This is a genomic window from Maribacter spongiicola (assembly GCF_004364165.1).
Classification (GTDB): domain Bacteria; phylum Bacteroidota; class Bacteroidia; order Flavobacteriales; family Flavobacteriaceae; genus Maribacter; species Maribacter spongiicola.
Genome location: NZ_SOAY01000014.1, coordinates 1 through 57,671 on the forward strand (window position 1 = coordinate 1; position 57,671 = coordinate 57,671).

49 protein-coding genes and 1 pseudogene (1 of these 50 running past the window's edge) are annotated in these 57,671 nt (G+C 35.4%); 38 read left to right on the forward strand and 12 right to left on the reverse strand.

The features are described 5' to 3' along the window. From CLV90_RS15970 to CLV90_RS15980, 3 genes are all read left to right on the forward strand, one after another. A partial coding sequence (locus CLV90_RS15970) for an SDR family NAD(P)-dependent oxidoreductase (RefSeq protein ID WP_243835496.1) occupies positions 1-851 on the forward strand: 851 nt, incomplete at its 5' end. Positions 852-855: 4 nt separating this feature from the next. After that, positions 856-1,320 carry a MaoC family dehydratase gene (locus CLV90_RS15975; RefSeq protein ID WP_133688521.1) on the forward strand — a complete coding sequence of 155 codons (465 nt, stop codon included), beginning with the start codon at positions 856-858 and terminating at the stop codon, positions 1,318-1,320. Between the two features lie 75 nt (positions 1,321-1,395). Further along, positions 1,396-3,216, forward strand: coding sequence for an AMP-dependent synthetase/ligase (locus CLV90_RS15980; protein WP_133688522.1), 1,821 nt, complete (start codon positions 1,396-1,398; stop codon positions 3,214-3,216). 150 nt (positions 3,217-3,366) lie between these two features. Here the strand turns inward: CLV90_RS15980 and CLV90_RS15985 are convergent, their stop codons facing one another. Continuing rightward, positions 3,367-3,843, reverse strand: coding sequence for a nucleoside deaminase (locus tag CLV90_RS15985; protein ID WP_133688523.1), 477 nt, complete (start codon positions 3,841-3,843; stop codon positions 3,367-3,369). 244 nt (positions 3,844-4,087) lie between these two features. Between CLV90_RS15985 and CLV90_RS15990 the strand changes: the two genes are divergently transcribed. Both CLV90_RS15990 and CLV90_RS15995 read left to right on the forward strand, forming a co-directional pair. After that, on the forward strand, positions 4,088-5,701 hold the full coding sequence (locus tag CLV90_RS15990; RefSeq protein WP_133688524.1) for a glutamate synthase-related protein: 1,614 nt from the start codon (positions 4,088-4,090) through the stop codon (positions 5,699-5,701). 12 nt (positions 5,702-5,713) lie between these two features. Further along, a complete protein-coding gene (locus CLV90_RS15995) occupies positions 5,714-6,448 on the forward strand; it encodes a hypothetical protein (protein ID WP_133688525.1) in 735 nt (244 codons plus the stop codon). On the opposite strand, the gene CLV90_RS16000 is transcribed toward CLV90_RS15995, so the two are convergent. Continuing rightward, positions 6,445-6,804 carry a hypothetical protein gene (locus CLV90_RS16000; protein ID WP_133688526.1) on the reverse strand — a complete coding sequence of 120 codons (360 nt, stop codon included), beginning with the start codon at positions 6,802-6,804 and terminating at the stop codon, positions 6,445-6,447. The genes CLV90_RS15995 and CLV90_RS16000 overlap by 4 nt on opposite strands. A 131-nt stretch (positions 6,805-6,935) precedes the next feature. On the opposite strand from CLV90_RS16000, the gene CLV90_RS16005 reads away from it, so the two are divergent. The 3 genes from CLV90_RS16005 to CLV90_RS16015 all read left to right on the forward strand — a co-directional run bounded on the left by CLV90_RS16005 (position 6,936) and on the right by CLV90_RS16015 (position 12,336). Continuing rightward, positions 6,936-8,843, forward strand: a complete 1,908-nt coding sequence (locus CLV90_RS16005) for an endo-beta-N-acetylglucosaminidase (RefSeq protein ID WP_166638606.1) — start codon at positions 6,936-6,938, stop codon at positions 8,841-8,843. Positions 8,844-9,264: 421 nt separating this feature from the next. Next, positions 9,265-10,539 (forward strand): ribonucleotide-diphosphate reductase subunit beta, encoded by a 1,275-nt coding sequence (locus CLV90_RS16010; protein ID WP_133688528.1) that lies wholly within the window; start codon positions 9,265-9,267, stop codon positions 10,537-10,539. Continuing rightward, the gene (locus CLV90_RS16015) at positions 10,540-12,336 is read left to right on the forward strand and encodes a ribonucleoside-diphosphate reductase subunit alpha (RefSeq protein ID WP_133688529.1); all 1,797 of its coding nucleotides are present in this window, start codon (positions 10,540-10,542) and stop codon (positions 12,334-12,336) included. 219 nt (positions 12,337-12,555) lie between these two features. On the opposite strand, the gene CLV90_RS16020 is transcribed toward CLV90_RS16015, so the two are convergent. The 5 genes from CLV90_RS16020 to pta form a co-directional block, all read right to left on the reverse strand. Next, entirely contained in the window at positions 12,556-12,819 is a 264-nt protein-coding gene (locus CLV90_RS16020) for a DUF6327 family protein (protein ID WP_133688530.1), read from the reverse strand. A 2-nt stretch (positions 12,820-12,821) separates the two neighbouring features. Beyond that, on the reverse strand, positions 12,822-13,166 hold the full coding sequence (locus tag CLV90_RS16025) for a phage holin family protein (protein ID WP_133688531.1): 345 nt from the start codon (positions 13,164-13,166) through the stop codon (positions 12,822-12,824). Between the two features lie 5 nt (positions 13,167-13,171). After that, entirely contained in the window at positions 13,172-13,501 is a 330-nt protein-coding gene (locus CLV90_RS16030; RefSeq protein ID WP_133688532.1) for a YtxH domain-containing protein, read from the reverse strand. 111 nt (positions 13,502-13,612) lie between these two features. Beyond that, complete coding sequence (locus tag CLV90_RS16035; RefSeq protein ID WP_133688533.1) at positions 13,613-14,797, reverse strand: acetate/propionate family kinase; 1,185 nt, start codon at positions 14,795-14,797, stop codon at positions 13,613-13,615. A gap of 10 nt (positions 14,798-14,807) precedes the next feature. Then, on the reverse strand, positions 14,808-16,901 hold the full coding sequence (gene pta, locus CLV90_RS16040; protein ID WP_133688534.1) for a phosphate acetyltransferase: 2,094 nt from the start codon (positions 16,899-16,901) through the stop codon (positions 14,808-14,810). A gap of 295 nt (positions 16,902-17,196) precedes the next feature. On the opposite strand from pta, the gene CLV90_RS16045 reads away from it, so the two are divergent. The 11 genes from CLV90_RS16045 to CLV90_RS16095 all read left to right on the forward strand — a co-directional run bounded on the left by CLV90_RS16045 (position 17,197) and on the right by CLV90_RS16095 (position 30,698). Beyond that, positions 17,197-17,964, forward strand: coding sequence for an LOG family protein (locus tag CLV90_RS16045; protein ID WP_133688535.1), 768 nt, complete (start codon positions 17,197-17,199; stop codon positions 17,962-17,964). A 57-nt stretch (positions 17,965-18,021) separates the two neighbouring features. Continuing rightward, positions 18,022-18,975, forward strand: a complete 954-nt coding sequence (locus tag CLV90_RS16050) for a L,D-transpeptidase (protein WP_243835498.1) — start codon at positions 18,022-18,024, stop codon at positions 18,973-18,975. A 124-nt stretch (positions 18,976-19,099) separates the two neighbouring features. After that, entirely contained in the window at positions 19,100-19,462 is a 363-nt protein-coding gene (locus CLV90_RS16055) for a hypothetical protein (protein WP_243835500.1), read from the forward strand. A gap of 77 nt (positions 19,463-19,539) precedes the next feature. Further along, a complete protein-coding gene (locus tag CLV90_RS16060) occupies positions 19,540-23,877 on the forward strand; it encodes a CusA/CzcA family heavy metal efflux RND transporter (protein ID WP_133688537.1) in 4,338 nt (1,445 codons plus the stop codon). A 10-nt stretch (positions 23,878-23,887) separates the two neighbouring features. Further along, positions 23,888-25,030 (forward strand): efflux RND transporter periplasmic adaptor subunit, encoded by a 1,143-nt coding sequence (locus CLV90_RS16065; protein WP_133688538.1) that lies wholly within the window; start codon positions 23,888-23,890, stop codon positions 25,028-25,030. 77 nt (positions 25,031-25,107) lie between these two features. Beyond that, positions 25,108-25,548, forward strand: coding sequence for a thioredoxin family protein (locus CLV90_RS16070; protein ID WP_133688539.1), 441 nt, complete (start codon positions 25,108-25,110; stop codon positions 25,546-25,548). A gap of 1 nt (position 25,549) precedes the next feature. Further along, entirely contained in the window at positions 25,550-26,530 is a 981-nt protein-coding gene (locus tag CLV90_RS16075) for an FAD:protein FMN transferase (protein WP_133688540.1), read from the forward strand. After that, positions 26,527-26,739, forward strand: a complete 213-nt coding sequence (locus CLV90_RS16080; RefSeq protein ID WP_133688541.1) for a DUF4266 domain-containing protein — start codon at positions 26,527-26,529, stop codon at positions 26,737-26,739. The genes CLV90_RS16075 and CLV90_RS16080 overlap by 4 nt, the downstream gene beginning before the upstream one ends. 23 nt (positions 26,740-26,762) lie before the next feature. Continuing rightward, the gene (locus CLV90_RS16085) at positions 26,763-28,088 is read left to right on the forward strand and encodes a DUF3570 domain-containing protein (protein ID WP_133688542.1); all 1,326 of its coding nucleotides are present in this window, start codon (positions 26,763-26,765) and stop codon (positions 28,086-28,088) included. Positions 28,089-28,236: 148 nt separating this feature from the next. Further along, positions 28,237-29,712, forward strand: coding sequence for a malate dehydrogenase (quinone) (mqo, locus tag CLV90_RS16090; RefSeq protein WP_133688543.1), 1,476 nt, complete (start codon positions 28,237-28,239; stop codon positions 29,710-29,712). A gap of 107 nt (positions 29,713-29,819) precedes the next feature. Further along, entirely contained in the window at positions 29,820-30,698 is an 879-nt protein-coding gene (locus CLV90_RS16095) for a DUF6268 family outer membrane beta-barrel protein (protein ID WP_133688544.1), read from the forward strand. Between the two features lie 71 nt (positions 30,699-30,769). On the opposite strand, the gene CLV90_RS16100 is transcribed toward CLV90_RS16095, so the two are convergent. Beyond that, positions 30,770-32,974 carry a xanthine dehydrogenase family protein molybdopterin-binding subunit gene (locus CLV90_RS16100; protein ID WP_133688545.1) on the reverse strand — a complete coding sequence of 735 codons (2,205 nt, stop codon included), beginning with the start codon at positions 32,972-32,974 and terminating at the stop codon, positions 30,770-30,772. A 46-nt stretch (positions 32,975-33,020) separates the two neighbouring features. Next, positions 33,021-33,485 carry a (2Fe-2S)-binding protein gene (locus CLV90_RS16105; protein ID WP_133688546.1) on the reverse strand — a complete coding sequence of 155 codons (465 nt, stop codon included), beginning with the start codon at positions 33,483-33,485 and terminating at the stop codon, positions 33,021-33,023. Positions 33,486-33,806: 321 nt separating this feature from the next. Here CLV90_RS16105 and sbnA point away from each other — a divergent pair, with 321 nt between their 5' ends. The 5 genes from sbnA to hpf all read left to right on the forward strand — a co-directional run bounded on the left by sbnA (position 33,807) and on the right by hpf (position 38,975). Further along, a complete protein-coding gene (gene sbnA, locus CLV90_RS16110) occupies positions 33,807-34,820 on the forward strand; it encodes a 2,3-diaminopropionate biosynthesis protein SbnA (protein ID WP_133688547.1) in 1,014 nt (337 codons plus the stop codon). A 3-nt stretch (positions 34,821-34,823) separates the two neighbouring features. Then, positions 34,824-36,632, forward strand: a complete 1,809-nt coding sequence (locus tag CLV90_RS16115; protein WP_133688548.1) for an FAD/NAD(P)-binding protein — start codon at positions 34,824-34,826, stop codon at positions 36,630-36,632. Beyond that, positions 36,607-38,076 (forward strand): type III PLP-dependent enzyme domain-containing protein, encoded by a 1,470-nt coding sequence (locus CLV90_RS16120; protein ID WP_243835502.1) that lies wholly within the window; start codon positions 36,607-36,609, stop codon positions 38,074-38,076. Before CLV90_RS16115 ends, CLV90_RS16120 begins: the two co-directional genes overlap by 26 nt. 93 nt (positions 38,077-38,169) lie before the next feature. Then, positions 38,170-38,568: a VOC family protein gene (locus tag CLV90_RS16125; RefSeq protein ID WP_133688549.1), complete on the forward strand. Its 399-nt coding sequence runs from the start codon at positions 38,170-38,172 to the stop codon at positions 38,566-38,568. Positions 38,569-38,672: 104 nt separating this feature from the next. Further along, positions 38,673-38,975 (forward strand): ribosome hibernation-promoting factor, HPF/YfiA family, encoded by a 303-nt coding sequence (hpf, locus tag CLV90_RS16130; RefSeq protein ID WP_133688550.1) that lies wholly within the window; start codon positions 38,673-38,675, stop codon positions 38,973-38,975. A gap of 172 nt (positions 38,976-39,147) precedes the next feature. On the opposite strand, the gene CLV90_RS16135 is transcribed toward hpf, so the two are convergent. Next, positions 39,148-39,600, reverse strand: a complete 453-nt coding sequence (locus CLV90_RS16135; protein WP_133688551.1) for a ferritin-like domain-containing protein — start codon at positions 39,598-39,600, stop codon at positions 39,148-39,150. Between the two features lie 239 nt (positions 39,601-39,839). Here CLV90_RS16135 and CLV90_RS19335 point away from each other — a divergent pair, with 239 nt between their 5' ends. The 7 genes and pseudogenes from CLV90_RS19335 to xylA all read left to right on the forward strand — a co-directional run bounded on the left by CLV90_RS19335 (position 39,840) and on the right by xylA (position 47,580). Further along, complete coding sequence (locus CLV90_RS19335; protein WP_166638607.1) at positions 39,840-39,983, forward strand: hypothetical protein; 144 nt, start codon at positions 39,840-39,842, stop codon at positions 39,981-39,983. A gap of 155 nt (positions 39,984-40,138) precedes the next feature. Then, positions 40,139-41,365, forward strand: a complete 1,227-nt coding sequence (locus tag CLV90_RS16140; protein WP_133688552.1) for a TolB family protein — start codon at positions 40,139-40,141, stop codon at positions 41,363-41,365. A 65-nt stretch (positions 41,366-41,430) separates the two neighbouring features. After that, positions 41,431-43,209, forward strand: a complete 1,779-nt coding sequence (locus tag CLV90_RS16145; protein ID WP_133688553.1) for a PorP/SprF family type IX secretion system membrane protein — start codon at positions 41,431-41,433, stop codon at positions 43,207-43,209. Positions 43,210-43,889: 680 nt separating this feature from the next. Then, a complete protein-coding gene (locus CLV90_RS16150; protein ID WP_133688554.1) occupies positions 43,890-44,531 on the forward strand; it encodes a response regulator transcription factor in 642 nt (213 codons plus the stop codon). 234 nt (positions 44,532-44,765) lie between these two features. Next, a pseudogene (locus tag CLV90_RS19610) lies at positions 44,766-45,488 on the forward strand (FGGY family carbohydrate kinase); the annotation flags it as partial. 24 nt (positions 45,489-45,512) lie between these two features. After that, positions 45,513-46,253, forward strand: coding sequence for an FGGY-family carbohydrate kinase (locus tag CLV90_RS19615; protein ID WP_407943389.1), 741 nt, complete (start codon positions 45,513-45,515; stop codon positions 46,251-46,253). Between the two features lie 10 nt (positions 46,254-46,263). Then, positions 46,264-47,580: a xylose isomerase gene (gene xylA, locus CLV90_RS16160; RefSeq protein ID WP_407943387.1), complete on the forward strand. Its 1,317-nt coding sequence runs from the start codon at positions 46,264-46,266 to the stop codon at positions 47,578-47,580. A 78-nt stretch (positions 47,581-47,658) separates the two neighbouring features. On the opposite strand, the gene CLV90_RS16165 is transcribed toward xylA, so the two are convergent. Then, positions 47,659-49,002, reverse strand: a complete 1,344-nt coding sequence (locus tag CLV90_RS16165; protein WP_133688557.1) for a leucine-rich repeat domain-containing protein — start codon at positions 49,000-49,002, stop codon at positions 47,659-47,661. A gap of 183 nt (positions 49,003-49,185) precedes the next feature. Between CLV90_RS16165 and CLV90_RS16170 the strand changes: the two genes are divergently transcribed. Continuing rightward, positions 49,186-50,202, forward strand: a complete 1,017-nt coding sequence (locus CLV90_RS16170; RefSeq protein ID WP_133688558.1) for a LacI family DNA-binding transcriptional regulator — start codon at positions 49,186-49,188, stop codon at positions 50,200-50,202. A gap of 1 nt (position 50,203) precedes the next feature. Here the strand turns inward: CLV90_RS16170 and CLV90_RS16175 are convergent, their stop codons facing one another. After that, a complete protein-coding gene (locus CLV90_RS16175; protein ID WP_133688559.1) occupies positions 50,204-51,577 on the reverse strand; it encodes a Gfo/Idh/MocA family protein in 1,374 nt (457 codons plus the stop codon). 144 nt (positions 51,578-51,721) lie between these two features. Here CLV90_RS16175 and CLV90_RS16180 point away from each other — a divergent pair, with 144 nt between their 5' ends. The 6 genes from CLV90_RS16180 to CLV90_RS16205 all read left to right on the forward strand — a co-directional run. Continuing rightward, a complete protein-coding gene (locus tag CLV90_RS16180; RefSeq protein ID WP_133688560.1) occupies positions 51,722-53,101 on the forward strand; it encodes a sialate O-acetylesterase in 1,380 nt (459 codons plus the stop codon). A gap of 131 nt (positions 53,102-53,232) precedes the next feature. Beyond that, on the forward strand, positions 53,233-54,954 hold the full coding sequence (locus CLV90_RS16185) for a GMC family oxidoreductase (RefSeq protein WP_133688561.1): 1,722 nt from the start codon (positions 53,233-53,235) through the stop codon (positions 54,952-54,954). Between the two features lies 1 nt (position 54,955). Next, on the forward strand, positions 54,956-55,681 hold the full coding sequence (locus CLV90_RS16190; protein WP_407943388.1) for a gluconate 2-dehydrogenase subunit 3 family protein: 726 nt from the start codon (positions 54,956-54,958) through the stop codon (positions 55,679-55,681). A gap of 11 nt (positions 55,682-55,692) precedes the next feature. Further along, a complete protein-coding gene (locus CLV90_RS16195; protein ID WP_133688562.1) occupies positions 55,693-56,514 on the forward strand; it encodes a sugar phosphate isomerase/epimerase family protein in 822 nt (273 codons plus the stop codon). Positions 56,515-56,706: 192 nt separating this feature from the next. After that, the gene (locus CLV90_RS16200; protein ID WP_243835504.1) at positions 56,707-57,447 is read left to right on the forward strand and encodes a M15 family metallopeptidase; all 741 of its coding nucleotides are present in this window, start codon (positions 56,707-56,709) and stop codon (positions 57,445-57,447) included. A gap of 15 nt (positions 57,448-57,462) precedes the next feature. Then, a protein-coding gene (locus tag CLV90_RS16205; protein WP_133688563.1) for an alpha/beta hydrolase crosses the window boundary here: on the forward strand, positions 57,463-57,671 show its 5' end (the start). It continues 703 nt past the right edge of the window; only the first 209 of its 912 coding nucleotides appear in the window; it begins with the start codon at positions 57,463-57,465; its stop codon lies off the right edge, out of view.

Consider the following 57,671-nt stretch of genomic DNA (forward strand, 5'->3'; position numbering starts at 1 on the left):
AACAACCAACAACCAACAACCAACAACCAACAACCAACAACCAACAACCAACAACCAACAACCAACAACCAACAACCAACAACCAACAACCAACATCTAAAACTAAAAACAAAATGAGATTAGAAAATAAAGTAGCAGTAATAACTGGTGGATCGAGAGGAATTGGTCAAGCTATATCCGAATTATTTGCTAAAGAAGGCGCAACTGTAATTATAGTAGATCTTTTACCAGAAGGTCAAGATGTTGCCAACGGAATTAATGCGAATGGAGGAAAGGCAGAATTTCATTCCGTTTCCGTAACCGACAAATCTGCGATAGAAACCTTGTTCGCATCGATAAATCAGAAACATCGTAAGCTAGATATTTTAATAAATAATGCGGGAATTACAAGAGATAGGACGCTTGAAAAAATGAGCGAAGCAGAATTTGACTCCGTTGTTGAGGTGAACCTGAAAGGAGTCTTTTTATGTACACAAGCGGCAGCAGTATATATGAGAGCAAATAAATATGGAAGAATTGTTAGTGCCGCTTCAAATGTAGGCTTACGAGGTAATTTTGGACAAACAAATTATGCAGCTACTAAGGCAGGCGTTATTGCGATGGCAAAAACATGGACTATGGAACTTGGTAAATACGGTATAACAGCTAATGCTATTGCACCAGGTTTTACGATGACTAATATGGTAGATAAGATTCCGAAAGAGCATTTCGCAGCTATTGAAGCTAGCATCCCATTAAAAACAGTAGCGCAGCCTATTGATATTGCCTATGGTTATTTGTATTTGGCATCAGACGAAGCGCGCTTTGTTTCGGGTATTTGTTTAACAATCGATGGCGGAACTTCAAGATAACAATATGACAAAGTTGGAAATCGAAAATTTTGAAGAATTTAAAAAGTTAGAAGGCAAACAGCTTCCAGATGGCGATTGGATGACCGTTACCCAAGAAATGATCAATGATTTCGCTAAAGCCACGGGAGATTTTCAATGGATTCATATAGACGTTGAAAAAGCAAAAAAACACTCACCCTTCAAAAAACCAGTAGCTCATGGTTTTATGTCAGTATCACTTCTTTCCAAAATGTTAGAAGGCTCTATTCATGTAAAATCGGCACAAATGGGTGTAAACTATGGCTTGAATAAAGTCCGTTTTCCTAGTCCAGTATTAGTAGATAGCCGACTTCGATTAGTAGGAAGTATTTCAAATATCAAAAATTATGGCGACACTGGGTTAAAGGTGACATGGAACTGTACAATAGAAATAGAAGGCTCAGAAAAACCGGCATGTGTTGCTGAGTTTTTGAGCCTAATGTTCGAATAACACTTTTTATAATGGGTTTTTCAAGAGATGCCTTTTGTAATTATTAAATGATTAACTTAAACAAAATAACAAACAATGACTAGACTGTTCGATCTTCTGTACCATCAACTAGAAAATCATCCACTTGAGAAATCGTTAAGTGGTCGAGATTTAAAAGGAATTTGGCAATCATATAGTTCGCAGGCGGTCGTTGAAGCAGCCGAGCAAGCCGCTTCCGGTTTGCTAAGTTTAGGTTTACAGCCAGGTGATAAGGTCGGTATTGTAGTGTATAAAAACAGACCTGAGTTTGTAATCATGGATTTTGCTATACAGATTGCAGGTATGGTGAGCGTTCCTTTATACCCAACTATTAGCGTAGGTGAGTATGAGTATATATTAAATGAGGCAGAAGTAAAAGCAGCGTTTTGTGGTACTGGCGATTTGTTTGATAAATTGACAGAAACCCAAAATAAGGTAAATGGCCTAAAGCATATTTTTACTTTTGATGAACATTCAAAAGGTACATTTTGGAAAACTATTTTCGATTCAAAACACACCGATAGAATTACGGAAATAAAAAAAGGTATAGAAGGGCAAGATTTAGCTACTATTATTTATACTTCTGGCACCACAGGGTACCCAAAAGGGGTAATGCTGACACATAATAACATCATGCATGTGGTAAGGGAAACAGAGCCCCATATGGCGGCAAAAACAGGAGATCAGGTATTAAGTTTTTTACCGATCTGTCATATTTTTGAAAGAGCCGTTCTGTTCGTCTATATTTTAAAAAGCACAAATGTATTTTTTGCGGGAACCGATAATTTAAGTGGACCAGAAGGGGATTTGGCATTTGTAAAACCAGTCACTTTTGCCACAGTACCAAGATTGCTTGAAAAAATATATGAAGCTATTTATAATAAAGGACTATCGCTTGAGGGAACCAAGAAAAAACTGTTTTTCTGGGCATTGGCATTAACTGATGAGTGGGAACCAAATCAAAAATTATCTTTGGTAAAAAAGATTAAGTGGAAAATTGCCGACAAGCTAATTTTTAGCAAATGGCGAGAGGCGATGGGTGGTAATATAAATGCAATTGTTACTGGTGCAGCTCCTTGTCCTGTAAAGATTATGCGTGTTTTCTGCGCAGCGGGAATCCCGATTCGTGAAGGCTACGGACTAACCGAAACATCGCCAACGTTGACCGTAAATACTATGGAAACTGATGGGGTAATGTTAGGTACAGCAGGACCAATTATAGACGGGGTTCAAATATTAATTGATGCAGAAAGTGGAGATTACCAAGAGGGTGAAGGTGAAATTTTAGCTCATGGACCAAATGTAATGTTAGGCTACTATAAGAAACCTGAAGTTAATGCAGAGGTTTTTTGTGAAATAGACAATAAACGATGGTTTCGAACGGGCGATATCGGTAAGTTGGTAAAAGGACCTACAGGCCGTGAATATTTAAAGATTACGGATAGAAAAAAAGAACTGCTAAAAACTTCTGGTGGTAAATATGTAGCTCCGGCACCTATAGAAAATAGATTACGAGAAGAGTTCTTGGTAGAGCAAATGATGGTAATTGGAGATAAGCAAAAATTCGTGTCGGCATTAATAGTCCCTGCTGAAGAGGCACTTAGAAACTATTGCGGTAAAAAGGATATTTCTTGGACCAGTTTAGAAGAAATTATTCAACATGAGAAAGTAATAAGAAAGTATCAAAAAATAATTGACAAATATAATCCGGAGTTTAGTCACGTGGAGCAAATTAAGAAGTTTAAGCTTATTTCGACTCCGTGGCTACCAATTCATGAAAATGGTTCAGTTGCAGAATTAACCCCTACACTAAAATTAAAGCGTAGAGTTATTAGAGAAAAGTTTCAAAAAGAAATAGCTGAAATTTATTCAGAATAGGTTGCTAATAATTTTGTTCTAATTGTTGAAATAAAGTTTATGGTTAATACCTTTTGGTTAACATGTAACTAGAAGCAAAAAAAGAGAGAAAAACAATGCATGTTTTTCTCTCTTTTTTTTTAAATAGGTAATCTATACGATATGGATGGACTAATATTTCGTTTTATCATGCTTAGAAGCCCAGTTATTAAAAACTTCAACAGCTTCTTCTTGTAGCATTTGTTTAAAGTGAATTTGTCTGTCTTGCATGCCAACTTCTAATTCATCATAAATAAACTGGTCATCAAAATCAATCGCCTTTGCATCGGCTTTATCACAGCCGTAGTACACCGCTTTTGGTCTTGCCCAATAAATTGCACCAAAGCACATAGGGCAAGGCTCACAGGAGGTGTAGATTATGCAGTCAGTAAGCTGAAAATCATTCAGTTTTTTACAGGCATCTCTAATAACTACCATTTCTGCATGAGCAGTAGGGTCATTGGTTGAGGTTACTTTATTATGGCCTTCGGCAATAATTTCTCCATCTTTTACTACTACGGCACCAAATGGACCGCCTGCATTTGAGTTCATTCCTTTTGCAGCCATTTCAATAGCTCTTCTCATAAAAAACTCGTGATCATTCTTCATATATTCTTTTTATTTTTTAAATAATTGGGATGCAAAATTACGGTTTTTGAAGGCATTTAGACTGTTTTGTATAAATCATCTTATTTTGATTTTCTCATAATTCTTGGTAGCTTGAAAGAAATCATTACTATTCACGACAAATATTTGATAATTAAGTCATTTCATTTATTTACGACATAGCTTCATGTTTTTGTAGTCGTACAGAATAATGTTTTTTACATAAATAATCATAAACCAATCTCCCATGAAAAAACCAATTGCGATTGCCCAAGTAGACACTTTAGAAAACAAAACACCTGAACATGCCTTAGTTAATGGTTTGGATTTGGTTATTGTGAAATTTGATAACGATATTTCTGTACTCTACGGTCGTTGTTTACATCGAGGAGCATTAATGTCAGACGGTCATGTAGATGGTCATAATCTTATTTGTGGAGTTCATGGTTGGGATTATCGGGTAGATACCGGAGTTTCAGAATATAATAACGCAGAGGTGTTACATAAGTTTACTACTAAAATAGAAGACGGAAGTCTTTTCGTTGATGAAGCGGAGATTGATGCCTATTTAGTAGATAGTCCGCAACCTTTTAATAGAGATGCTTATTTAGGGGCATATGCCGATACCCACCCTGAAGAAACAGAACCATACACGGGTTATATAAAAGAATTGGCAACAAACGGATTAAAAAATCTAGGTCACCATGGTACTTCGGCTTCAATGGGCGTAGATAGAAATACCTTGCCTAAGTGGAGTGATATTCAGTTTTTACCTGCTCAATTAGCAAGCAGACCTTTACTTGATGAAGATGAAGTGGCAACAAAAGTTGTCATTGGTCCTAACGCAAAGAAGCCTTTACATTTAGATATTCCGTTGTTTGTGAGTGATATGAGTTTTGGTGCTTTATCACGCGAAGCAAAAATTGCGTTGTCTAAAGGTGCTGAACTGGCAGGTGCGGGTATCTGTTCCGGTGAAGGCGGTATGTTACCACATGAGCAAGAAAATAACAGCAAGTATTTTTATGAATTAGCTTCGGCTAAATTCGGATTTTCTTGGGATAAATTAGACAAAGTACAAGCCTTCCATTTTAAAGGCGGACAAGGAGCCAAAACAGGAACTGGGGGACATTTACCAGGTGCTAAAGTAAGTAAGGAAATAGCAGAAGTAAGAGGATTAAAAGAAGGCGAAACGGCAATTTCACCAGCAACCTTTCCGGATTTTCACGGTGTGGATGATTTTAAGTATTTCGCTGCTCAAGTAAGAGAACGCACAGGCGGTATTCCGATTGGATTCAAAATTGCAGCAAGTCATATAGAAAAAGACATTCAGTTTGCTTTAGATGTAGGCGTAGATTACATTATTTTAGATGGTAGAGGAGGAGGAACAGGTTCTGCTCCCACCATATTAAGAGACAATATTAACGTACCTACAATTCCTGCTTTGGCGAGAGCACGAAAGTATTTAGATAAAGTTGGAGCAACAGATGTAACCTTGGTCATCACTGGCGGCTTACGTATTGCTGAAGATTTTGGTAAAGCTTTAATGTTAGGTGCAGATGCTATTGCGGTATCTAACTCCGCCTTACAGGCAATTGGTTGTTTGGGTATGCGTGCTTGCGGCAGTAATAACTGTCCGGTTGGTATTGCAACTCAAAAAGAATCGTTGCGTAGTAGATTAATTATAGATTCTTCGGCGAAGCAATTACACAACTATTTTGATGCAACCAATAACCTTATTAAAGTTATTGCTAGGGCTTGTGGTCATGATGATATTTCTAAATTCAATTTTGAAGACCTATCTACTTTTAATCATGATATGCATCGTTTAACAGGAATTAATTACGGCGGTGTTAACGCTTAAAAAAATATAAAGATGGAAAAAACAATGCATTTAGCATCACAATATTTAGCTGCAGCAGGAATAAGTTTCGTAGAAAAAAAAGCAGATGATAGTCATACGAATCTTGGCTGGTCAATTGATAAACAGCAGTTAGAAACGCACCCATTATCAGCAAATGGAGATATACTAGCCTTAAACTATACTACATTTTCATTAGAATGGATTTCGCCTAAAAACAATGCTTCTTTTTTATTAAAAGGTAAAACGCATCAACAAGTGTTGAAATGGCTAACAAGTTCTACAGATACAATATTGGGTAAGAAATATACCTATGATTTTCATTACGAGCTACCATATTCAATTGATGATTCATTTATATTTGAATTAGATAGACCAAGATTAAAAAGATTGGCAACGTTGAGAACTTTGGCGCAATCCAGTTTAGAAAAAACACTCAAAGAAACTGGTTTGGAGTCTAGCATTCGAGTTTGGCCTCATCATTTCGATTCTGGTGCATATGCAAATTTAGCGGATACTATTACCGTGGGTCTTGGGCTGGCAATACCTGATGACGTAGTAAGGGAGCATTATTTTTATATCAGTGGATACAAAAGTAACGATGGAATTGATACATCTAAATTTGATTCACTTTCAATAGGCGAATGGAAGAACGACGGATTTAAAGGAGCAGTTTTACCAGCATCTAAAGTGATGCAGTCAGAAGTTTTTCAGTTTTTTAAAGAGGCTATAAATACCTATCAAAATTAATTCATCAGTTCCGATTTCTCTTTCACCCTAAAACACCGTTCTTCTCCTAAATAGAGAGGATTACCTTGTTTTTCTGACCAAAATCCGTCTAAAACATCTTTGTTAATACACTGGTATACAACAACGCCTTTGTATACATTTTTGTCGTCACCAGTATACCTAAAGTTGATTACCATAATATTGTTTTTAAAGAATCCGGTGCCTGTTTGCTCTTGGTTTGTGTTAATAGTCCATTTTGCCACAATTCTATCATTTGCATCCAAAGATAAAATCAACGTACCCTTGTAAGAGTTTGATTCTGCATCTTGGTTACTGCCTATAATATCATATTTCCCAACTAAATCTTCAACCGTCATATAATGTTTTATGAATGGCGAAAATATCGAAAATTTAACGCATGAATTAAACATTAATATAAAAGGTTAGTGTCAAACTTTTTGTAGAATCATTAGAAAATAGCAATCTTTAACTTTAATTGAGAATGAATATGAAGAAAGCAGTTTTAATTGGTCTAGTGATTGTAGGTTTTGTGACAAATGGATATACACAAGAAAATCAGTACGGTGATAATCAGCCATATTCTTCCTATTGGTTTGTAGAAGAACTATTGCAATGGTCGCCAGAAAGTGACAAAGACGCTAAATTCAATATTAGTCAGGTAGCATTGGCAAGTCGTTTTTTAAATGATTCAACTGATTTAAATGATGACGCTCAGAAAATACCTGGTATCATAGCCTTGATGGCACCACATACGACTAACTTTCATCCGTCTCAAGGGTTTTCTAGTGTTAAACAATATGCTTTTCCATTTTGGCAATACATAGATTACTTTGTGCAATGGGGTGGTTCAGCAAATGAGGGAATCATTGTACCACCGACTGCTTTTTGGACAGATGCTGCGCATAAGAATGGAGTAAAGAGTATTGGTACTATATTTTTCCCACCTAATGTATATGGTGGCAAAGAAGAATGGGTGTACGAATTTTTGGTACAGAACGAAGATGGCAGTTTTCCTGTAGCAGATAAACTTATTGAAGTTGCCGATACTTATAATTTTGACGGTTGGTTCATAAATCAAGAGACGTATGACTTAGTAGGTGAAATGGGGGAGTTGATGCAACAATTCATATCTTATTATAGAACACAATCAAATTTAAAACTGGTGTGGTATGATGCTATGATTGATGATTCTAGGGTAATATGGCAAGATGAGCTGAATAACCATAATGCCATGTATTTTCAAAAAGAGGATAAAAATATGTCAGATGTTTTCTTTATAAACTTCAGGTATAATGAAGTTAATTTAGAAGATAGTAAAAAGGCGGCTCAAGAGTTGGGCAGAAGTGAGTGGGAACTATATGCAGGTATCGACGTACAATCTAAAAGTTTTAAAACTCCCGTAAAATGGGATGTCTTATATAAAGAAGGAAAACCAAACAATACATCTATAGGCTTGTACTGGTCAAATTCGACGTTCGATATATCACAAACCAAAACACCTGAAGATGTTTATAATAACGAACAAAAGTTCTGGAATGGGGGTACAACCGTTGAAACAAGATTTGGCTCAAGTACTTGGAAGGGTTTTGCAGATTATTTTGAGCCACGTAGTGTAATTAACGACTTACCTTTTAAAACGAATTTCAATTATGGCTTAGGTCGTTTTTATAATGAGAAGGGTAAGGCCGTTTCTAAAAAAGAGTGGCATAACCTTAGTATTCAAGATGTATTACCTACTTGGCAATTTCAAGTAGACAGCACTAAAGTTAATACAACTATCAGTTTTAATGAAAGTTATGAGGGTGGCAGTAGTTTGTCTTTTGAGGGATTTGCAGATTCAGAAATTCCGTTATACAAAACAGAATTAAGTTTAGATAAAGCGTTAAACCTTCAGGTGGTAATGAAGACATCGGGAAATATGAATATTGAAATTTATTGCCAACTTTCCAACGGAGAAAACTTGACATTTCCTTTAAAAAAATCTAGTTCATGGTTTACGAATACTATTATTATTCCTGCACAAAAAAACAGCATAGTATCTAAAATAGGAGTGATCACGAAAGGAAAAGGTACCGCATTTCTAGGCGAATTATCCATCCGTAGTAAAAAAGAGAAAATACCAGTTACTTCATCATTTTCTGTGGAGTCGTTTGTTAAGGGAAATACCGCAGAGTTATATATTCATTTTAATGAGAAACCAGAAAACGTATATCATACTATTTATTATTTAAATGCAGAAAATGAAAAGATTTGGTTAGGTAAAACTCCATCACAAGATTTTTATATTTCCAACATTCTTACAAAAAATAACTTAATGAACTTAGAAATTCAATCTGAAAGTTTCGGAGGCACAAAGGGTAAAATTCTTCGTAAAAAGGTGATTTTGTCGCACTAGCTAAAGCTACTCTTTAAGTGAAAAATATAATGCATAGGTTGATGTCATTTTAGCTATATAATTGATAAAAAACTACTTAGAGATACACATATTTAATTCTAAAAAATACCTCAAGGTTAATAGTATGTTATCTTGAAAATTTATCTATGAGATATTTGATAAAAAATAATTTATAAAAGTTTTAGGTAAAGTATTTCTTTAATAAAATTTACTTTTTTTCTTGAGATAATTTATTGTAAGTATTTGTATGTTAGTTTGTTATGTTTGTTATTGAATAGTAGTCTTAAAAAGTTATTTTGTCTTAAAAATGAAATTGTTGATAACCCTGTTAAAAGCTTAAAGAGGATAATGTGAAATTAAGGTGATTAATTTTCGACCTTTACATCACTCTTATTAACTACATCATTAACCTTAATTTAACATGAGAATCACAGAAGTCATAAAAAGGGATTTTTCTACAAAACCTTTTCATTTACACAAGATTACCAATGCCATTTTAAAGGCTATGACAGCTGTTGAACATGGTGGGCCCGGTGAAGCCGAAATAATATCAAATAATGTACATTTAGCACTGCTAGAAAGAAAGCAGGCAGATGAAAGTTATATTCCTACAGTTGAAGAAGTTCAAGATTTCGTTGAGAATAAATTAATGGAAAGTGGTTATTTCGATGTAGCCAAGGGTTATATCCTGTATCGAAATGAGCAAGCGCAAAAAAGAAAATCCAACATCTTTGAAAAGCGTATAAATCTTAAACCATATGAGTACCCAGCTTTAAATGATTATGTATCTGCCATAAGACATTCATATTGGATTCATACCGAATTTAACTTTACAAGTGATATTCAAGATTTCAAAACTGGGTTGACCGATATTGAAAGAAATGCAATTAAGAATACCATGTTGGCAATATCTCAAATCGAGGTTGCTGTAAAAGGTTTTTGGGGAGATATTTATCACAAAATGCCGAAGCCGGAAATTGGTGCAGTAGGAGCAACATTTGCGGAGAGTGAAGTAAGACACCACGATGCATATTCGCATTTGTTAGAAATATTAGGTTTAAACGAAGAGTTTAAAAACTTAAAGAAGAAACCTGTTATCATGAAGAGGGTTCATTATTTAGAAACAGCCCTTAAAAATTCTAAAAGCGAAAATAATCAAGAATATGCCGAGTCGGTTTTATTGTTTTCGTTATTTATAGAGCATGTATCTTTATTTTCTCAGTTCTTGATTATGATGGCTTTCAATAAGCATAAGAATATGTTTAAAGGTATCTCTAATGTTGTAGAGGCAACCTCTAAAGAAGAGCAAATTCACGGCGATTTCGGTATCGATATTATAAATATTATTAAGGATGAAAATCCTAAATGGTTCGATAAAGAATTTCATGGTACCGTTCAAGAAATGTGTAAAGAGGCATTTTTATCGGAAAGTGATGTTATAGATTGGATTTTTGAAGCCGGTGAAATTGATTTCTTGCCTAAAAAATTAGTAAAGGAATTCATTAAAAAGAGATTTAACGATTCTATAGAAAGTATAGGTATCGATAAAATATTCGACGTAGACGAAGAATTACTATCGCAAACAGAATGGTTCGATGATGAAATTATCGGTACCAAGCATGGCGATTTCTTCGTAAAACGCTCTATCAATTACAGCAAAAGAACACAAAGTATAACCAGTGACGACTTATTTTAAATGAACGATTCAAAAATTAATTTAGAGACTAGCATACAACAAGAAGTAAAATTGAATGGTTCAAATGAACTGGTACAAGCTAGAAAGGAAACCCTTGAAAGCCTAAAAAAGGACAAAAAGCAAGGGTTTGAGTGGTTAAATCAAGATAGCCGTAATTTTTTAGGTTCTGGTTATTTGACTCCGGGTGTTTCAGCAGAAACACGTATTCGTGAAATTGCAGATAGAGCTGAGAAAATATTGGGTATGCCTGGTTTTTCAGACAAATTTTACGGTTACATGAGTGAAGGTTTTTACTCATTGGCGTCACCAGTTTGGTCTAACTTCGGAAAAGAAAGAGGATTACCAATTAGCTGCTTTGGATCTAATATATCTGATGACATGGGTAACATTTTGTACACGCAGTCAGAAGTAGGTATGATGTCTAAATTAGGCGGTGGTACATCTGGTTACTTTGGTAACATTAGACATAGAGGGGCAGAGGTTAAAAATAATGGTAAAGCTTCAGGAGCGGTGCATATTATGCAACTTTTCGAATCTATGGTAGATGTAGTAAGCCAAGGTTCTGTTCGTCGTGGTCGTTTTTCTCCATACTTACCGGTAGAGCATGCAGATATTAAAGAATTCTTAGAAATTGGTACCGAAGGTAACCCAATTCAAGAGCTTACTCATGGTGTTACAGTAACCAATGAGTGGATGCAACAAATGGTAGATGGTGATGATGAAAAGCGTTCTATCTGGGCAAAGGTATTACAGAGAAGAGGTGAAATGGGGTATCCATATATTTTCTTTAAAGACAACGCTAACAATGGTGCTGCAGATGTGTACAGAGAAAAAGGGCACAAAATTCATGCAAGTAACCTTTGTACAGAAATCATGTTACCATCAAGTGATGAGTGGTCGTTTGTATGCGTATTATCGTCTGTAAACGTTCTACATTATGATAAATGGAAAAATACCGATGCAGTAGAAACAATGGTATTCTTTTTAGATGCTGTTATTACGGAGTTCTGTGAAAAATTAGAAGTTTACCGTGATTCTGAAAGTCGTGAAGACCGCCAGACTTTTATGTTTATGGAGCGTGCATACAACTTCGCAAAAGATAACCGTGCCTTAGGATTAGGTGTTTTAGGATGGCATTCATTGTTACAATCTAAAATGTTGCCTTTTAACAGTCAAGAAGCATATAATTTGAATAGTGAAATATTCAAAACAATAAAAGAAAAGTCATACAGTGCTTCAGAAGAATTAGCCGATAAATTCGGTGAGCCAGCAGTATTAAAAGGCTATGGTAGAAGAAATGCAACGTTGAATGCAATTGCACCAACAACATCTTCCGCGTTTATTTTAGGTCAGGTATCTCAAGGTATTGAGCCAATATGGTCTAATACGTATGTTAAGGATATTGCTAAAGTGAAGACTACGATTAGAAATCCTTTCTTGGTAGAACTTTTAGAGGATAAAGGAATGAATACAACAGAAGTGTGGCATAGCATCCGTGATTTTGACGGTTCTGTACAGCATTTAGATTTCCTTTCAGACTTAGAGAAAGACGTGTTTAAAACATATTCTGAGATTGACCAGATGGATATTATCTATCAGGCAGCGAACAGACAAAACCATATTGATCAAGGTCAGTCGGTTAATATTATTGTTCACCCAGATATGCCAGTTAAAGAAATCAATAAGATTCACGTAACTGCATGGAAATTAGGTTTGAAGTCATTGTACTACCAACATAGTATGAACGCGGCACAAAAATTCAAGCAAAAGAAAGATTGTGCTAGTTGTGAAGCTTAAGTCTTAAATAGACTAGAATAGTATTAAGAATTTAATCTGGTGTTTTAGCAAGCAAGTAATGTTTGTTTAAAGCACCAGATTTTTTTATGCCAAAGTGGTTTACTATTCGAACATTTAGAAACGTCTAGACATAAAAAAATATTTTAACAGGCAGTTGAATTGATTACTTAAGGAGAGATAACTATGACCAAGAAACTAATAGTTTAGCTGCAAACAATTTTAAGAAAGGTCTCTATTTCTAGATTTACGTTTACTTTTTATAAAATCGAGTAGTTTGCTAGAAAGGAAGGTGATCACTAAGCTTTTAATAGTCCCTTTTTGGCTAAAAGTAGCTCCTAACCCCTGTCTTAGTTGTTGCGGTACTAAATCTGTTTTAGTGCTATTAAACTGCAGTTTAATACTTTCTTGGGCGATTAGGCGTTGAAGATTAAGGACTTTCAAGCGCTCATCTATTTCTTCAAAAGAATGGTATTGCTTGCTCATAATCAGTCAAAATAATATTTAGATAATTTTTTAAGTACAGGTTTGTTTAGTTGTTCTCTAAATATATAGAGCATAATGGCTAAAAGAATATAAAACCCGGCTACGATAATAAAACCAATAAAGTAACTATTCATTAGTTCAGATAGCCACAAACAGGCTGCGAATGACAGAAACAATAAAGCAAACAGACTACTAATAGCTATTAAAAGAAGCTTTAATATACCGGTAGCATTTTTTGAAAGGACTTTAAATATCTTCAGTCTATAATATTCGTCGCTATGCTCTAAATATGACCCCATTTCAGTTTTTAGCCCCATGAGGTCATTTTTTAATTCTTCAAAAGCCATAGCTGCTATTTATGTAGTTGAGCGTTTTGTGCTTTTAATTCTTCTAGTTTTTGTTCTAACTTATCAATGATATCATCTGCCTTGTAACTCATCGTTGAAATAGCCTCATCTAATTTTCTGTCAAAAGCATCTTTCTGTGCATTGGCAGATTTAGTTAACTCATCTTTTGCGTGAGAAACTCTTTCAGCTATTTCATGACTGGTATCTTCAACCTTTCTTTTGATTCTATGACGTGTTTCAATTCCTTTATCAGGTGCGTATAAAATACCTATTCCGGCACCAATAGCAGCCCCAGTTAATATTGCTAATAAAGTGTTTCCATTATCGTTTTGCATAATATTGAATTTTAGTAGTTATGAAATTTATATTTCAAGATAAAATTAAACACTTAAAAATACTTGGCATATGATTTACGTCATATATGATATAATAGCTAGAATAGAAAACTAGTGAAGTAGCTCATAAACTTGCTTTGCAATTTCTAATTCTTCATTTGTAGGGATGACTAAAATTTTAACCTTAGAATCTGTGGTATTTACTTCTCTAACATTTTTTGATCTTAGGTCATTTTTTGAATCATCTAATTGAAAATTAAAATAATCCATATCCTTACAAACCAGCTGGCGCATCAGGCTAGAATTTTCACCAATACCTGCAGTAAATATGATAGCATCAAGTCCGTTCATGGTAGCGGTATATGCCCCTATATATTTACGAATTCGGTATGCATTCATTTCTAAAGCTAAAATACAATTTGCATTACCATTGCTGGCTTCCTCTTCAATATCGCGTAAATCATTAAAGCCGGTAAGACCAAGCATACCACTTTTTTTGTTCAATAATTCGTTGACATCATCTAAGCTATATCCTAACGTATTCACCATATAATAAATGATAGAATGATCAATATCACCACTACGGGTACCCATTATTAGTCCGTTTGAAGGCGTGAAACCCATACTGTGGTCCATACTTTTACCATCTTTAATGGCGGTAATACTGCATCCGTTTCCTAAATGAATAGAAATAAGCTTAGTGTTTTCTTTATGCAGATACTCATTTGCTATTTCAGAAACATATTTATGACTGGTACCATGAAATCCGTATGCTTGAATTCCGTCGTTCTCATATAATTCATTAGGTAAAGCATATTTTTTTGCTTTAACAGGAACGGTACCATGATAGGCGGTATCAAAAACAACCACTTGTGTGGCAGTAGTAAATACTTCTTCGGCCATAACTATACCAAGCAAATTTGCAGGGTTGTGCAATGGAGCTAAAGTCGAGAGTTTTTTAATCTTACTTTTAACTTCTTCATCAATTAGAGTAGTCTCTGTATAATAAGCACCACCATGAACAACACGGTGACCAATGGCATCAATATCTTCAGTACTATCGATAACACCAATTTCAGCATCTAACAATAGCGAAGTAATTCGTTCTAGTCCGGCTTTATGGCTAGCTATCTCATAAATTTTTTCAACCTTATTGGCATCGGTTTTATAATTAGAGATGGCATCTGTACTACCAATACGCTCTATGGCGCCAACGCAAATAACCTTTTTTGAAGGCATTTTTATAAGTTGGTATTTAATGGATGAGCTACCGGAATTGATAATTAAAATATTCATAAAAATTGGTTTAAAATCCTTCTGCTTGAATAGCAGTTATGATTACGGTATTAAAAATATCATCTACAGTACAGCCGCGGCTTAAATCGTTAACAGGTTTATTTAACCCCTGTAACATTGGTCCGATAGCCAAGGCACCAGTTTCACGTTGTACCGCTTTGTACGTGTTGTTTCCGGTATTTAAATCAGGAAATATAAACACACTAGCTTGCCCTGCAACTTCAGAATCTGGCAATTTACTGAGTCCGACTTTAGCATCTACCGCAGCGTCATATTGAATAGGACCTTCCACTTTAAGGTCGGGTCTTTTTTCTTTAATAATTTCAGTAGCTTTTCTAACTCTGTCAACATCTTCACCTACACCAGAAGCTCCCGAAGAATAAGAAAGCATGGCTATTTTTGGTTCAATACCAAAAGCTGCGCTCGTAGCAGCAGATGAAATGGCAATTTCAGATAACTGCTCAGAATTAGGATTTGGGTTAATGGCACAATCTCCAAAAACGGTTACCCTGTTCGGTAAACACATGAAAAATATAGAAGATACTATAGATACACCTGGTTTAGTTTTGATAAACTGTAATGCAGGCCTTATGGTATGCTGAGTAGTATGTATAGCACCCGATACCATACCATCGGCATGACCTTTATGTACCATCATTGTACCAAAATAAGATACATCTTCCATTAAATCTTTAGCCATTGCCAAGTTTACATTTTTATGTTTACGCAATTCGAATAGAGTGGTGGCGTAATCTAAAAAATGATCAGATGCAGTTGGGTCGATAATATTGATATCGTTGATGTTCAAATCGATATCTAATTCTTTAATTTTAGAAATGATCTGTTCTTTATTACCTAAAAGAGTAATAGAAACAGCATCGGCATCGATTAGTTTTTTGGTTGCCAATAGAATACGTTCATCTAAACCTTCAGGTAAAACGATATGCTTTTTCGAAGCTTTTGCCTTTTGAAGAAGGTTATACTGAAACATTCTAGGGGTGATACCTTTCGCTTTAAACGTAATTAACTTTTCAGCCAATTCTTCGGTAGGTACATACTTTTCGAACTCTTGAATAGATGTTTGTATTTTTTCTGTGTTTTCGGCGTAAATACGTGGTCTAATAGTACCAATTTTATTGGTGACATAGAATGTACCACGAGCAACAGAAAGTATTGGTATGATATCAGAAAGACCTTCGATTAACTTAATAATAGAATCTTCGGGTATAAGACCACCAGTTAAAACAATACCAGATAGGCTAGGGTAATTTGTTGATATATTTGCCTGTAATGCTCCTAAAATAATATCTGCGCGATCACCAGGAGTAATTACTAGACTATCATCTTTTAAATGCGTGATGTAATTACGTAATTGCATGGCGCCAACACTGAAACTGCCTACTTGGTTGTTAATATAATCTTCACCAAAAAGAACCTTAGCATCAAGCTCTTGTGCTATTTCTTTTAGTGTAGGGCTACCTAAAACAGCGTTTACGGGTATAGTACCGACCAAAACATCATCAGGCAGCTTTTCTTTTAATCCGTTAGAAACAAGAGTTACATTCTCTGGTTGCACTTTGTTAGCTACTATAAGAAGTACTTCAACACCTTTCTCTTTAAATGAGTCGTATGCCATGTAAAGATTACCGACCAATTCATCTAAGGTCTTATTCTTTCCGCTTGCGAGAATTACTGCCGGTATACCTAAGTTTTTAGCAATAAGTACATTAATGTCCCATTCAATAATAGCACCTTCTCCAGAAAAATCGGTTCCTTCAACTAAAACGAAGTCGAACTTGTTTTCAATAGTTTTGTACTTGTGTATAATATGGCCTACAATTTCATCGTCTTTATCTTGATTTTTTAATTGTACTACTTGGCTACGTGTATATGCAAAAGCCTCCTCAGGTTTCATATCTACATTGAAATAGCTTAAAACAGTGTCAATGTGGTTATCGGTTTTACCATTGGGAACTCCATCAATAATAGGTCTGAAATAGCCAACTTTGGCAGTTCTGCCTAAAAGAAGTTGCATAAGGCCAAGTGAAACAATAGATTTTCCACTATTGGGCTCTGTAGTAACAATATATATAGCTTTACTCACGTGTAAAAGGGATTGGTGTTTAACAAATTTATAGGATTCTTGATGGATTACGGCTTACAATGTAAAAATCTGACACTTTAGTTTAAAGTTGATAATAATAAAGTTGTATTTGAAGTCATGGTTTCTACAATATTAAATGTATAAGTAAGCTTAGGTACCGTATTTGAAGCGTCAAAAATACTTATGACAGTCATGCTTTAAAATGACATATCTCATATTATAAACATGAGATAAGTCATTTTCACCTTTGTCGGTAACAACTACTTTTGGTTCTGATATTAAATCAGATTACCAAATGCCGAACGAAACAAAAACGAATACTAATTCTTTCTTTTTAAGTGAAGAACGTGCTTTTCTTGACGGACCACGAAGTCGGTTTAAAGAACTGTGGTTTACGTTTAAGGTACAATATCAGTTTATTCGAGCGTTTAGAAAACTACATTTTATTGGTCCGTGTGTTACCGTATTTGGATCTGCCCGTTTTAAAGAAGATAATCCATATTATAAACAAGCAGAAGAAGTAGGTAAAGCTTTGTCTGAAATGGGCTTTACGGTAATGACAGGCGGCGGACCTGGTATTATGGAGGCAGCAAATAAAGGAGCTTACCTTAATAATGGCTATTCAATAGGATGTAATATAATACTGCCACATGAGCAAAAACCGAATCCGTATTTACATAAATGGATAAATATTCCCTATTTCTTTATTAGAAAATTTTTACTACTTAAGTACTCCTTCGCATTTGTGGTATTGCCTGGTGGCATAGGTACTTTAGATGAGCTTTTTGAAGCGGTTACCCTAATACAGACAAAAATGATACAAGATTTTCCGGTGGTTATTTTCGGAAAAGAATATCATAAAGAGTTATACCATCATATACAAACGATGGCAGAAAATGAAAGTATTTCTAAAAAAGATATGGACTTAATGTTCTTGACCGACTCTGTTGATGAAATGGAAGAACACCTTAGAGAACATGCGGTCAAAAGATTTAAACTCATTAATAAACCAATGCGAACCAAGTGGTGGTTTGGCGAGAAAAAGTCAGTTCGAACTACTTAAAAGCACTCTTTAAATCTCAATTCTAATTTTATAGGAATTATATAATAGGAATATAATATGTTTAAAATCAATAGTATAAAAATAGCTTTAATCATTTTCACCTCAGTAGTGTTTATGTCTTGCCAGTCTAAGAAACAGAAGGATATCGGAGCTATACAGATAGATAGTACAGCAGTACTATTACTCACTAAAGAAGCTATAAAAAAGATTGGGAGCATAAAAATTTCGAAGGACATTAAGGTCGGTGGCTATTTTCAATTCATGGATTCAGTAGTTGAAAAATATGATACGCTAGTGCCATATGCGTTATCTGAACATTTGTTAGTACGAAATAACCCGTGGATAATTGATACTTTGGCGAATACAGATTATTACAGAATGATGGCGCGTGATTCTTTTGTTTATGATCAAAAACAAATGATAGTATTGCCAAAAGATAGCGAGTTGATACTGCCAGATTCAATTACAGCTTGTAGAATTCTGGAAGAATTTGCAACTACTGAAATTGATGTTAACATACCAGAATACAAATTACGCATTTTTCAAGATTCTGTTTTATTAGAAACTTTTCCGGTTAGGGTGGGGCAGTATCGAGAGCGCTATTTAAAGTTTGGAGATCGTGTAACAGATTTAAGAACAAAAACAGGAGAAGGAACTATTGTAAGGCATGCAAAGCATCCAGATTTTTATAATCCGGTAAACGGAAAACGTTTTTATGTAACCAGACGAGATGATGGTAAAACAACCATGATGCCTCAAATACCTTGGATCGAAACTGAAATAAATAATATTAGAAATGGACAGATGATTCATCCGACTACAAATCCTAAAACACTAGGTAAGGCATATTCAAATGGCTGTATCGGTCTTGGTGAAGGCGATGCTTGGCGGGTATATTATTATGCGCCATTAGGTACAAAGCTTAAAATTAGGTATGATTTAGAAACATATGATGAAGGCATGGTTATTTCTGTACTTCGAGATGTATATCACTTATCTGATAATCAATAAAATGGAAGTATATTAAAGCTAAATCCGATTTAGTTTAAACTGAATTTAAATAATAGGTATTTATAATTTTACTAATTTTACTAACGTGAACAAACTGTTTTCCATATTGTTATCATCGCTCATCATGCTGCAAAGCTTTGGTGTGCATTATGATGATATTGTTCAGTTAGATGAATTGATCGAACACGCTCAATTTCATAGTGAGCAATATGGCGATAATGTAATTGTTTTTCTTTCTAAGCATTATGGTGAGTTAAAGGCAGACCATCAACGCGATCATCAAGAAGAAAAGAAAGATCACGAAAAATTACCTTTTAATCATAGTGGTGCATCGCATATTTCTGTTGCCGATGTGTTTATCAATAGCTATAAGTCAGAATTAAATGTATTAGAATTTTCAGATTATACTGCCTCAAATTTCTATTACCAAGCACCTTCTTCTTCATTGCATTCAGAGGGTATTTTACAGCCGCCCCGCATTTCATAATACAATCGATTTTTTAATTTTTTAGTTCAGATTCATGTTTATGAATTTGAGCGATTCACATTGATTTATATGAAAAGATGCTATCACATATCATTAATTTTAGTTTAAAGAATAAGCTTATTATTCTTTTGTTTACCGTATTTATTATTGGGTACGGTTTATTTGCACTTTCTCAAATACCTATTGGGGCTGTGCCAGATGTTACCAATAATCAGGTTCAGGTAATTACAACATCACGTAATTTATCTACTCAAGATATGGAGCAATTCATAACTTATCCCGTAGAGCTTGAAATGGCGAATTTACCGGGAGTAAAAGAAATTCGCTCGGTATCTAAATTTGGTTTGTCTGTTGTCACCATTGTGTTTGACGATGATTTAGGAACATATTTGCCGAGGCAACTTATAGCCGAGAAAATAGCTTCGGCTTCAGAGAAAATACCTGCCGGTTTTGGTACGCCACAAATGGGACCGATAACTACAGGGTTAGGTGAAATCTACCAATATGTTTTAGAAGTAGAACCAGAATATAAAAATGAATATACCACGACCGAACTAAGAACCATACAAGATTGGATCGTAAAACGCCAATTGTCAGGTATACCCGGTGTGGTTGAGGTCAACACCTGGGGCGGATTTCTAAAGCAATACGAAGTTGCTATAAATACGCAGAAGTTAAATGCCATGAACATTACCGCCAGTGATGTTTTTAAAGCGCTGGAAACTAACAATAGTGTTTCGGGTGGCGGCTATATCGAAAAGGTAAATCAGGCTTTCTTTATTAGAGGAGAAGGATTGGTTTCATCTCTAGAGGATATTCGAAATATTGTAATTAGCACTAAAGACGGATTACCAATTTATATTAAAGATGTCGCTACAGTTGATTTCGGTAGCGCAGTTCGTTTTGGTGCTATTACTGGTAATGGCGAAGGCGAGAAGGTACTGGGGCAAGTAATGATGTTGAAAGATGCGAACTCTAAAAAAGTAATCGAAGCCGTAAAAGAACGCGTTGCCGAAATTTCAACTTCGTTGCCAAAAGGAGTTTATATTAATCCGTTTTTAGAGCGGAGCGAACTTATTGCCAAAACAACCTTCACCGTTAGCGAGAACTTAATATTAGGATGTTTAATTGTCATTTTTGTAGTGGTATTACTGCTAGGTAATTTTAGATCCGGTTTGGTGGTCGCATCTGTAATTCCTTTGTGTTTATTATTTGCCTTATCGCTCATGTATATATTTGGTGTCGATGCAAATTTAATGAGTTTGGGAGCGATAGATTTTGGTATTATCATAGACGGTGCGGTAATAATTGTAGAATTTATTGCCTTTGAAATTACAAGAAAGCAACACGAGATTAATAGTTTAGCCAAAACAGATCAGCAGCATTTAAAAGATGAGATAACTTTTGACGGAGCATCTAAAATGATGAATTCTGCCATTTTCGGGCAGTTGATTATTTTAATTGTTTTTATTCCGATTCTATCATTAAGCGGAGTAGAAGGTAAAATGTTCAAACCTATGGCATTGACCTTTAGTTTTGCATTAATTGGGGCGATGATTTTATGTTTTACCTATGTGCCTGTGGCTGCGTCGATATTTTTAAAACCATCAAAAGAGTCGGACAAAAACATATCTGTTCGTTTAATGAAATGGTTGAATAAAAAATATGAACCTATTATAAATTGGGCTTTACAAAGCAAGAAATTGGTTTTGGGCATTGCGGCGATACTACTTATAGGGGCAACTATTTTATATACGACTATGGGCGGGGAGTTTGTACCGACTTTAGATGAAGGCGATTTTGTTATTCAGCCTGTGTTAAAAACAGGAACTTCATTAAGTAAAACGGTAGAGATTACTACGGAGATTGAGAAGATTTTACTTGAGAATTTTCCAGAGGTTCAGCAGGTAGTTACCAGAATTGGAGCTGCTGAAGTACCCACCGATCCTATGTCTATGGAAGAAAGTGATGTCATCATAAAACTGGCTCCAAAAGGGGAGTGGACAAGTGCAAAATCTAAAGATGAGCTAGCTGATAAATTTAAAGAAGCGTTATCAATAATTCCCGGTATGGAAGTAGAGTTTACGCAGCCCATAGAAATGCGTTTTAATGAATTGATTACAGGAGTTCGTGCAGATATTGCCATAAAGATTTTTGGTCCCGATTTAGATGTTTTGGCTAAAAAAGGAAATGAAATCGGAGCGTTGATTAAAGATGTTGAAGGTGCTGCAGATGTTAGTGTAGAGAAAATAGCAGGTTTACCCGAAATGAGTGTTGATTATGACCGCGCCAAAATTGCCCGCTTCGGATTAAATATTCAAGAACTGAACGATATGGTTTCTATGGGCTTTGCCGGTAAAACTGCCGGTAATGTTTTTGAGGGTGAAAAGCGGTTCGATTTAGTCGTGCGCTTAGATAAAGCAAAACGAAAAGATATTGACGACCTTAAAAACCTTTATGTTGATTTGCCCGATGGAGGAAAGATTCCCTTAAGCGAGTTGGCAGATATTACGTATAAAAAAGGCGCTGCAAAAATCTCTAGAGATGATACTAAAAGAAGAACTGTAGTGGGCGTGAATGTCCGTAATCGAGATTTGCAATCGGTGGTAGATGATGTTCAAAAACTGATAAATGAAAATGTAAAATTACCGGCAGGGTATACTATTACCTATGGCGGTCAATTTGAAAACTTACAAAGTGCCCGAGACCGGCTATTAGTGGCAGTACCTATAGCACTTGTTCTTATTTTTGTATTGCTATATTTTGCGTTTAAATCGGTAAAAGAAGCCCTTATGATATATTCTGCAATTCCGCTGGCAGCTGTTGGTGGTGTGCTGTTATTATGGATGAGAGGTTTACCTTTTAGTATTTCTGCAGGAGTAGGTTTTATAGCACTGTTCGGTATAGCGGTATTAAATGGAATTGTTTTGATAGAGCATTTTAAGGAGTTGAAAAAGTATTCTTTTGATAGTTTAGATGATTTAGTAAAACAAGGCACAAAAGACCGCTTACGAGCAGTGTTATTAACAGCATCTGCAGCTGCACTTGGTTTCTTGCCTATGGCAATATCTACCAATGCAGGCGCAGAAGTTCAGCGACCTTTGGCAACAGTGGTTATAGGCGGGCTGTTTACGGCAACCATATTGACCTTAGTGGTATTACCGGTGTTATATTCCATTTTCGATAAACATGAAAATTCAAAAAAGCCAATACCAAAAACAACGTTACAAAATGGTATTGCTTTTCTAGCTGTACTTGTATCCATTGGGGCTTCGGCACAAGAATCGAATAGCCAAAATCTCGATGAATTAATACCACTAGCTATTGAAAATAACATGGGTTTAAAAGCAGGCAGCCTTAAAGTCGATGAATCGCAATCTTTGGTCAACAGTGCTTTTAGTTTTGACAAAACACATGTGTATTACCAATACGATGAAAACAATTTAGCCATTAATAATGTGCCATTAAAGGTATTTGGCGTTCAGCAAGATTTTCGTTTTCCGACTGCCTATTTTTCTGAAAAAAAGGTAAACAAAGTACAGGTTAATTTAGCGCAAAGTGAATATGATATTCAGCGTAAGGCATTAACGAAAGAAGTTACAAAAGGCTATTATGCATATCAAATTGCACGAGAAAAAGTTAGGGTCTTTAAAAAGCTCGATAGTTTGTATGCCAATTTTTCACAGGTAGCAGCTAGAAGGTTTGAACTGGGGGAAACCAACTATTTAGAGAAAATAACCGCAGCTTCTAAGCAACGAAAAATCAATTTAGACTATCAACAAGCTATTCAACATGTAGCCGCGTCATATGCCAATTTACTGCAATTAATTCAGTTAGAAGACAGTTTGGTGATTTCAGAAGAAATGAATTTGAAAATTGACATTCAAGATGTAAATGTAGATGCTTCTCCTGAGTCCGTATATTATGAGAATAATATGCAATTAATGGCTGCAGAGCGTAAACTAGAAAAGCAACAGCTACTGCCAGATATTAGTTTAGCCTATTTTCAAGGATCAAACTCAGAATTGAACGATAATCTTTTAGGCTATCAATTAGGACTTAAGATTCCGCTATTATTTAGTGGTAACGCTTCTAGAATTAAAGCATCAAAAATTGCAAAAGAAAGGGCAGTGGCCGAGTCTGTTGCGTATAAAATTCAAATAAAATCGAAGCAAGAAATTTTGAGGCAACAAATCGTTCAAATTCAAAATTCACTGAATTATTATGAGAATGAAGGCGCTGAGCTATCCGATGAAATATTGAAGACCGCAAATATTAGCTTTAGAAATGGTGAAATTGATTTCTATCAATTTATACAGAGTTTAGAAAGTGCTTATGATGTAAAATTGGGCTATCTAGATAAGTTGAAAGAGTACAATGAAACCGCAACAGACATTAATTTCTTAACATTATAAATAGGGCATCATGCAAAAATATATATACAAAATAGTAACACTTTTCATACTCGGCATAATTATAAGTTGTGGAGACAAGGCAAGCAAATCTAGTGAGAATGGCGCATCTGAAGTACAAGCAGATGATCGAATTCAAATTACGCAAGCACAATTCGACCAAAATAATATGGAGATCACTAGTATGACTGAAAGTGATTTTCCGGTAATGGTAACGACCTCGGGTATGATAGATGTTCCACCAGAAAATAGGGCTGTAGTAAGTGCAACAATGGGCGGTTATATAAAAACGACCCCTTTATTGATTGGAGATAAAGTCCGCAAAGGGCAGTTGTTGGTTACTATTGAGAATCCGGAGTTTGTATCCTTACAACAACAATACATGGAAGTCAACGGGCAGTTGGGCTATTTGAAGTCAGAATACGAACGTCAGCAAACCATGGTAGCCGAAAACATAACATCTAAGAAAAGCTTTTTAAAAGCAGAGAGTGATTATAAAACTGGGGTCGCAAAATACAACGGACTACGTAAGCAACTAGGTATGCTGAACATATCCGCAGAACAAGTAGAAAAAGGAAATATAAGTTCGGTAGCAACGATTTATGCACCAATTGCTGGTAGTATTACAAGCGTAAATGTTTCAAAAGGTACATATGTTTCTCCTGCTACTTCGATTATGGAAATCATTAATAATGACCATATTCATTTAGAACTTTCGGTTTTCGAAAAGGATATTATGAAAGTAAAAAAGGATCAGGTGGTAGAATTTAGAATACCAGAAGCTTCAAAAGAGGTGTATAAGGCAGAAGTACATTTGGTAGGTACCTCAATAGGTGAAAATAGAACGATAAAGGTTCATGCACATATAGAAAATGAAGATGACGCTAACTTTCTTACTGGTATGTTCGTAGAGGCGAATATTATTACAGAAACGTCAAAACAAATGTCGCTGCCTTCTGATGCTATTGCCGTGGTTGAAAACGAATCGTTTGTGTTGCTTTTAGACGAGAAGAAAGGCGATACGTATTATTTTAAGCAAGTACCTGTCATGACCTTAGGTAGTTATGAAAATAGGACATCGCTCAGTAATTCATCGACTTTTAAACAAGATGCACAATTTTTATCAAAAGGTGCGTTTAGCCTGATAGGAGAATAAAGTAAAAATAGCGCTCAAAAAATGTTAGGTATTGGTATAATAGTTGACATAGTATGAGTTCGTTTAATAAATAGATTATGAAGAAATATATAGTGTTATTGTTATTTGCAGTAGCAAGTGTGAGTTCAATAACAGCGCAAGACTGGAATACAGATTTTACTACAGCAAAGAAGCTTGCTAAAACAAATGATTTACCAATAATACTTGTTTTTCAAGGCTCAGATTGGTGTGCTCCGTGTATAAAATTAGATAGAGCAGTATGGTCTACTGATGAGTTTAAAGACTATGCAGAAGAACATTATGTAATGTTACAAGCAGATTTTCCTCGTAGAAAGAATAATGCATTGCCAGAAGAGCAATTGAGCAAGAATAAGGCATTGGCTGAAAGTTATAATAGACAGGGAATTTTCCCTTTTGTGGTGGTTATGAATGCCAATGGTGAAGTATATGGCGAAACCAGTTACAAGAAACTCTCACCAAAAGAATATATCGAAGAATTGAATTCATTCATAAAATAGATTGAAAAAGCTAACGCTCATAATATTATTTTTTGCTGTTGGTATACTGTATGCTCAAGAGCCCTATAAGCGCACCGTTAAATTAATGGGCAGCCGTTTTGACATTACTGTTGTGGCTAAAGATCCTGTTGAAGGAGATGTGTTTATTGATATGGCTATCAGCGAAATAACAAGAATAGAAAAGCTGATTAGTTCTTGGGATGAAAACTCGCAGACATCAGAAATTAATAGAAATGCAGGTATAAAGCCGGTAAAAGTAGATGCAGAATTATTTAATTTAATACAGCGGGCGATTGGTATTTCACAATTGACTGATGGGGCTTTTGATATTAGTTATGCCTCGATGGATAAAATTTGGAAGTTCGATGGTAGCATGACCGTTATGCCTTCAGAAGAGTCCATTAGGGCATCTGTGGCTAAAGTAGGTTATCATAATATAATTTTAGATAAAGAGAACCAAACCGTTTTTCTGAAGTTAGAAGGAATGAAAATTGGTTTCGGAGCCATAGGTAAAGGATATGCAGCAGATAAAGCAAAAGATCTGTTGAAATCTAAAGGCGTGGTTGCAGGTATTATAAATGCATCTGGCGACATGAATACCTGGGGAAAACACCCCGATGGTAAAGAGTGGAAAGTTGCCATTACCAACCCTATGGATAAGAACAAGGTTTTTGCTTTGTTACCTATAACCAATGGGGCAGTGGTAACATCTGGTAATTACGAGAAGTATGTAAATTTTAATGATGTAAGATATACCCATATTATTGACCCTAGAAGTGGTTATCCGGCAACGGGTATTATTAGTGTTACTGTATTTGCTCCCAAAGCAGAACTGGCAGATGCTTTGGCAACATCGGTATTTGTTATGGGCATTGAGGTCGGCTTAAATAGAATAGAGCAACTACCACAAGTAGAATGTATCATTATAGACGATAAAGGAAATATTATCACATCAAAGAATATAGAAATAGAGAAATCATGAAGAAGAAGATTTTAATTTTTGCCTTAATAGCGGGCTCATTTAGTAGCTGTACGGTGTTGAAAGAGTACGAGAAAATAAATATTAATGATCCAGATATGGTTTTGCAAGATAAAAAGGTAGATCGCAATTTAACTACGGCGCATTCATACAGAGAAGCTGCTGCAGGTGCAAACGGAGGTAAAACTGGTGGCGGCTGCGGCTGTAATTAATATAGAATTCAATTATTTACAAAATGAAAATATTCAGAATAACAGTTTCTATAGCAGCATTATTCGTGTTCACGATAAATTATGCCCAGCAAACGCAAGACTCTGTAAAGACCTATAAAAAGCGTGTTTTAGAAACTACCGAGGTAGATTTTTTAACAAGTTATTATTCACAAGATGGTGATAATGCTGCGGTAAGTGGCGGTTTAGGGACCGAAGAGTTAACCGATTTTACGGGTACGTTTGTAGTTGCGATTCCTTTAAACGATGATGATGTTCTTACCATAGATGCAGGCGTTTCCGCATATACCTCAGCTTCTTCTAGTAATGTAGGTCCGTTTGATGGTGATCAACCCGCAGATCCGTTTGTAGCAAGTTCTGGTGCTTCTAGTTCAGATACATGGGCAAGTATATCTGGTTCTTATAGTCATAGTTCAGACGATAGAAATACCATAGTTTCAGGTAAAGTATCCGCTTCCAGAGAATATGATTATACCTCTTTAGGTTTTGGTGGTGGATTGACAAAATTATTCAATGAAAAGAATACAGAGGTCAGTGTAAATGCAAATGTTTATTTGGATAAATGGAATGCTTTATATCCAACAGAATTAAGACCTTTCGCGAGTGGAGCAAATGGTTTAGCGAATGGGCTTTTTAGTAATAATACAATTACGGGCAATACCAATTATGCCCCTATATTCAATGAGTTTTCAAATGAATCAAGAAATTCTTATTCCGTCGGATTCGGATTTTCTCAAATTCTGAGCAAGAATCTACAAGGTTCATTGGCATTAGATTTTATTCAGCAAGATGGCTTGTTGTCTACTCCTTTTCAACGTGTGTACTTCAGCGATGTAGCAGATTCGTTTATTGATAATTTTCAATTGGCAGATGCTATAGAACAGTTACCAGATAGTCGATTTAAAGTAGCTGCAGGCGGTCGTTTAAATTGGTATATCAATGAAACATTTGTGGTAAGAACTTTCTATCGATATTACTATGATGATTGGGGTATAGACTCACATACGGCAAGTGTAGAGGTACCTATTAAGCTTACCGATAAGTTTACGGTTTACCCATCTTACAGATACTATCAGCAATCTGCTGCAGATTATTTCTTTGGTTATGAAGAAGCAGTTTCTACTGATACTTTCTACACCTCAGATTATGATTTGTCGAAATACTCAGCAAACCAATTTGGAATGGGAGTATCTTACACAGATATTTTTACTAAGATGCATATCTGGAAACTCGGTCTTAAAAGTATAGATCTAAAGTTCTACAAATATGATAGAGATACTACCTTTAGTTCTAGTATCATCACCGCGGGCTTTAAGTTTGTGATGGATTAAAATTTACGATTAAAAAGAAATGAAAAGCAGGTCTATTGACCTGCTTTTTGTCTTCGGTATATGGTTTTAATTTCTGGCTGATTCCTAATTTGCCAAAAGAAATAGCTAACTTTTCAAGCATATTAAGCAGTACTAAAATTTGATTTTGATGGAGTTGAGAAAAGAATATGACCTTATTTGTGTAGGTGCAGGTATCATGAGTGCTACGTTGGCTTTATTGGTAAAACAGTTAAAGCCAGATCTTAAAGTACTGATCGTTGAACGATTAGATAAAGTGGCAAAAGAAAGTTCTGCAGCTTGGAACAATGCCGGTACAGGTCATTCTGCCTTATGTGAATTAAATTATACTCCAGAAAATGAAGATGGTCTTGTCAATATTAAAAAGGCAATAGACATTTGTACGCAATTTGAAACCTCTAAACAATATTGGTCTTTTTTAGTGGCTGAAGGATTAATCAAAGATCCAAAATCATTTATTACTCCCGTACCACATCACAGCTGGGTAAAAGGGAAAGACAATGCCGACTATCTTGAAAATCGATATCAAGCTTTTAAAGAGCATTTCATGTTCGATACCATCGAGTATACTAGAGCGATAGATAAAATGGAGGAGTGGTTTCCGTTGATGATGCACGGTAGAACTGAAGATGAGGTTATGGCAGCTTCTAGAATTGATAGAGGAACAGAAATGAACTACGGCTCGCTAACGGAGCAATTATTCGAAATTTTGGATAAAGAGTATGATACTCAGGTGCTGTTTAATACCGAAGTAGATGATATTGATCCCGATCATGATGAAGAGTGGTTGGTGAAAATGGAAAATCTTACAACGGGAGAGAAAAGTACGATAGATTCAGAACATGTTTTTATAGGTGCCGGTGGTGGTAGTTTATTACTGTTGCAAAAAGTAGAGATTGAGGAAAAGGATGGTTATGGAGGTTTCCCGGTAAGCGGGGAGTGGCTGGTATGTAAAAATCAAGATATTATAAATCAGCATAATGCCAAGGTATATAGCAAAGCAGGAATTGGCGATCCGCCAATGTCGGTACCGCATTTAGATACGCGGTATATCAATGGAAAAAGAGAATTATTATTCGGTCCGTTTGCAGGGTTTAGTCCCAAGTTTTTAAAAGAAGGGTCGTATTTAGATTTATTAAAATCCATCAATTTTGACAATATACCATCTATGTGGGGAGTGTTTTGGCATAATTTACCGTTAACCAAATATTTATTAGAACAGGTAGCCATGAGTTTTGAAGACAGAATGGATTCTCTAAGAGAATTCGTTAAAGATGCCAAAAACGAAGATTGGGAAATAATGGTTGCCGGTCAACGTGTGCAGACGATTAAAAAAGATGATTTTGAAGGAGGTTCCCTAGAATTTGGAACACAGCTGGTGAGCAGTAAAGACGGTAGAATTACGTGTTTGTTGGGCGCATCTCCTGGTGCATCTACCTCTGTAAAAATTATGTTAGACGTTCTTGAAAAAGCATTTCCAGAATTAACCACATCAGAAGAAGGGAAAATAAAATTGGACAAAATGGTTCCTTTTTATAAAAAGGAGGTCACTAAAGATTTGTTCGATAAAGAACTTGCAAGAGTTACCAAAAGTCTTGAATTATAAACATTCCTTTTTTTTAAGATAGTTTTATGCTTAATAGCACTAAATCAATACAATAAAAAGATGGTACTTGCATTATCATTATTCAGTACAATTAGTACCAAAATTAAATGCGGTTTAAATTACCTTTATTCTTTCTTTTCATAATTAGCTTTAATACGCAAGCGCAGTTGAGCGATTTAGCACGTTTAGATTTTACATTTATCCCTAATAAAGGATCAGATGTAGAGTATACACGCTCAAGATTTCTTGTTAATTATCCAGTAAAACTCATAAAAGAAGGGCAGTATTTATTATTAGGAGTTGATTATAGCAATGTTCATCTTCGCTTTAAAGATGATAATCTACCCTTTGATCGAAATATACTGAATGACTTTAAAATTTTAGATTTCACCATTGGGTATACAAAACCGTTAAAAAATGATTGGCGCTTAGGTGTTCGTTTTCAACCAGGTATTAGTACTAACCTTACTGCTAAAAGTTTAAATGCCAATGACTTGGTTTTTTCAGGAGATGTTGTATTTATAAAAAAGTTTGAAAATGATATCGATAAACCATCTCGTTTAATTGTCGGATTATCGTATTCTCAAAATAGAGGATATGTTTTCCCGTTACCTTTTATAAGTTATTATAAAAAATTCAGTCCAGATTGGTCTTATAATATTGGTATTCCAAGAACCAATTTACAATATCACCTATCAGAAAATCACCGTTTTAAATTATTTGGTCAATTAGACGGTTTTACATCTAACATACAAAATGGAGCATTGGTTAATGGTACCGATACTGCTGAGATTATAAATATGTCTTTGATTAATGGTGGTCTACAATACGAGTATCACTTTACAGACCATTTACAATTAGATGTACGTGCAGCCTATAATTTCAGCTTAAATAACAAGCTTAAAGATGGTAGTAACAACACATTGTTTACTATAGATAATGATTCAAGAAGTTATTTTAGAGCAGTGCTAAGGTTTAAGATATAATAAACTTATAGAAATAAAAAACGCCGAAATCTAAGATTTCGGCGTTTTCATTTTACAATAGCATAAGGGCATTAGCCAATTACCGATTTTTCAGTAATAAATGGTTGATTATAATGTCTTTGACCGGTAGCTTTATAAAGGGCATTTGCCAAAGCTCCGATAATAGGCGGCAATGAAGGCTCTCCTAATCCGGTAGGGTCTATTCCATTATCCACAAAAAAGCTTTCAATTTCTTTCGGCGCTTCTTTATGTCGTATTAAGCGATAGGTGTCAAAATTCTTATGTTGAGGTTGTCCATTTTCAAAAGTCATTTCGCTATAGGTAGCGTGACCGATGCCATCAATGATTCCTCCTTCAATTTGATTTTTAGCAGCCATAGGGTTAATCACGATTCCGCAATCTACGGCACACCATACTTTAGTAACTTTTGGTGATTTTGTATCGGTAGACATGTCTAAAACCTGGGCAACATAAGAGTTGTGGCAATAATAAGCCGAAACACCTCTTGCAGCTCCGTTTTTCTGATTCCCGTCCCAACCAGCTTTTTCTCTTACCAATTTAAGAACACCTGCATAACGAACAGGGTCGTAGTCGTTACTTTCTGGTTCACCAACTGGGTTTTTAATAACTCTGTCAAATAACTCCAATCTAAATTCAATAGGGTCTTTACCTGCAGCTTCGGCAACTTCATCTAAGAATGCCTGTTCGGCTCCGGCAACAAAATTAGAACGTGGAGCACGCCATGCACCTGTAGTCACATTTGTTTCTAGACTAAATTTTTCAGCTAGGTAATTATCTACTGCACCTGCCGGAAATCTATTTTCAAATAGTAAATCATCATTAGATCCTGCACCTTTAACGTGCCATGCAATTAAATTACCTTCTTTATCTAAACCTGCTTTATACTTTACTTTGTATGTTGGGCGGTAGGTACCTTGGGTCATATCATCTTCACGGGTGTACACCAATTTAATAGGTGCTTGTATGTGTTGAGAAATGACTGCGGCCTCCACACCGAATGTTCCATATAGACGACGACCAAAACCGCCACCCATACGACTCATCTCAATATCGATTTTTTCCACTGGCATGCCTAATCGAGAAGCCAGTGTCTTTTCTAAAAACTCAGGAGTTTGTATTGGTCCGTTGAACAAAGCTATTTCAGCAGTAACATCTGCATAAAAGTTCATAGGTTCCATGGTATTATGCGCTAAAAAAGGAGCACTATAAGTACGTTCTATAATTTTATCTGCTTTTTTAAATGCACTAGCTACATTACCATCGTTACGAGCTGGTTGTTTGGAAGAAGTGTTCAATAATTTTGTCAAAGCCTCATCATGCCCTTTGGTACTTTCTAAAGCCGAAGATTCTTCCCATTCAACATTCAATGCTTTTTTAGCCTGCATACATTGCCAAGTACTTTCACCAACAATTGCTACAAGTTTATTAATGGCGCCGCCATCTGACCATTGTTTTTCAGTATCATCTTTGTAGACCTCAATTGGGAAAACGTCTTTAATACCTGGCATAGATTTTACAGCATCCGCATTCATTGATTTATAGGTCAACCCAAAAGCAGGTGGATGCACAATCATGGCAATCATCATTCCTTCTTGTTGAATATCTATACCGAATAAAGGTTTGCCAGTTATAATATTTGGACCATCAACATTTCGTCTATCCGTTCCGATAATATCGAAATCCTTAGTTTCCTTCAAAGAAACTTCTTCAGGAACAGGCATCGTTGCAGCTTTTGAAGCCATCTCGCCAAAACTAGCAGATTTGTCAGAACCGGTATGGCTAATTATACCTGCATCTGTAGTAATTTCAGAAGCATCAACTTGCCATGCCTCGGCAGCTGCGGCAACTAACATATGTCTAGCAGTAGCACCTGCCATTCTTAATCCAGACCAACCAACACGAATAGACTGGCTACCACCTGCCAATTGTCTTTGAAAAATATCGGTATTTAAAGGCGCTTGTTCAACGATTACATTTTTCCAATCGACATCTAATTCATCTGCCACGATCATGGGCATAGAGGTCTTTACATTCTGTCCTATTTCTGGGTTAGGCGACATAATAGTTACCATGCCATTATCTCCAATTTTAAGAAAGCTATTAATATCGAACCATTCTTTTGGTATGTTACTTACTTGCTCAGGGGTTGGTTTACATGATGCTAGCCAACTGAAGCCTAAAATCATACCGCCACCGGCAAGAGAACCGCTTTTTAAGAAAGAACGTCTGTTATATGTTGTTTTAATAAGTGTCATTTGTATTTTTTTTGAAGGTTAAAATCCCAAAATTGTGGGCTTATAATTACGCGTTAGAAATACTTGAAGCAATTTTAATTGCTTTCTTAATTCGCGTATACGTACCACAACGACAGATATTACCGTTCATAGCATCTTCAATTTCAGTATCAGTAGGGTTAGGATTTCGTTTTAAAAACGCACTGGCATTCATAATCTGTCCAGCCTGGCAATAACCGCATTGGTACACATCTTCTTCTAACCAAGCCTTTTGAACCGGATGATCTCCGTTTTCAGAAAGTCCCTCAATAGTTGTTATTGATTGTTCACCAACCGCAGAAACTGGTAGTTGGCAAGAACGTACTGCATTATCGCCCAAGTGAACGGTACATGCACCACATTGTGCTATACCACAACCAAATTTTGTGCCTACCAATTTTAAATGATCTCGTAATACCCAAAGCATTGGTGTAGTGGGATCTACATCTACTTCTTGGGTTTGTCCATTAATTTTTAAACTGAAATTTGCCATTCGTTTTTCCTATTTGTTTGAGTCCCATGAAATTAGGTATTTTTTTGGATAAATGAATGTGATTTAAGAACAAATAATCTTAAAGTTTCATTTGAATATTAAAAGGTGTTGCGATATAAAAGGTGTTTTAAATAAGAACAATCGTCCGCATGAAAAGGTTTTTTGTATGCAAGTAAAAAATGTCGTTTTCGATTTTCTTTTTTGACTTAAAACCGAAAGAGTTATTTAATTATTGAATAGTGGTATCTAAAAATTATCTATCCAAGTATTTTTATGGTAATGAACAATCCATACTTTTTTTTGGATATTAATCGATTGAAAATGATTACTCAAAATATAACACATACAATTTCAGAATCTATAGTAGATACCGTTGGTAACACACCTTTGGTTAAGCTGAACAAAATTAATAGGCAGGCAAATTTCAATTTGTACGGTAAGCTAGAAGCAGCTAATCCTGCAGGAAGCATTAAGGACAGAACCTCTCTTTTTATATTGCAACAAGCACTTGCAGATGGCAGAATTAAAAAAGGAGATACGGTAATAGAATCTAGCTCAGGAAACATGGCAGTGGGTTTGGCTCAAGCCTGTTTATATTATGGTCTTAAATTAATAGTTGTAGTAGATCCTAAATTAAATTCACACACCGAAAAAATTCTGAATACTTATGGTGCTCGTATTGAAAAAGTTACCAAACCGAAAGAGAACGGAGGTTTTTTAGCAGCCAGATTAGAAAGGGTTCAATACTTATTAATCAGTATTCCTAATAGTTTTTGGTCTAATCAGTATGGCAATCAAGACAATCCGCTAACGCATCATAAAACGATGACCGAGATGATGGATTCTCTACATGGAAAGTTAGATTACCTATTTGTAGCAACTAGTACTTGCGGAACCTTAATGGGCTGTGCGGATTATATTTATGAAAACAATTTTGACACGAAAATCATTGCGGTAGATGCTGTTGGTAGTGTTCTTTTTGGTGGTCCGCCATTGAAAAGATTAATTCCTGGTCATGGGGCAGGCGTGCCTTCTCAATTTTTAGATACGAATAAGATACACGATCATGTATATGTAGATGATGTTGACTGTGCTAAAGGTTGTTGGTCGTTGTTAGAAAATGAATCTATTTTATGTGGAGGTTCTTCTGGTGGTATGATCAGTGCCGTAAAAAAGTATAGTAAGCATATTGAAGAAGGTAGTAATTGTGCCTTGTTTTTATGCGATCGTGGAGAGCGCTATTTAGATACTATTTACAACAAAGAGTGGTTGTTGCATAAACTTCCAGAAAGTAGAAACGCTTTTACTCCGTTAGGAGGATGGCAGGTAGCATAATCTATGAATGACAACAACACATTTAAAATCGGCATTATAGGTTTTGGACCTAAAGGATTTTACGGTTTTGAAAGATTGGTGGCTTACTTGAATGAAGCTAAAATTTCCAAAACTACAGAAGTTCATATTTTCAACAACACAGCATTTCTAGCATCTGGCGATGTATATAGAACAGATCAGCCAGATTATTTAATAATGAATTATGCTAACCGTAATATTAATAGTTGGGTATTGAAAGAACCTTTTTCAATGGCTAGTGCAACTCCAGATTTTGTAACATGGTTGACGGCGAAGGGTCACACCGATGCCGCTCAGGGAGAATATGCGCCTAGAGCTGTTGTAGGTAGCTATTTGGCAGATTGTTATCAGTTGGTATTAGAACAATTACCAACGAATATAAAGGTAATTACCCATATTGGTAAGGTTACCGATATGATAAAACAAAACGAAAATTATCAAGTATTTTATACGGATAGGAAAAGTGGCGAACAAGATGTTGTAGCTTGTAATAATATTCTTTTTACAACCGGTCACCATTCCTTTAAAGCTCAAAAACCTGAAAGCGTAATTTCAAATCATAAGATTGATTTTATTTACCCTACGGATGAAAAGTTGAGTCCGGTTACACCACAATCACTAGTGGCTATAAAAGGATTCGGACTAACCGCTATTGATGCCATTTTAGCATTGACCGAGGGTAGGGGAGCTATTTTTAAGAAGAATGACAAGGGCGTTTTAAGATATATCTCTTCAGAAAAAGAGCCTTATAAAATATATACCTTTTCAAGAACGGGATTGCCTATGGTACCCAGAAATGGTTCGCCAACTTCAGAAACAACACTTCAATTTTTCACAAAAGAAGTGGTTCAACACTTGAAAGCGAATACACCTATTAATTTTAATAGTACTCTTTTGCCATTAATAAAAAAGGAGTTTTACTACGCATTCTATAGTGTTCTGTTCAATAACAACGGGCATCAGTTTTACTACGATGATGATTTTACGGTGATGCAAAATCAGGTTCAATATTTTCACGAAGATTACCCTGAGAGTCCGGTTTTCAATTGGGAAACTATTGTAAATCCGTTTAAAGACGAGCATATTTTATCATCTGTTGTACTACAAGTTTATATTGGGTTTTTAATCGACGAAGCAAAATTGGGTGAAGATAAAAGTCCGTTTATGGCAGCAGTCGCCACATGGCGAAAAATTAGTCCGATATTCAATGAACTCTATAGTTTTGGAGGTTTAGATGCAGAATCGCATAAGGAGTTCGATACCTATTATTTCGGACTCTTCAATAGATTGTCTTACGGACCACCGGTTAAGAATATGCAAAAAATACTGGCATTATGCAAAGCAGGAATTTTAGATTTCTCTTATGCAAAATCGGCAAGTATTACGCCAAATAGTGAGAACAATAATTTTACTATACAGGTAGAAAAGGGGCAGGCAACTGAAATAAATTACCTGATAAATGCCACCATAGCAAGAGCAAAAGAAAGTGGCTTTGGAAACGAATTATATCAAAATTTAAGTAAAAACGGACTTATACGAGAGTTTGAGAATACAGGCTATATACCGGGCTGTTTAGAGATAAATGACAAGGGGAATCCAATTTCAAAAATAGGAATAGTGAATAACGATATAACTTTTTATGGTACGCCAACAGAAGGTATAACTTGCGATAATGACACCTTGTCAAGAACTAGAAATGATTTTGCAACAAATTGGGCAAAATCTACCACTGAAGCAATTAAAGAGAAAGATGGAAGAACAGAAGATTATGATAGAACAGAAAATGTACTATAAAGGAAAACCTAAGAATGAACTAAAACCGATTACTTCGAATTGGATGCATGAATTGTTCAATGATCATGCAGTGTTACGAGGTTTGGTTGAACGTTATGGTTCGCCAATAAATGTTCATCATTTACCGTCTTTCAATCAAAATTGCGAAAGCTACAAGCAGGTTTTTGAATCGTACGGATTAAAATATAGAATTTTCTACGCTAGAAAGGCGAATAAATCTAAAGGTTTGGTAAAGCAAGCATTTGCATCAGGTATAGGTGTAGATACTGCCAGTTTTAAAGAATTGGAACAGTCATTATCGTTGGGCGGAAATGCTGAAAATTTGGTATTGACAGCAGCGATAAAAACAGAACCACAAATAGAATTGGCCATTAACAACGGTGTGCCTATTATCTTAGATAATGAAGATGAATGTAGGTTAACGCAAGCCGTTGCTACAAAATTGAATAAAAAGGCAAATGTAGGTTTCCGAATTAGCGGATTTGAAGTTGATGGCGAGAAGCTATATAGTCGTTTTGGTTTTGATGTAGATGAGGTTGTTGATTTTATTGGTTCTTATGTTGGTGAGGGCAAAACTTTCGATTTATTGGAAGTAACGGGACTTCATTTTCATTTAGATAGTTATTCTACTTATCAGCGAAGTGTAAGTTTAATAGCTAGTATAAAAATTGTTTCAACCTTAAAAGAAAAAGGATATCCTGTTTCGTTTATAGACATAGGTGGTGGAATTCTAATGAACTATTTAGAAGATGAAAATGAATGGACGAGTTTTAATAAGAATTTAAAAGAAGCTGTATTAACGCAGCATAATGATATTACTTTCAATGATAATGGACTAGGTTTTAGATTAGAAGATGGTGAGTTGAGAGGTAAACTGAATACCTATCCGTTTTTCAATAAAATAAATAAAGGTTCTTTTATTGGAGAAGTACTAGATTTTATTGATGATGCATCCGGATCATCGGTGGCTTCGTTATTGCTTCAAAATGAGATTGAAATCCGCATTGAACCAGGTCGTTCATTATTGGACCAAGTAGGTATGACGGTAGCGAAAGTCATCCACCGAAAAAAAGATGCAAAAGGACAATGGTTGGTCGGTCTAGAAATGAATATGAGTCAGATGATGAGTTCTAGCGCAGATTTTTTATTAGACCCCTATATGCTGTATTCAGAAGAAGTAAAGGAAGATGAATCTGTTGATGTATTTTTTACCGGAGCCTATTGCTTAGAAAGGGATGTGTTGTTAAAACGAAAAATCACCCTACCAAGATTACCTGCAATAGGAGAGTATGTAGCTTTTGTAAACACAGCTGGTTACATGATGCACTTTTTTGAAACCGAAGCACACCTTTTTGAATTATCTACTAATTTAATATTTACGGGTGCTAACGAAAAGCTATCATTTTTTCAATTTATCGATGATAAAAAGATAGTGCTAGAATAAATTTATATAGCATTTTTAAATGCATCAATAACTAAGTTTTTTACGACAAGGCAAAGTCGAGGTATTGGGTAAATTGTATAAAAACAATATATCATGAAAATACAAGCATATTTAGCCTTCAACGGCAATTGTCAAGAAGCATTAAACTTCTACGCAAATCTGTTCAACGCAGAAATCAAAAACAAACAGACATATGAGGATAAGAAGATTGATGTCCCGTCATCATTCCGTCAAAAATTACAACACGCAGAGTTAAAAGGTAAAGGAGTGCACTTTATGGCATACGATGCCTCACCAGATACGCCATTGAACAATGGTAACCAGATTAATATGAGTGTTGATACGAATGACTTGGATGAAGGAAAGCAATTGTTTAGCGATTTATCTAGTGGCGGACAAATACATCACGAATTTAGAGAACGAGAATGGGGACATTTTGGTAGATGCACAGATCGCTTCGGAATTGGGTGGATGGTAAACGTAGATAAGTAAACCATTTACAAATAAGCCTTTAAGGCAGTTTAAGAATTAAGTAAAAACTATCGAGATGAACCTCATTTAGAGGTTTATCTCGATTATTATATAGAAAGAAAATTATGGATATTATTTATGAATATGACGGCGTAACCGCTAGTCAAAGATTAGAGAGTTTTGCAGAAGAGAAGTTGAATAAGCTTCACCAAAAGTTTGATGATATTATTAGAGCAGATGTATTCTTGAAACAAGAAAACACATCATCAGATGAAACAGGCATGATTTGCAACATACGTTTAAGCTTACCAGGACCACGAATTTTTGTTGAAGCCAGTAATCAGAATTTTGAAGAGTCTGTCATTGAATCAGTTAGTGAGCTAGAAAGACAATTAAAAAAGCGAAAAGATAAAATGAGAGCTTATTAACATACGATTATGAAAAAGGCATTAATACTATATTTTGGTAAAAAGTTCTATAAAAACTGGTTAAAACGAAAACGTGCTAAACAATCTAATAAAGCAATGAGATAACTCATTTAATTAGGACATAAAAAAATCCCTTGCCATTGCAAGGGATTTTTACTTTTTAGATGTTCTATTATCTGTGGTGCTCTAAAATTTCGGTAGTTTCTAAATCATTCTGCAAGAATTCTTTTTGCGCTCTAATAATTTCTTTTAAGCGGTGTGGCATCATAACTTCTGCAAGTGCATTATCATAATCATTAATTGCAGCTTTATCACCTCTAACAGCTTCTTCTAACATTGCTTCATCATTGTCCTCTGCAAAAAATGCTTTTACATCCATCCAAGTTCTATGTAATGTACCGGCTGCACTACCTTCAATTTCTACGCTACCTAAATCTAGTTCTGGCACAGATGCTCTAAGTTCTCTTAAAAACTGCATGCGGTCAACTACTTTCTTTTCAAAGTAACTTTTAATTCCTACTTGTTTAGAATTTTCAGATGCTTTTTCAAATCCTTTGATGGCATCTTCATTTTTACTTACCAAGTCTTTTAAATGGTCTTCAATTTTTGCTATATCAGTATTCATATTTTAAATTTTATAAGGCGGTTACGCCTTTGATTAATTAAATTTTCTATCACTAATATACAGGCATATCAGCAGTTAGCTTAGCTATAAAAAATAGATGTTTTGCTCTATTCAATAATCTGTAAACTACTGTTATCATTAGTGTTATTTGTACTTATTAGAATATATTTTCTACGGATAGAGTTAAGGGTAGGTATGGTTAAACGCTACTTTGGACAGGAATAATAAAAATGAAAATTATGGGATTATCACCACTATTTGGAGTAGCGAAAATGTTAGTAAGAAGTAGAAAATTGAAAATGGCAGCTGTAGGTTTACAATTGGCATATTTAGGGTATACCTACATTTCTGATAAAAGAAAAAATAAACAGGTTCGAAAATAAATCAATTTTTTATTTAAACAATTGATTTTAAGTAGGTTATAATGGTTTATCGATTTAATAGTTCATTAAATTTTTAAAAACCTATGAATTTTTATTAATAACCAATTGAATGAGTTGCAAGACCTTTGGAGTATTAATCCCCAAAATCTAGTAACATGAACAATTCAATTAAAATCAGCCTTTTGTTTGCTTGTATGGCGACCATGGGCTATGGCCAAGATTTGGCCTACAATGACAACTGTAGCAGTTTTCAACAAAGAAAGGTTGAAGAAGTAACCAACCGAACAGAAAATTATAATAAACTAAAGACACTTGGTTTTTCTGATGCAGAAATCTTTGAAGATTTAGGTAATGCCAATTTCCTGACCAAAAAATATGCGAATGCATTATACTGGTATGGTAGATTGATGGAAATTTCTGAAGATGGTACTTTAAAAAAAAGCTACCAGAAAAGATTTGACCACGCCGTTTCTCAATTAGGTAAAGAAGTTCAGAATGAATTGGCAGATGAAAACTGGACGGAGTTAGTTAAAGACGATTACAAAATGACACGAACAGTTGTGCCATCTCGTCTTACTTCTAATAACAGAAGAAACTTTTTACCTTGGGATAATCAAGGTACTACCAAAGAGTTCGCGTCAAACAATGCAGCCCCTGTAAAAACTACTGGTGAATATGCCCCACCGGTAGCATTGACAAATGGCGGAAATACTGCCTACTATAGTAAAACAACATACCGAAAACCTACAACTGGTATGTTCTCAAAAAAGAAAGAAATACACAAAATTTACAAAGCCGATAAAGTTGGTGGTGAGTGGAAAAAAATCACTGAAGTAGCTGTTTGCCCTGGTGATTATTCGGCAAAGCATCCGGCAATTTCGCCAGATGGTAGTCGATTGTTTTTCGCATCTAATATGCCAGGTACATTTGGTGAGTATGATATATATGTAGCGACAATTCAAAAAAACGGAATGCTGGGTCAAGCGAAAAACTTGGGTTCAAAAGTAAATACAGCAAAGAATGATGTTCTTCCAAATCCCGTTTCTAATGGTAGTTTAGTATTCGCATCAGACGGTAGAGATGGTTATGGTGGCTTAGATGTTTATATGGTTGAAATTGGTCAACGTAGTGTTGGGCTTGCCGTAAACATGGGCAACACCATCAATAGTTCATATGACGAGTACTCGGTAAATCTTTTACAAAGCGATGGTTCTGGTTATGTAGTGTCTAATAGAATGGCACAAGGCAAGCATACACAAAATGTAGCTTTCAATTTAAGTGATAAGCCTATAAATGATAAAGATAGAGATGATCGCTTCTTAGAAGCCTTTAACTCAGATAGACGAACGCAGTATTCAAGTTCTGTATTCGAAGATGAATAACTACCCATTATTCATTTCCCCCAATTCATTTGACAAATTCAATTCTAATCACAAAATCAATCGTTATGGAAAGTCCGTATAAAATCAATAGTTTTCTTATTGCTTTATTCTTATTGGCTCTTGTCCAAACAGTAAAAGGTCAAGAAACCAATGCAAACTTAGGATCAAGCAGTACGTACCACAACCAATTATTCTTCAACAGGTTTTTTATAAATCCAACGTTCTCTTTGGTACGTGAGAACAAATCTTATTTAAACATTCTACATAGAAATCAATATGCAACCTTCGATGATAATAGTCAAAACTATTTTCTAGGATTCAGCAACAAATTAAATGACCATACTGCAGTAGGTATTGGTGTTTACAGCCAATGGTCTGGCGTTGTACAAGAATTCGGTTTTAATGCCAACTACGCATCGGCAGTAAGATTAGGAGAAAAATCTGTTTTGACCTTTGGTACGAACGTAACTTATTTTAATCAAGGTTTAGATAAAAACAGGATTGTAGTAGGTGAAGACGATCCAAAATTGGCAGATGCAAGAAAAGAAAGTAAAATTGCCATACAACCAGGTATGAACTTGTCGTTAGGTAAATTCGATTTCGGATTCTACGCAGAAGACCTTTTTAAATACAATCAAACAACGAACGAATTTTTAACCGAATTGTCTACAAAGAGTGTAAAGGCATCGGTACAGTATACCCATTCATTTGAACATTCTAGAGGTCTTTTTACAGATGCCCGTTTAATGCCTATGGCGCAAGTAGGTCAGAATTATGACGGTAGCCTGTATTACTTTGGGTCGTTATTATTAGACATGCCAAACTACGGATGGTTACAAACAACGGTAGATGAAGAGTATGGAGTAGCGGCAGGTGTTGGTTTTAACTTAAGTGATAAAATGTCTTTAGGTTATTTAATGGAGAAAGACTTATCAAGTGATGATGCCAATTTAGGATGGAATCATGAAATCACTTTAGCCTACAAATTTAAAGATGATGATTTGGCTATCTCAGTTGCAGATAACTCATCAGACAATCAAATTGATAACATAGTGCGTAATTACGAAGAGCAAATCGCTCATTTAATAGAAGAAAGAGATAACGCAAGAAAATCGGGTCGTAAGAGACAAGATGCATCTGCAAATACTACTTCCACAGCTGTTTCAGAAAGTAGCTTGGCTTATGAGAATAAAATTATTTTAGATGAGCTTATACTTCGTCAAGACTCTATTGAAGAACAACGAATAGCGGCTTTTGAAGAACGATTTGAATTAATCGTAAGAATGTTACGTAATGATATTGATACGACGATTAAAAGCTCGTTACAAGACTTTAGTGTAGAAGAAAACACATCTTATGCATCTAATGATTTAAAAAAGGATGAAATGGATTTTGTAACAGAACCTGCAAATGCTTTTGCTGCTAAAACTACATCATCAACAGTAGCAGTAACCACTTCTTCAAGAAGAGCGAATTTTAAGGAATTTCCGTCAACAAGAGATAATTTTAAAGAGTTACCGGTGAAAATGATGGTAGATGCTGATGTTATAGATATGAACTCTGGCTACTATGTAATTGCCAATGTATACAGCCAAACAAAGTATATGAATGCTTTTATGAAAGATTTGCGCGAAAAAGGGTTAGATCCAAAGCAATTCTACAATAAAGAAAACGGACTGTATTATGTGTACTTAGCAGATTACGATTATAAGAACGATGCACAAATGGCAGCAAGTACAGATTTAAATGGAAAATACAATCAAGAGAAATGGATTATGCAAGTAAGCGAAACAACAGCTACAGCATCTAATACTTTTGAAGACGATGATATAAGTATAAAATAATATTTTAAAATATATAAACCGTAACGGTTATATGGTTGATTTGAATTGTCAATAAAAGGAGGGGTGTTGTCCGGGGGGATAACAGGGTTCCCTCCTTTATTTTTTGGTTTACAATTGTGGTGATTCTCGGTTTTAACTTTATGTTAACTATCGACGAATTACCTTATTTTTTATGAAAAGTTGGTATTTGAACGAAAATTCTGATGTTTTCAACGGGTATATTGTATTAATATATATATTTCGATCATCAATAAGATTCAAACCCAATTGTATAACCCCAAATCCCCCCACAACCATGAATGAATTTTACCTACTAAATTCCGGTTTCAAAACACATTTTTTTCTTCACAAGATTTCTATCATTTTAGAGCTCCGAAATTTCATTAATCCAAAGTTTGGCAAACGCCTCAGTTTTCAGAATTGACTCACTAGCGGTAATCCGTTTTTTGATTTAATTTTTAACTGAATAATAGCGAAGTACGGTCTATTTTCTGGCTATACTTCTAGGCAATATTTGTCGATTTTTGATGTAAAAATGAACATATAGCATACACTATTGGTTCATTATACATGGCTATTGTTTAGTTGTTCAATCCTTGTAAAAGTGGATTGAAATTACTCAAAACTAACTGTAGTTATTGTTCTTTTTTAGAATGATAGCTTCAAAAACTATGGAGATTATGAAAAATTCAAGCATTAGAATAATAGTATTAGAAAAAGATAGTTCATTACACGCTGTGTACAAAAATCACTTCGAAGAAATTGATGGCTATGAAGTGGTTGGCAGCTATACATCTGCCAAAGATGCCATTAAAGATTACAAGTTTACCAAGCCTCATATTGTACTTTCAGAAATTGATTTGGATGATATGAATGGTGTAGATGCGATTAAACTTTTCAAGAAAAAAGATTGGGAAGTAAAAATCATCATGTTCAGTGAAATCAATGATTTCGATATTATTAAAAATGCATTCAAGAAAGGAGCAAACGGTTATTTGACAAAACCATTGACTTTAGATAAATTAGAACATGCTTTACGTAGTATAGAAACAGAAGGTGCCGCTATGAGCAATGATATCGTAAAGAAAATCATTAGCAATTTTCATAGAAAGACATTTGCATTTTTCTCTGAAAGAGAGAATCAAATTGTAGACTTTCTATGTCAAGGAGCGACTTATAAAATGATTGCGCAAAAATTATTTGTGACACCTAGTGCCGTAAATTTTCATATTCAGAATATCTATTTAAAGTTAGATGTAAACTCAAAATCAGAGGCACTTTCAAAGTTAGAACAATTACAAAATCAGCTAGAACAGTATTAAAAAACAAATTCTTATGTATTGATTTTAAGGGTAATACGAAAACCCTTTCGAAAATAAATCACTTTTAATTTTATTTTTATTGGCTTGGTTATCAGTACTTTATAAATATATTTTTACGCTTTTCGATTTTGTAAAAATCTATTTACGATATTATTTCGTGACGCAAATATCGAATGGTCGGTATAGTAACTATTTTTGGTTTAACTTATTACAGCAAACCAATTTATACTATTTATGTACCATTTAGGATTAGATATCGGCAGTTCATCTATTAAGATTGCTTTGGTAAATGCTTCGACCGGAAAAAGTGTTGGAGTAGTTACAGAGCCCGAGACAGAAATGTCTATGGAAGCTGTAAAAAACGGCTGGGCAGAACAAAGTCCGGAAGATTGGTGGCGCTACGTTTGTAGTGGTATCGAGAAATTATGTGTACAACAAAATATTAGCAAATCTGATATTTCAGGTATCGGTATATCATATCAAATGCACGGTCTAGTGCTTATTGATAAAGAAGGAAATACGCTTAGAAAATCTATAATTTGGTGCGATAGTAGGGCGGTAGGCATTGGTCAACAAGCCTATGAAGAAATAGGTGCAGAAACCTGTGATACCCATCTATTAAATTCACCTTCAAATTTTACGGCATCTAAGCTAAAATGGGTCAAAGAAAACGAACCAGAAATTTACGCGCAGATTTATAAGATGATGCTCCCGGGCGATTATATTGCATATAAATTATCGGGTGTTGCGAATACTACAGTCTCTGGTCTATCAGAAGGTATTTTTTGGGATTTCAAGAAAGATGCAATTGCTGATTTGGTATTAGATCAATACGGATTAGCTAAAGACATGATTCCTGATATCGTTGATACCTTTTCTGTTCAATCTAAAGTAAATGAAAAAGGGGCAGCCGAAAGCGGACTTTCCATAGATACTCCAATACTATACAGAGCTGGTGATCAGCCAAATAACGCATTGACTTTGAATGTTTTTAACCCTGGTGAAGTTGCTGCAACCGGTGGCACCTCTGGTGTCGTATATGCCGTAACCGATAACCTTTCGGTAAAAGAAAGTTCTCGTGTAAACAACTTTGCACATGTAAATTATTCTCCTGGTAAACCAGCTCGAATTGGTAAGCTTCTTTGCATAAATGGTGCGGGAATTCAATACCGTTGGCTATTGAATAACCTCGATGTAGCTTCTTATGAAGAGATGAATACGTTAGCAGATGAGGTGCCAATTGGATCAGATGGTGTAGCTATGATACCGTTTGGTAACGGAGCCGAAAGAATGCTACAAAGTAAAGAAGTAGGTACAAGAATTCTCAACTTAAATTTAAATAACCACGGTAAAGGTCATTTATGTCGGGCAGCGTTAGAAGGCATTGCTTTTTCATTTGTTTACGGAATGGAAATCATGGAATCTGACGGAATAAAAGTGAACGTAATGCGTACAGGTAATGACAACCTATTTCGCTCAGAAATTTTCTCAAACACAGTATCCACCTTAATCGGGTATGACATTGAAATCTATGATACTACCGGGGCAATTGGCGCGGCAAGAGCTGCGAATCTTCATAAAGGCGATTATGAAGCATTCGGAAAGGCAATTTTAGATAATGATTACGTAAAGACTTTTAGTCCGAAGAAAGATAAAAAAGCATACCAAGAAGCTTATGCAACTTGGAAAAAAGAATTAGAATTGATATTGAACAACTTATAAAATCAACATAATGGCAAACAAAGAATATTTTAAAGGAATAGACAAAATTAAATTTGAGGGTAAGGAATCTGATAATCCGTTAGCTTTTAAATACTACAATCCAGATCAAGTTGTTGCGGGTAAAACTATGAAGGAGCACTTTAAGTTTTCAACGGCATACTGGCATACATTCTGTGGTCAAGGTTCAGATCCATTTGGTCCTGGTACGCAGAGTTTTGAGTGGGATAAATCTTCTGATGCTGTACAAGCAGCTAAAGATAAGGCAGATGCAGCTTTTGAATTTTTTGACAAAATAGGATTTGACTACTACTGTTTTCATGATTTCGATTTAATTCAAGAAGCACCAACCTTTGCAGAATCTGAAAAAAGATTGGCAACGATTACAGATTACTTAAAAGAGAAGCAAAAAGAATCTGGTAAGAAATTACTTTGGGGAACAGCTAACTGCTTCTCAAACCCAAGATATATGAACGGTGCGGCTACCAACCCTGATTTTAATGTATTGGCAAGAGCAGGTGGTCAAATTAAATTAGCTCTAGATGCTACAATCGCTTTAGGTGGCGAGAATTATGTGTTCTGGGGCGGTAGAGAAGGTTACATGTCTTTATTGAATACAGATTTAGGTCGTGAGGTAGATCATATGGGTCAGTTTTTGACTATGGCGAGAGATTATGCTCGTAGTCAAGGGTTCAAAGGAAACTTCTTTATTGAACCAAAACCAATGGAGCCAATGAAGCATCAGTATGATTTTGATTGTGCCACAGCAATTGGGTTTTTAAAAGAGTACGGTTTGGAGAACGATTTTAAAATGAATATCGAAGTAAACCATGCCACGTTGGCACAACACACTTTTCAGCACGAAATTACTGTAGCCGCCAAAGCTGGTATGTTAGGTAGTATGGATGCGAACCGTGGAGATTATCAAAATGGTTGGGATACCGACCAATTCCCTAATAACATTCAAGAAACTACCGAAGCCATGTTGGTATTTTTAGCTGCTGGCGGATTACAAGGTGGTGGAGTAAATTTTGATGCCAAAATAAGAAGAAATAGTACGGACTTAGAAGATGTGTTCCACGCACATATTGGTGGTGCAGATACCTTTGCAAGAGCATTGATCACTGCAGATAAAATTATAGAATCATCTTCATATAATAAGTTACGTGAAAACAGATACAGTTCTTTTGATTCTGGTAAAGGAAAAGATTTTGAAAACGGTAAGTTAGATATGAAAGATCTTTACAATATCGCCAAAGAAAATGGTGAGTTGGAATTACAGAGTGGTAAGCAAGAACTGTTCGAGAATATCATCAACCAATACATATAAATAATATAGCTAATCAACAACCTATATTTTTTTGACTTAGGTCAACTAAGCTATCATTAGAAATTAGATAATGATAGCTTAGTGATATGTTTTATTATTTACTTTAAAAACAGTATTTGGTAAAGCTTCTTTTAGTTCTTGAATACTGATAAATGTCTCATCAATATCATAACTATGCAGCCAAACTTCTTGTAATTTGGTCAATTTAGTCAAAACAGAAAAATCCTTTATTTTTAAATTATTAAGTTCCAAATATTCTAGATCAAGTAAATTCTCTAATACGGTTATATCTGTAATTTTATTTTTACTGATATTTAACTTGGTCAATTTATTCATACCAGTTAAAAAAGAAATATCGGCTATACTATCGTTAGAATACATTGATAAATCTCTCATCTCTGTCAAATTTTCCAAAAAAGAAAAATCTGATATATTGTCGTTTGAAGTAAAACTCAATTTTTTAAGGTTAGTTAGCTCACCAATAACCGTTGCATCTTCTACATAACGTGCAGTAGTCATTAATAGAGAATCTAATTGAGGCAATGAAGCCAAAGGTGTTAAGTCTCGTAATCCGTAAGTATACGTGAGATTTAATGTTTTTAACTTCTTTAAATTTGTTAGGTAGCTAATGTCATTAATGCCTGTATTCCAACCAAGATGTAAATAAGTCAACTCAGTTAAACCTCCAATTGATTGAACTTCCGTTATTTGATTATTCGCTAAATTCAAATAGGTAATATCTTTTAAATTACTGAGTGCTTTAATGTTTGTTAATGGCACTTGAAAACCTTTTCCATAAAAATTTACATAATGAAGATTTGTGCAGTACTCTAGACCGGTCAGCGTTTCAGGAAGGTCATAAGGTTCCATTGCGTCATAAAATGGAATAGATTCATCTAATGGCAGGCTTGTTATTGACTCAAGTTCTTCCCTAGTAAATTTACCTTCAGGCTTTAAAAGGGCATCACGTACTATTTGTTCTATTGCAGGGTCTTCAATTTTGATTGTATCAGAAGTAAATCGATATATCGGGCTCAACGTTTCACCTTTATCTCTATTTGTTAATACTATTTGCCAAAAATAAGTGGTTTCTGGATCCAGTAAAAAGTCAATTTGAAAATCAGTTTCGGTATGGTCGGTTGCAATCGTTTCTAAATTATTTTCAGAGGTACCTAAACGAACAGAGTATTTTATAATCTCGCCTTCTAAAGCATTTTTAACATTCCATTCAAGTATAGGGACAGGTAATAGTTTAACTTCTAATGACTTGTCAATGGGAGTAGTTAAAGTATTAAATTCTAATACAGGTAATTCTTGTTGAGGTTCTTCTACAGTCGGTGTGGTTGAGGTTTCTTTGCTACAAGAAGCAACTAAAAGAATTGTAAAGAAAATGAAGCAAAAGGTCGATTTTATAGTTTTCATTTAAATTTGATATACAAATAAGAGATTATAAAACGCAATTACTATTTTTTTAGTGCTTAAAAATGAATATGTTTTAGAAGCTAACTTACAAATTAAATAAACTGTTCAACTGTTAAAAGCTTTGATACCGTTTTAGTTTTCTATATTCGAAGTAAAAAAGGCGATTGTCAATTAAATTGATGCATGAAAAAAGTAACTCTAAAGGATATTGCCGGACATTTTGGTGTTTCTATCTCTACCGTTTCAAAAGCGATAAATGATAGTCACGAAATCAGTAATGACCTTAAGGTAAAAATTCAGGCCTACGCAAAAGAAAAACATTATAAACCCAATAGGCTTGCGCTTAATTTATTAAATAGAAGTACGAAGACCATTGGGGTGGTGGTGCCAAATATTTTAAATTATTTTTTCGTTCAGGTACTCTATGGTATCGAAAAGGTGGCTAATGAAAGCGGATATAACATTATTAGTTGCATTAGTAACGAGTCCAAAGCTAAAGAAACAAAGACGCTAGAGTTTTTTGATGCCGGTACGGTAGATGGTGTTATTATGTCCCTTGCGGAAGAAAGTCAGAATGAGGATAAGCACGATGCGTTAATAGATGTTATTAATAATGATATACCAGTAGTTCTTTTTGATAGGGTTTCAGATAATGTGCAATGCGATAAAGTAGTCGTAGATGATCTTGAAGCAGGTTATAAAATCACGAAGTACTTAATAAATATCGGCTGTAAAAATATTGCGGTAGTAAACCCTATTTCTAGCTCAAGCGTTGGGAAATTGAGACTACAAGGATACAAAAAGGCGTTGGAAGAATTAGATATTCCGTTTGATCCTAAGCTAGTTATCAACCTTACCGTAAAAGATGATTTAGATTTATTGATGTCTTTTCTACTGAATTATAAAACGATAGATGGTATCATAGGTATTGATGAATTAATTGCCGTTCAAGTTTTAGAAGTGGTTAAAGCAAGAGGGTATAACGTACCAAATGATATTTCAATAATTGGCTTTACAAACGGTCAGTTATCTAAATACGTAACACCGTCACTAACGATGGTAAGTCAGCATGGTAAATATATAGGGGAGCAAACCGCTAAATTATTGATTAGCAGAATTAAAAATCCTGGTTTACCTTATGAGACTATGGTTGTGAAAACCAGCTTGCTGGTAAGAGATTCCACCAAAAAATTACAATAAACTAGACCGAATCTGGGTGTGGGTGTTTCCATTCGCCACGGTAGTCACGTTGCAATAATGCAGTAGCTTCAGGGTCATTTAAAACCGTTCTACTTTCTGGCTCATATATTAAAGGTCTTTTCAGATCCATCGATAAATTTGCCAAAATACAACTAGCGGTAGAAATGTGTCCATTTTCAATATCAGCAACAGGCTTGGTATTATTTTGAATCGCATTCAAGAAATCTATCATATGCCTACGAGTAGCAGGTGCAGCATGCAATTCTATGTCTTTTTCAGTAAGATCTTCAGGGTATTTCTCTTTCTCATAAACAACATCAAAGCGAATAGTTTCACTACCGTCTACAGGTATAAATTCCGCTTTCATTACATCGCCCTTTAGAACACCTTTTTCTCCGTATACTTTAAAAGCCCAGGGATAATCTTTGTCATCTGGGTTTCCCCATGTTCTATGCTGCCAATTACAATTATGTTCGTCATATTCGAATACGGCAGATTGGGTGTCAGATATGTTCGATTTTCCATCTTTTTGAACAAAAATTCCGCCTTCAGAACTAATACGTTTGGGCCAACCTAAGTCAAGCATCCAACGAATGGTATCTAGCATGTGTACACACATATCACCTGTAATTCCGTTTCCATATTCTCGAAATGTACGCCACCATCTTTTGTGCGGTAATCCGTCATAAGGTCTCATAGGTGCGGGACCTGTCCACATTTCATAGTCAAAGAAATCGGGAACTTCTTGCTCTGGCGGATTACCATTTGCGCGCATGTGGTAATAGCAACTCATATCTACATGACCAATGGTGCCTAGCAAACCGGCATCAATAATTTGCTTTTTAGCATCTATAAGGTGCGGAGTACTTTTTCGCTGTGTACCCACTTGAACCACCCTGTTGTATTTTCTAGCAGCAGTGACCATTGCTTCACCCTCCATAACATCTACGCTAATCGGTTTTTGAACATAAACGTGAGCTCCAGATTTTAAGGCGGCGATACAAGTTAAAGCATGCCAATGGTCTGGTGTACCTATTAAAACAATATCTAATTTGTCGCTTTTCAGCATGGTTCTGTAATCGGTAAATAGCTTTGGTTTTTTGCCATTTTTTTGCCGCTCAGAAACTAATTGTGCTGCAGTATTTAATTGATTGGTATCAACATCACAAAGCGAAACCACTTCTACATTTGCTACCTGAATAAGACGTAATAAGTCGCCTGTACCATACCAACCAGTACCGATAAGTGCTACTTTTTTTGGCTTTTCGTCTGCGAAAAATTCAAAAGAGTAAGAAGGTAAAGAAGTAAATAGTAGCGATGCCGATGCAGCTTTAATAAAATTTCTTCGCTTTAATGATTGAGGTTGGTTAGGCATGACAAGTTGAGTTTAAGTAGAATATGAACATCACAAATAAAGTAGTTAAGATAGCAAATACTTCAAAAATAATATTGAATGATTATGAATTTGTTAATATGATACATAATTAGGTATATTTAAATCAAAATTTTATCACATATAATGAATTTGCGTTTTATCCTGATGATGCTGTGCCTGGTGGTTACCACTTTTGCCAAGGCTGAAATTACACTACCTAAAATATTCTCTAATGAAATGGTCTTGCAGCGAGAAAGCGACGTTTTGTTGTATGGCTGGGCAGACCCTAATGAAGAGTTTACGATTTACACAAGTTGGAACGATGAGGCTGTTGCCGTTAAAACAGGTAATGATGCAAAATGGGAAATGAATGTAAAAACACCAATAGCAGGCGGACCGTTTCAACTAACATTTAAGGGTAGTAAAAACGAAATTACTTTGAAAAATGTATTGATAGGCGAGGTGTGGCTTTGCTCTGGGCAAAGTAATATGGAGTGGAGTGCAAACAGTAAAATCGCGAATAGAGATTTTGAAGTCGAGAATGCAAATTATCCGAATATTCGATTGTTTACAGTAGCGAAGAGAACTGCTGATTATCCACAAGAAGATACGGCAGGTACATGGGTAGCTTGTTCGCCTGAAACCATGCAAGATTTTAGTGCAGTTGCCTATTTTTTTGCAAGAAAGGTACAAGAAGAATTAAACATTCCGGTCGGATTGATAGATAACGCATGGGGAGCATCTAGCGCAGAAGTCTGGACTCCTGCGTCTGTTTTTAAAGCATACCCTGGATTGGTAGAAGCGCACAAAAAAGTAGAACCAAATAAATGGGTAACGGTAGAGAAATCTACTTTGTATAATGGAATGATTGCACCGTTGACCAAGTTTAAAATTGCTGGTACACTTTGGTGTCAAGGCGAAGCTAATACGGTAAACGCAGAAAGCTACCAAAAGCTTTTTAGTGAAATGATTACTTCTTGGCGTACAGAATGGAATAACGATTTTCCATTTTACTATGTGCAAATAGCGCCATTTAAATATGATCAAGAGTTTGCGGGTGGTATGGTACGCGACCAGCAACGAAGAACTTTAGCGTTGAAAAATACGGGTATGGCTATGACCAGTGATATTTGTACGACCGAAAACATTCACCCTTTAAACAAACAAGATGTAGGTTTACGATTGGCGAATATCGCGTTGAAAAATCACTACGGTTTATTAGCCGATCAAGAAGTTTATGGTCCGCTTTACGAGTCTTTTGAAGTAGAGGGCAATCAATTAAAAGTGAAGTTCACTCACGCTGACGGATTATATAATAAAGGAAAGAAAATAACTTTGTTTGAAGTTTCAAATGCTGCGGGAGAATGGTTTTCTGCGAAGGCAAAATTGAAGAATAATGAAGTAGTGGTAAGCTCAAAAGAAGTGAAAAATCCGACAGGGGTGAGGTATGCTTTTAATAGTACAGACATAGGTACCTTGTTCAATAAAGAGGGTTTGCCGGCTTCTACATTTATAAGTGAATAACAACGTTGCCATAAACTGACTAATGTGCTTAAAAAATATCCGTCCGTCCAGTAACGAATGTTATTCAGCTAAAAACACAGGTTTTTATTTTATTAAATAGTTAAATTGTAATCAATAACTAATTTCAAATTATGCAGATAAAAGAATCCTCAGAAATCTTTGATGTTATCATCGTAGGTTCAGGAGCTGGTGGTGGTATGGCTACCAAACAATTGGCAGATGCAGGTTTAAATGTAGCTGTTGTAGAAGCGGGTCCATTTTTTGACCCTGCTGATCCAAAGACTATGACGCAATTAAAACAACCATATGATTCACCACGAAGAGGAGCAGGAACAACACGTGCTTTTGGTGAGTGGGATATGTCTTGGGGAGACTGGGAAGTAGAAGGAGAGCCATATACACACGCAGAAGGTACTGAATTTAAGTGGTGGCGTGCAAGAATGCTAGGAGGACGAACCAATCACTGGGGACGTATTTCTTTACGTTTCGGACCTAAAGATTTTAAAGGGAAAACCCGTGATGGCCATGGCGATGACTGGCCAATAGGATATGAAGATGTTAAACCATATTACGATAAATTAGACAAGTTAATTGGTGTTTTTGGCACCAATGAAGGTAGAGAAAATGATCCTGACGGATTTTTTCTTCCTCCCCCGAAACCAAGATTGCACGAGTTATTTTATATCAATGGAGCAAAGAAGTCGAACATACCGGTGATACCGGGTAGACTTTCAATGCTGACCAAAAGAATTAATGAAGACCGTGGCGTTTGTTTCTATTGCGGACAATGTGGAAGATCATGTCAAATTTATGCCGATTTCTCAGCAGGTAGTTGTTTGATCTTTCCGGCTCAAAAGAGTGGTGGTCAAGTTAAACTATTTGTGAATTCAATGGTACGTGAGGTACTGACCAATGAAGAAGGTAAGGCAACAGGTGTATCGTACATTAACAAAGAAGATAGAAAAGAATATACACTTAGAGGTAAAGTGGTCGTTTTAGCTGCATCTGCATGTAGTTCTGCACGTATACTTTTAAACTCTAAGAGTAAGCAGCACCCTAACGGATTAGGAAACAGTAGTAATCTTGTTGGTAGATATTTACATGATTCTACCGGATCAGGTGCAGCAGGTGTTATACCAGGATTAATGAATAGAAAGACATCTTACAATGAAGATGGTGTAGGTGGTATGCACGTATACTCACCATGGTGGGGCGATAACTCAAAACTAAATTTCCCAAGAGGATATCATATTGAAGTTTGGGGAGGCATGAGTCAACCTAACTACGGTTTTGGTTGGGATCCAAATGCCTTGAACCAATACTTCGGATTAAAATCTGGAGGATATGGTGAGAGTTTGCGTGATGATGTAAAGAAATACTACGGATCTGTAATAGGATTTGGTGGTCGTGGAGAAGCAATTGCTTACAAAGACAATTACTGTGAAATCGATCCTACGACAGTAGATCAATTTGGTATACCTGTTTTAAAGTTTAACTATAAGCATTCAGAGTACGAGGTAAACCAGGCAAAACACATGCAAGATACCTTTGAAGAGATTATTCATAATATGGGTGGTCATTACTTAGGAGACAAGCCAGGTAAGGATAAAGATTACGGATTGAACAAACCAGGTGAGATTATTCACGAGGTAGGTACGACAAGAATGGGAGATGATCCTAAAACATCGGTGACCAATAAATATCAGCAGTTACATGATGCAGACAATGTATTTATAGTAGATGCAGGGGTATTTGTATCTCAAGCAGATAAGAACTGTACTTGGACGATTATGGCGCTTTCTTGGAGAGCTTCAGATTATATCATTGAACAATTAAAGGCACAAAATATTTAGGATGATGGATAGAAGAAAGAGTTTACAAACTTTAATACTTGGTGGTGCTGCGGCAACCTCTGGGCTAGTCTTCAATTCATGTAAGACTGAGAATGGCGAATCTGTAGATGAGGTAATTTCAACCAGCAGTGAGAAGTTTTTTGGTAGAACACCAGAAGAATTGGATCGCATTGAGAAACTGAACGCAGAGCAGTTGTTCAATGAGCATGAGATGGAAACTATCGCAGCTTTAAGTGTGGTAATACTTCCTCCAAAAGAACCACATGGTGGCCCTATAGAGGCGGAAGTACCGGCACTTGTAGAATTTATGGGTAAAGATATTCCAGAAATGGCGCCTACACTGTTAGGTGGTTTAATGTGGTTAGATCATAAAAGTAATACGGAGTTCGGTACCGAATTTAAGTCGGCCACCTTAGAGCAGAAAAAACAGATTTGTGATGAAATCTGCTGGCATGATACTGAGAAACCATTAAGCGAGCAACCATTAGAAATTCAATTTTTCTATACCATGCGTGGCCTAACCGTAACAGGTTACTACACCTCTAAAGTTGGTATTGCTGATTTAGGATATAAAGGAAATTCACCTAATGTTTGGGATGGTGTACCACAAGATGTACTTGACCAGCACGGTGTAGCTTATGATCCAGCTTGGATTGCAAAATGTGTAGACCAAAGTCAACGTAACGTTATGGCTGAATGGGATGACGAAGGAAATTTACTTACGTAATAGATAGTAAGATGATAAAAAAAGTAATGATTGCCACTATCCTTTTGGGTAGTGGTTTTTTAGCGCAAGGTCAAGAGGTAGGATTACAGTTATATAGCCTTAGAAATCAGTTTAAAATGGATGTTTCTAACACCCTAGGATTGATTAATGAATGGGGAATCACCAAAATCGAAGGTGGCGAAACTTATGATATGCCATTAGAAGATTTTAAAGCTCTGCTAGCTGAAAATGATCTTGATATGGTTAGTATTAATGGTAGTTTTGGTGACTTGGAAAATGATATAGAAAAGGTCGTAAAAAATGCTAAAGATTTCGGCGCTTCATATGTAATGTGTGCATGGGTACCTCACGATGATAATAAATGGGATTTAGAAGAAACTAAACATGCTACAGAAGTATTCAATAAGGCAGGTAAGATTTTAAAGAAGAACGGACTCGTATTGGCTTATCACCCGCATGGGTATGAATTTAGACCTTATAAAAGCGGGACATTGTTTGACTATATGGCACAGAATGCAAAAGACTTTACTTTTGAATTAGATGTGTTCTGGGCGCAACATGGCGGTGCTGATCCGTTGGCATTGATGAAAAAATATCCGAAGAAATTTACCCTTTTACATTTAAAAGATATGGAAAAAGGTATTGAAGGTAATAATACCGGTCATGAAGAAGATGATACCAATGTTGTTTTAGGAACAGGGCAAATAGATATTGCTGGCGTAGTTGCTGAAGCTAAAAAATTAGGCATTGAATATATGTTCATAGAAGATGAATCTAAGAATGTTGTTACGCAAGTACCAAAGAGCTTAGTCTATCTAAAAAGTTTGAAGTAAACCAACAACCAAAAGTGCAATGCAACCTTCTATTTTTAATTAAATAGGAGGTTTTTTGTGGCTCGATATCTCATGAATATAGGGTTTCTTATGTAATTGTTTATTATAAAACTTTAGAGTGTTATTTTTACTTTATTTATCATTAAACACTCTTGCAAAAAATATAAGTTTCTTACTTATAACTAATTATAAATGAAAAAGACATTAATTCTACGAATGACGATTTCAATTATATTTTTAAATATAATTGCACTTGTTGGCTGTAAAACTGAAACTTCAAAAAAAGAGACCATAACAGAAAAAGAGCCCGTAGGTCAGATTGAGGTTGATTCCATAATAGAACCTAAAGTAGAGAAACCTGTATTTAAAAGTTTGGAAGGGGTTGCAGATACTACCTTCGTTCGATTAGCAGACTATAGCGATGGCTTTGCGTATGACTTAAGATACGCTACGGATAATAACTTTTTAAAAGAGCAGGTATATGATTGTGGTGAATGCTATACTAGGGCAAAAACTGTAAAGGCATTATTAAAAGCAAATGAAGAATTTAAAAAGCACGGCGTAAAAATAAAATTCTATGATTGCTACAGACCTAATTCTGTACAGTATAAAATGTGGAAAATAGTCCCTAATCCGCAATACGTAGCCAATCCTGTTAAAGGTTCTATTCACAATAAGGGTGGGGCAGTAGATATAACTTTGGTTACTTTAGATGGAGACGAAGTAAAAATGCCATCTGATTTTGATTTCTTCGGAAAACGTGCTTATCATGACAATTTTGACTTACCACAAGAGATTTTAGATAATAGAAAGCTGCTTAAAGAAACCATGGAAAAATTTGGATTCTGGTCTACCAGAACCGAATGGTGGCATTATAATTTACAAGGCGCATCACATGACCCAATAGCCAACTTTAAATGGGATTGTGAATAGCCTAAAAGACCACATATGAAAAACAAACTATTATTGTTATTGTTAGTTTTGGTAAACAATGTTACCGCTCAAGATACCATAATTTCTTTATGGCCAAAGGGTAAAATTCCCAATCATATAGAAAGTCAAGAAAAAGAACTCCATGAGCAAAATGAGATTTTACGAATTAGTAAAGTTCAGGTACCTACGATAGAAGTCTATTTGCCATCAAAACGAGATGCAAC

Coding starts and splice junctions, on each gene's coding strand:
- CLV90_RS16055 (WP_243835500.1), top strand. CDS start 19,100: ATGCTGCAAAGCTTTGGTGTGCATTATGATGATATTGTTCAGTTAGAT.
- CLV90_RS15995 (WP_133688525.1), top strand. CDS start 5,714: ATGGAAAAAACAATGCATTTAGCATCACAATATTTAGCTGCAGCAGGA.
- CLV90_RS16065 (WP_133688538.1), top strand. CDS start 23,888: ATGCAAAAATATATATACAAAATAGTAACACTTTTCATACTCGGCATA.
- xylA (WP_407943387.1), top strand. CDS start 46,264: ATGGCAAACAAAGAATATTTTAAAGGAATAGACAAAATTAAATTTGAG.
- CLV90_RS16020 (WP_133688530.1), bottom strand. CDS start 12,819: ATGAGCAAGCAATACCATTCTTTTGAAGAAATAGATGAGCGCTTGAAA.
- CLV90_RS15980 (WP_133688522.1), top strand. CDS start 1,396: ATGACTAGACTGTTCGATCTTCTGTACCATCAACTAGAAAATCATCCA.
- CLV90_RS16000 (WP_133688526.1), bottom strand. CDS start 6,804: ATGACGGTTGAAGATTTAGTTGGGAAATATGATATTATAGGCAGTAAC.
- CLV90_RS16175 (WP_133688559.1), bottom strand. CDS start 51,577: ATGCCTAACCAACCTCAATCATTAAAGCGAAGAAATTTTATTAAAGCT.
- CLV90_RS16105 (WP_133688546.1), bottom strand. CDS start 33,485: ATGGCAAATTTCAGTTTAAAAATTAATGGACAAACCCAAGAAGTAGAT.
- CLV90_RS16190 (WP_407943388.1), top strand. CDS start 54,956: ATGATGGATAGAAGAAAGAGTTTACAAACTTTAATACTTGGTGGTGCT.
- CLV90_RS16170 (WP_133688558.1), top strand. CDS start 49,186: ATGAAAAAAGTAACTCTAAAGGATATTGCCGGACATTTTGGTGTTTCT.
- CLV90_RS16060 (WP_133688537.1), top strand. CDS start 19,540: ATGCTATCACATATCATTAATTTTAGTTTAAAGAATAAGCTTATTATT.
- CLV90_RS16005 (WP_166638606.1), top strand. CDS start 6,936: ATGAAGAAAGCAGTTTTAATTGGTCTAGTGATTGTAGGTTTTGTGACA.
- CLV90_RS15985 (WP_133688523.1), bottom strand. CDS start 3,843: ATGAAGAATGATCACGAGTTTTTTATGAGAAGAGCTATTGAAATGGCT.
- CLV90_RS15975 (WP_133688521.1), top strand. CDS start 856: ATGACAAAGTTGGAAATCGAAAATTTTGAAGAATTTAAAAAGTTAGAA.
- CLV90_RS16085 (WP_133688542.1), top strand. CDS start 26,763: ATGAAAATATTCAGAATAACAGTTTCTATAGCAGCATTATTCGTGTTC.
- CLV90_RS16195 (WP_133688562.1), top strand. CDS start 55,693: ATGATAAAAAAAGTAATGATTGCCACTATCCTTTTGGGTAGTGGTTTT.
- CLV90_RS16120 (WP_243835502.1), top strand. CDS start 36,607: ATGATAGAACAGAAAATGTACTATAAAGGAAAACCTAAGAATGAACTA.
- CLV90_RS16140 (WP_133688552.1), top strand. CDS start 40,139: ATGAACAATTCAATTAAAATCAGCCTTTTGTTTGCTTGTATGGCGACC.
- CLV90_RS16125 (WP_133688549.1), top strand. CDS start 38,170: ATGAAAATACAAGCATATTTAGCCTTCAACGGCAATTGTCAAGAAGCA.
- CLV90_RS16180 (WP_133688560.1), top strand. CDS start 51,722: ATGAATTTGCGTTTTATCCTGATGATGCTGTGCCTGGTGGTTACCACT.
- CLV90_RS16050 (WP_243835498.1), top strand. CDS start 18,022: ATGTTTAAAATCAATAGTATAAAAATAGCTTTAATCATTTTCACCTCA.
- CLV90_RS16115 (WP_133688548.1), top strand. CDS start 34,824: ATGAATGACAACAACACATTTAAAATCGGCATTATAGGTTTTGGACCT.
- mqo (WP_133688543.1), top strand. CDS start 28,237: ATGGAGTTGAGAAAAGAATATGACCTTATTTGTGTAGGTGCAGGTATC.
- CLV90_RS16010 (WP_133688528.1), top strand. CDS start 9,265: ATGAGAATCACAGAAGTCATAAAAAGGGATTTTTCTACAAAACCTTTT.
- CLV90_RS16145 (WP_133688553.1), top strand. CDS start 41,431: ATGGAAAGTCCGTATAAAATCAATAGTTTTCTTATTGCTTTATTCTTA.
- CLV90_RS16035 (WP_133688533.1), bottom strand. CDS start 14,797: ATGAATATTTTAATTATCAATTCCGGTAGCTCATCCATTAAATACCAA.
- CLV90_RS16200 (WP_243835504.1), top strand. CDS start 56,707: ATGAAAAAGACATTAATTCTACGAATGACGATTTCAATTATATTTTTA.
- CLV90_RS16100 (WP_133688545.1), bottom strand. CDS start 32,974: ATGACACTTATTAAAACAACATATAACAGACGTTCTTTCTTAAAAAGC.
- CLV90_RS19335 (WP_166638607.1), top strand. CDS start 39,840: ATGGGATTATCACCACTATTTGGAGTAGCGAAAATGTTAGTAAGAAGT.
- CLV90_RS16135 (WP_133688551.1), bottom strand. CDS start 39,600: ATGAATACTGATATAGCAAAAATTGAAGACCATTTAAAAGACTTGGTA.
- hpf (WP_133688550.1), top strand. CDS start 38,673: ATGGATATTATTTATGAATATGACGGCGTAACCGCTAGTCAAAGATTA.
- CLV90_RS16025 (WP_133688531.1), bottom strand. CDS start 13,166: ATGGCTTTTGAAGAATTAAAAAATGACCTCATGGGGCTAAAAACTGAA.
- CLV90_RS16015 (WP_133688529.1), top strand. CDS start 10,540: ATGAACGATTCAAAAATTAATTTAGAGACTAGCATACAACAAGAAGTA.
- CLV90_RS16150 (WP_133688554.1), top strand. CDS start 43,890: ATGAAAAATTCAAGCATTAGAATAATAGTATTAGAAAAAGATAGTTCA.
- sbnA (WP_133688547.1), top strand. CDS start 33,807: ATGATTACTCAAAATATAACACATACAATTTCAGAATCTATAGTAGAT.
- CLV90_RS16030 (WP_133688532.1), bottom strand. CDS start 13,501: ATGCAAAACGATAATGGAAACACTTTATTAGCAATATTAACTGGGGCT.
- CLV90_RS15990 (WP_133688524.1), top strand. CDS start 4,088: ATGAAAAAACCAATTGCGATTGCCCAAGTAGACACTTTAGAAAACAAA.
- CLV90_RS16165 (WP_133688557.1), bottom strand. CDS start 49,002: ATGAAAACTATAAAATCGACCTTTTGCTTCATTTTCTTTACAATTCTT.
- CLV90_RS16185 (WP_133688561.1), top strand. CDS start 53,233: ATGCAGATAAAAGAATCCTCAGAAATCTTTGATGTTATCATCGTAGGT.
- CLV90_RS16070 (WP_133688539.1), top strand. CDS start 25,108: ATGAAGAAATATATAGTGTTATTGTTATTTGCAGTAGCAAGTGTGAGT.
- CLV90_RS16045 (WP_133688535.1), top strand. CDS start 17,197: ATGCCGAACGAAACAAAAACGAATACTAATTCTTTCTTTTTAAGTGAA.
- CLV90_RS16080 (WP_133688541.1), top strand. CDS start 26,527: ATGAAGAAGAAGATTTTAATTTTTGCCTTAATAGCGGGCTCATTTAGT.
- CLV90_RS16095 (WP_133688544.1), top strand. CDS start 29,820: ATGCGGTTTAAATTACCTTTATTCTTTCTTTTCATAATTAGCTTTAAT.